This is a genomic window from Paracidobacterium acidisoli (genome assembly GCF_003428625.2).
Lineage (GTDB): Bacteria > Acidobacteriota > Terriglobia > Terriglobales > Acidobacteriaceae > Paracidobacterium > Paracidobacterium acidisoli.
The window spans coordinates 182434-240104 of record NZ_QVQT02000008.1 but is presented as its reverse complement, the minus strand read 5'-3'; the positions used below and the strand labels follow the sequence as shown (position 1 = coordinate 240104).

Annotated in this window: 38 protein-coding genes (2 of these 38 only partly in view); 26 read left to right on the top strand and 12 right to left on the bottom strand. The window is 62.6% G+C overall.

Features of this window, described 5'->3' with window-relative positions; genetic code table 11:
* Positions 1 to 748, top strand: the 3' portion of a protein-coding gene (locus D0Y96_RS19675; protein WP_117303467.1) for an MFS transporter. 515 nt of this gene lie to the left of the window's left edge; the window shows 748 of its 1263 coding nt (coding positions 516-1263); its start codon lies off the left edge, out of view; it ends in the stop codon at positions 746 to 748.
* On the opposite strand, the gene kdsB is transcribed toward D0Y96_RS19675, so the two are convergent.
* The gene (gene kdsB, locus D0Y96_RS19670) at positions 745 to 1515 is read right to left on the bottom strand and encodes a 3-deoxy-manno-octulosonate cytidylyltransferase (RefSeq protein WP_252263967.1); all 771 of its coding nucleotides are present in this window, start codon (positions 1513 to 1515) and stop codon (positions 745 to 747) included. The two genes, D0Y96_RS19675 and kdsB, sit on opposite strands and share 4 nt — an antisense overlap.
* A gap of 1199 nt (positions 1516 to 2714) precedes the next feature.
* Here kdsB and acs point away from each other — a divergent pair.
* Positions 2715 to 4679 (top strand): acetate--CoA ligase, encoded by a 1965-nt coding sequence (gene acs, locus D0Y96_RS19665; protein ID WP_117303465.1) that lies wholly within the window; start codon positions 2715 to 2717, stop codon positions 4677 to 4679.
* Positions 4680 to 4900: 221 nt separating this feature from the next.
* Here the strand turns inward: acs and D0Y96_RS19660 are convergent, their stop codons facing one another.
* Positions 4901 to 5455 (bottom strand): YybH family protein, encoded by a 555-nt coding sequence (locus tag D0Y96_RS19660; RefSeq protein ID WP_117303463.1) that lies wholly within the window; start codon positions 5453 to 5455, stop codon positions 4901 to 4903.
* Positions 5456 to 5602: 147 nt separating this feature from the next.
* On the opposite strand from D0Y96_RS19660, the gene D0Y96_RS19655 reads away from it, so the two are divergent.
* The 3 genes from D0Y96_RS19655 (at position 5603) to D0Y96_RS19645 (ending at position 8183) form a co-directional block, all read left to right on the top strand.
* The gene (locus D0Y96_RS19655; RefSeq protein ID WP_117303461.1) at positions 5603 to 5905 is read left to right on the top strand and encodes a PadR family transcriptional regulator; all 303 of its coding nucleotides are present in this window, start codon (positions 5603 to 5605) and stop codon (positions 5903 to 5905) included.
* Complete coding sequence (locus D0Y96_RS19650) at positions 5905 to 6417, top strand: hypothetical protein (RefSeq protein ID WP_117303459.1); 513 nt, start codon at positions 5905 to 5907, stop codon at positions 6415 to 6417. Before D0Y96_RS19655 ends, D0Y96_RS19650 begins: the two co-directional genes overlap by 1 nt.
* A 419-nt stretch (positions 6418 to 6836) precedes the next feature.
* The gene (locus tag D0Y96_RS19645) at positions 6837 to 8183 is read left to right on the top strand and encodes a Gfo/Idh/MocA family oxidoreductase (RefSeq protein ID WP_117303457.1); all 1347 of its coding nucleotides are present in this window, start codon (positions 6837 to 6839) and stop codon (positions 8181 to 8183) included.
* Positions 8184 to 8374: 191 nt separating this feature from the next.
* On the opposite strand, the gene D0Y96_RS19640 is transcribed toward D0Y96_RS19645, so the two are convergent.
* Complete coding sequence (locus tag D0Y96_RS19640; RefSeq protein WP_117303509.1) at positions 8375 to 9334, bottom strand: alpha/beta hydrolase; 960 nt, start codon at positions 9332 to 9334, stop codon at positions 8375 to 8377.
* Positions 9335 to 9513: 179 nt separating this feature from the next.
* Between D0Y96_RS19640 and D0Y96_RS19635 the strand changes: the two genes are divergently transcribed.
* The 6 genes from D0Y96_RS19635 (at position 9514) to D0Y96_RS19610 (ending at position 16218) form a co-directional block, all read left to right on the top strand.
* Positions 9514 to 9855 (top strand): ArsR/SmtB family transcription factor, encoded by a 342-nt coding sequence (locus tag D0Y96_RS19635; protein ID WP_252263966.1) that lies wholly within the window; start codon positions 9514 to 9516, stop codon positions 9853 to 9855.
* A 2-nt stretch (positions 9856 to 9857) separates the two neighbouring features.
* The gene (locus D0Y96_RS19630) at positions 9858 to 10295 is read left to right on the top strand and encodes an SRPBCC family protein (protein ID WP_117303455.1); all 438 of its coding nucleotides are present in this window, start codon (positions 9858 to 9860) and stop codon (positions 10293 to 10295) included.
* A 2-nt stretch (positions 10296 to 10297) separates the two neighbouring features.
* Positions 10298 to 10711, top strand: coding sequence for a DoxX family protein (locus tag D0Y96_RS19625; RefSeq protein WP_117303453.1), 414 nt, complete (start codon positions 10298 to 10300; stop codon positions 10709 to 10711).
* The gene (locus D0Y96_RS19620; RefSeq protein WP_117303452.1) at positions 10708 to 11106 is read left to right on the top strand and encodes a VOC family protein; all 399 of its coding nucleotides are present in this window, start codon (positions 10708 to 10710) and stop codon (positions 11104 to 11106) included. The genes D0Y96_RS19625 and D0Y96_RS19620 overlap by 4 nt, the downstream gene beginning before the upstream one ends.
* 405 nt (positions 11107 to 11511) lie before the next feature.
* Complete coding sequence (locus D0Y96_RS19615) at positions 11512 to 15597, top strand: beta strand repeat-containing protein (RefSeq protein ID WP_199480487.1); 4086 nt, start codon at positions 11512 to 11514, stop codon at positions 15595 to 15597.
* A 219-nt stretch (positions 15598 to 15816) separates the two neighbouring features.
* Positions 15817 to 16218 carry a DUF1801 domain-containing protein gene (locus D0Y96_RS19610; RefSeq protein WP_117303450.1) on the top strand — a complete coding sequence of 134 codons (402 nt, stop codon included), beginning with the start codon at positions 15817 to 15819 and terminating at the stop codon, positions 16216 to 16218.
* 205 nt (positions 16219 to 16423) lie between these two features.
* On the opposite strand, the gene D0Y96_RS19605 is transcribed toward D0Y96_RS19610, so the two are convergent.
* Positions 16424 to 18370 (bottom strand): M61 family metallopeptidase, encoded by a 1947-nt coding sequence (locus D0Y96_RS19605; protein ID WP_117303448.1) that lies wholly within the window; start codon positions 18368 to 18370, stop codon positions 16424 to 16426.
* 286 nt (positions 18371 to 18656) lie between these two features.
* On the opposite strand from D0Y96_RS19605, the gene mnmA reads away from it, so the two are divergent.
* Positions 18657 to 19775 (top strand): tRNA 2-thiouridine(34) synthase MnmA, encoded by a 1119-nt coding sequence (gene mnmA, locus D0Y96_RS19600; RefSeq protein ID WP_117303446.1) that lies wholly within the window; start codon positions 18657 to 18659, stop codon positions 19773 to 19775.
* 65 nt (positions 19776 to 19840) lie between these two features.
* On the opposite strand, the gene D0Y96_RS19595 is transcribed toward mnmA, so the two are convergent.
* Positions 19841 to 21922 (bottom strand): beta-N-acetylhexosaminidase, encoded by a 2082-nt coding sequence (locus tag D0Y96_RS19595; protein WP_350449127.1) that lies wholly within the window; start codon positions 21920 to 21922, stop codon positions 19841 to 19843.
* A gap of 191 nt (positions 21923 to 22113) precedes the next feature.
* Between D0Y96_RS19595 and D0Y96_RS19590 the strand changes: the two genes are divergently transcribed.
* The 5 genes from D0Y96_RS19590 to D0Y96_RS19570 are packed head-to-tail and all read left to right on the top strand — an operon-like array spanning position 22114 to position 28363.
* A complete protein-coding gene (locus tag D0Y96_RS19590) occupies positions 22114 to 23586 on the top strand; it encodes a M20/M25/M40 family metallo-hydrolase (RefSeq protein ID WP_252263965.1) in 1473 nt (490 codons plus the stop codon).
* Between the two features lie 40 nt (positions 23587 to 23626).
* Complete coding sequence (locus D0Y96_RS19585) at positions 23627 to 24625, top strand: 4-hydroxyproline epimerase (protein ID WP_117303444.1); 999 nt, start codon at positions 23627 to 23629, stop codon at positions 24623 to 24625.
* Positions 24625 to 25776, top strand: coding sequence for an NAD(P)/FAD-dependent oxidoreductase (locus tag D0Y96_RS19580; protein ID WP_252263964.1), 1152 nt, complete (start codon positions 24625 to 24627; stop codon positions 25774 to 25776). Before D0Y96_RS19585 ends, D0Y96_RS19580 begins: the two co-directional genes overlap by 1 nt.
* 25 nt (positions 25777 to 25801) lie before the next feature.
* Positions 25802 to 26719 (top strand): dihydrodipicolinate synthase family protein, encoded by a 918-nt coding sequence (locus D0Y96_RS19575; protein ID WP_117303499.1) that lies wholly within the window; start codon positions 25802 to 25804, stop codon positions 26717 to 26719.
* 42 nt (positions 26720 to 26761) lie between these two features.
* On the top strand, positions 26762 to 28363 hold the full coding sequence (locus D0Y96_RS19570) for an aldehyde dehydrogenase (NADP(+)) (protein WP_117303442.1): 1602 nt from the start codon (positions 26762 to 26764) through the stop codon (positions 28361 to 28363).
* Between the two features lie 93 nt (positions 28364 to 28456).
* Here D0Y96_RS19570 and D0Y96_RS19565 read toward each other — a convergent pair whose 3' ends face one another.
* Both D0Y96_RS19565 and D0Y96_RS19560 read right to left on the bottom strand, forming a co-directional pair.
* Positions 28457 to 31639, bottom strand: a complete 3183-nt coding sequence (locus D0Y96_RS19565; RefSeq protein WP_350449126.1) for a TonB-dependent receptor — start codon at positions 31637 to 31639, stop codon at positions 28457 to 28459.
* 158 nt (positions 31640 to 31797) lie between these two features.
* On the bottom strand, positions 31798 to 32895 hold the full coding sequence (locus tag D0Y96_RS19560; RefSeq protein WP_117303440.1) for a YeiH family protein: 1098 nt from the start codon (positions 32893 to 32895) through the stop codon (positions 31798 to 31800).
* Positions 32896 to 33331: 436 nt separating this feature from the next.
* Here D0Y96_RS19560 and purU point away from each other — a divergent pair, with 436 nt between their 5' ends.
* Complete coding sequence (gene purU / locus D0Y96_RS19555) at positions 33332 to 34180, top strand: formyltetrahydrofolate deformylase (protein ID WP_117303438.1); 849 nt, start codon at positions 33332 to 33334, stop codon at positions 34178 to 34180.
* A gap of 27 nt (positions 34181 to 34207) precedes the next feature.
* Here the strand turns inward: purU and D0Y96_RS19550 are convergent, their stop codons facing one another.
* Both D0Y96_RS19550 and D0Y96_RS19545 read right to left on the bottom strand, forming a co-directional pair.
* Complete coding sequence (locus tag D0Y96_RS19550) at positions 34208 to 35317, bottom strand: hypothetical protein (protein WP_117303436.1); 1110 nt, start codon at positions 35315 to 35317, stop codon at positions 34208 to 34210.
* 239 nt (positions 35318 to 35556) lie between these two features.
* Positions 35557 to 36486, bottom strand: coding sequence for a LysR family transcriptional regulator (locus tag D0Y96_RS19545; protein ID WP_117303433.1), 930 nt, complete (start codon positions 36484 to 36486; stop codon positions 35557 to 35559).
* A gap of 701 nt (positions 36487 to 37187) precedes the next feature.
* On the opposite strand from D0Y96_RS19545, the gene peaA reads away from it, so the two are divergent.
* The 6 genes from peaA to qhpE all read left to right on the top strand — a co-directional run bounded on the left by peaA (position 37188) and on the right by qhpE (position 44379).
* Complete coding sequence (gene peaA / locus D0Y96_RS19540) at positions 37188 to 38936, top strand: quinohemoprotein amine dehydrogenase subunit alpha (RefSeq protein WP_117303431.1); 1749 nt, start codon at positions 37188 to 37190, stop codon at positions 38934 to 38936.
* Positions 38933 to 40363, top strand: a complete 1431-nt coding sequence (gene peaB, locus D0Y96_RS19535) for a quinohemoprotein amine dehydrogenase maturation protein (protein ID WP_117303429.1) — start codon at positions 38933 to 38935, stop codon at positions 40361 to 40363. Before peaA ends, peaB begins: the two co-directional genes overlap by 4 nt.
* Positions 40360 to 40698, top strand: a complete 339-nt coding sequence (qhpC, locus tag D0Y96_RS19530) for a quinohemoprotein amine dehydrogenase subunit gamma (protein ID WP_117303427.1) — start codon at positions 40360 to 40362, stop codon at positions 40696 to 40698. The genes peaB and qhpC overlap by 4 nt, the downstream gene beginning before the upstream one ends.
* A 25-nt stretch (positions 40699 to 40723) precedes the next feature.
* Complete coding sequence (locus D0Y96_RS19525; RefSeq protein WP_117303425.1) at positions 40724 to 41836, top strand: YncE family protein; 1113 nt, start codon at positions 40724 to 40726, stop codon at positions 41834 to 41836.
* 180 nt (positions 41837 to 42016) lie between these two features.
* A complete protein-coding gene (locus D0Y96_RS19520) occupies positions 42017 to 43708 on the top strand; it encodes an ABC transporter ATP-binding protein (protein ID WP_117303423.1) in 1692 nt (563 codons plus the stop codon).
* Positions 43705 to 44379 (top strand): subtilisin-like serine protease QhpE, encoded by a 675-nt coding sequence (gene qhpE / locus D0Y96_RS19515; protein WP_117303421.1) that lies wholly within the window; start codon positions 43705 to 43707, stop codon positions 44377 to 44379. The genes D0Y96_RS19520 and qhpE overlap by 4 nt, the downstream gene beginning before the upstream one ends.
* Before the next feature lie 9 nt (positions 44380 to 44388).
* Here qhpE and D0Y96_RS19510 read toward each other — a convergent pair whose 3' ends face one another.
* From D0Y96_RS19510 to D0Y96_RS19500, 3 genes are all read right to left on the bottom strand, one after another.
* Positions 44389 to 45435 carry an NAD(P)/FAD-dependent oxidoreductase gene (locus tag D0Y96_RS19510; RefSeq protein ID WP_117303419.1) on the bottom strand — a complete coding sequence of 349 codons (1047 nt, stop codon included), beginning with the start codon at positions 45433 to 45435 and terminating at the stop codon, positions 44389 to 44391.
* Between the two features lie 33 nt (positions 45436 to 45468).
* A complete protein-coding gene (locus D0Y96_RS19505; protein WP_117303417.1) occupies positions 45469 to 48921 on the bottom strand; it encodes a TonB-dependent receptor in 3453 nt (1150 codons plus the stop codon).
* A gap of 430 nt (positions 48922 to 49351) precedes the next feature.
* Positions 49352 to 52561, bottom strand: coding sequence for a WD40/YVTN/BNR-like repeat-containing protein (locus D0Y96_RS19500; protein ID WP_117303415.1), 3210 nt, complete (start codon positions 52559 to 52561; stop codon positions 49352 to 49354).
* A gap of 32 nt (positions 52562 to 52593) precedes the next feature.
* On the opposite strand from D0Y96_RS19500, the gene D0Y96_RS19495 reads away from it, so the two are divergent.
* Both D0Y96_RS19495 and D0Y96_RS19490 read left to right on the top strand, forming a co-directional pair.
* The gene (locus D0Y96_RS19495; RefSeq protein WP_117303413.1) at positions 52594 to 55620 is read left to right on the top strand and encodes a TonB-dependent receptor; all 3027 of its coding nucleotides are present in this window, start codon (positions 52594 to 52596) and stop codon (positions 55618 to 55620) included.
* Positions 55621 to 55703: 83 nt separating this feature from the next.
* Positions 55704 to 57671, top strand: the 5' portion of a protein-coding gene (locus D0Y96_RS19490) for a WD40/YVTN/BNR-like repeat-containing protein (RefSeq protein WP_117303411.1). 1236 nt of this gene lie beyond the right edge of the window; the window shows 1968 of its 3204 coding nt (coding positions 1-1968); its start codon is at positions 55704 to 55706; the stop codon falls past the right edge of the window.

The window sequence follows — 57671 nt, the reverse complement described above, 5'->3', positions numbered from 1 at the left end:
ACACTCGTTCGGATGGCGCGGGCTGTTTCTGGTCGGAGCGGCTCCGGCGCTGGTGGTCTTCTATATCGGGCGGAAGGTGGAGGAGTCGCCCGCGTGGGTGGAAGGCCGGCGCTCCGGAGCGCTGCAGAAGAAGAAGCAGGATCAGGCCGGATGGATGGAAGGCATTCTGCGCTATGCGCCGACCTTTCTCTTTGTCGTGCTGCTGATGACCGCGTTCAACTCGTTCTCGCACGGCACGCAGGACCTCTATCCGACCTTTCTGCAGAAGGATCATCACTTCTCGGTGCGGCTGACGGGCATTATCGCCATCATCTACAACATCGGCGCGCTCTCGGGCGGCATGCTCTTCGGCACTCTTTCGGAGAAGATCGGGCGGAAGCGGGCAATCATTGCCGCGGCGCTGCTCTCGCTGCCGGTGATTCCGCTGTATGCGCTGTCGCATTCGGTCTTCGCGCTTACGGCGGGCGCCTTCCTGATGCAGTTCATGGTGCAGGGAGCGTGGGGCGTGGTGCCGGCTTACCTGAGCGAGCTGTCGCCGGGGCCGGTGCGGGCGACCTTTCCCGGCTTTGCCTATCAGCTCGGCAATCTGATTTCGTCGCGCAACGACGTGCTGCAGGCCAAAGCGGCGGAGCGGTACGGCAGCTACGGAGTGGTGCTGGCGGCGACGGTGCTGATGGTGGCCTGCGTGCTCGCGGTAATGACGTGCCTGGGACGCGAGGCGCGAGGCGCGGACCTGACGACGGTCTAGCTGCCGGGACGAGGACGGGCGGCGAGAATCCTCTCGACCTCCTGCAGATCTTCCTCAGTATCGACGCCGATGGTGTCGAATGGCGTCTCGGTAACGTAGACGCCGATTCCGTTTTCGAGAAAGCGAAGCTGCTCCAGCCGCTCGATCTGCTCGAGACGGCTGGGCGGCAGCGATGTGAAGCGGTCGAGCGCGGCGCGGCGATACGCGTAGATGCCCTGGTGCTTGCGATAGGGAATGTTGCCGTCGCGGTCGCGATCGTACGGGATGGTGGCGCGGGAGAAGTAGAGTGCGCGGCCATCGGAGGCGGTGACGACCTTGACCGCGTTGGGATTGGCGATCTGATCGGGCGCGCAGGGCGTGGCGATGGTCGCCACTTCCACCTCGGGTCGGGCGAAGGGCGAGAGGAGCGCGTCGAGATGCTCGGGGCGCAGCAGCGGCTCGTCTCCCTGAATGTTGACGTAGATCTCCGCCGGAACGGACTGCGCGACGGCATGGACGCGGTCGGTGCCGCTGGGGCAGCCGGGCGAGGTGAGCATGGCCGGAAAGCCGCGGATCTTTGCGAAGGCCATGACCTCGGCGGAGTCGGTGGCGATGATGACCTGGTCGAGACGAGCACAGGCGCGGGCGGCGTGCCAGACCCAGACGAGCATCGGCTCGCCGGCGATCTCGCGAAGAACTTTGCGAGGCAGGCGGGTGGAGGCAAGACGCGCAGGGATGACCGCCACGATGCGGTCAGGGATGGAATCGACGGCTGATTCGATGGACAAGGGCGCTTCCCGGAATCCTTTCGATCTTCAGGCGTCAGTGTAACCGGCGGCGCGGCCGGGATCGAGATTTCAAATTTTGAAGGGGTGGTTCCCGCAACTCGTTTGCTTTCATCGCTTTATCAAGGTATTACTTCGGTTATCCCCGGCTATCTTCGTGATTCTAAAGGATTCTTTGTGTGACGGGATGCGCATGCCCACGCCCGAACATCCGGACGCAGGGCACCTAGTGGAACCATTCCTCAGCGGCTGAAGCCGCGTCCCTGTCCGGACGGGCTTTTCACGCTTCTTCCATTGTAAGAAATCGCCAAAAACTTCATGCCAGATTTCGGAGAGGAGTAAACCGCTGCGAAAGAAGGATCTCCGGACACGCCGCATTGCGGTGAACTCCGGATCTGTGAAGGGGAACCCTCGATGCACAATCATCCTCCGGCAGCGGCTGAAGCCGCGTTCATTTTGACCTCCTGCGGCACGGCTGAAGCCGTGCCCTGATACAAAGCACACCGGCAGACATGGCGCAGCTCCGGACTTACGGCGTGGCTGAAAGTGGGTCAGCTTCCCACCCTTTGCTTCACCACCCCCGCGCGCGAACATCGCGTGCACCGGGGACCCGGTTCGCCAAAAGCGGCTCAGCAAAGGATGAGGCACCCGGAGATTCTCATTTTTTAGCGGGTGCTCCTGTCTGTCCGAGATGATTTTCACCGCGAGGACGCGAAGGGAGCGCAGAGGGCCGCAAAGAGGTCCGGGGCTGAAGCCCCTTTTCCCTGGCGATCTTCTTCCCCCGGCTAAAGCCGGGGGCTTCTACCGGTCTCGCTAACGCGAGACGCAGGGGCTGAAGCCCTGTCTTTTCCGGCCTGTTACGGCACGGCTGAAGCCGTGCCCTGATACAAAGCACACCGGCAGACATGGCGCAGCTCCGGACTTACGGCGCGGCTGAAAGTGGGTCAGCTTCCCACCCTTTGCTTCACCCCCGCGCACGAACATCGCGTGCACCGGGGACCCGGTTCGCCAAAAGCGGCTCGGCAAAGGATGGGGCACCCGGAGATTCTGTGCCGGGAAGGAGAATCCACATTCCATGTCCGCTCATCACTGCGCGGCCGGTCGCCTTGCCTTTCGCGCATCGGGCCTTTTAGTGTGGAGCATGCCCGGAGAATCCCTCCGCGACGCGAATCTCCAGAGAAACGAGCCGGCAGACCCGACGTATGGCCTCAGAGACAATCAGCAATCCAAATCTTGATTCCACTTTGCGGGAAGACCGTATTTTTCCTCCCCCGGCCGAGTTTGCGGCGAAGGCGCACGTGGGCAGCCTGACGGCTTATGAAGAGCTTTACCGGCGCTCGATCGACGATCCTGAGGCGTTCTGGGCAGAGGCGGCGCAGGAGCTGGAGTGGTTTGCTCCGTGGACCAGAGTGCTGGAGTGGAACCAGCCGTGGGCGAAGTGGTTTGTGGGCGGAAAGATCAATCTGTGCCACAACTGCGTGGACCGGCATGTGCAGAACGGAAAGCGCGACAAGACGGCGATTCTGTGGGAGGGCGAGCCGGGCGAGGTGCGGCGGCTGAGCTTTGCCGAGCTGCACGTCGAGGTGCAGAAGTTTGCGAATGTGCTCAAAGGCCTGGGCATTCAGAAGGGCGACCGCGTGGCCGTGTACATGGGCATGACTCCGGAGCTGGCCATCGCCATTCTGGCCTGCGCGCGGATCGGCGCGGTGCATTCGGTGATCTTCGGCGGCTTTGCGGCGCACGCCATCGTCGACCGCGTGAACGATTCGCAGTGCGTGGCGGTGCTGACCCAGGACACTTCTTACCGGCGCGGTAACGAAGTGAAGCTGAAGGCCACGGTCGACGAGGCGCTGCCGCAGTGTCCGAGCGTGAAGAACGTGGTTGTCTATCAGCGATCAGGTTCGGCGGTGACGATGCAGGAGGGCCGCGATTACTGGTGGCATGAGCTGATGGCCACAGCCGCGGCGGAGTGCCCGGCGGAGCCGCTCGATTCGGAAGACCCGCTGTATATCCTCTATACATCCGGCACGACGGGCAAGCCCAAAGGACTGGTGCATACGACAGGCGGCTATGCGGTGGGCACATACCTGACGAGCAAACTGGTCTTCGACCTGAAGGACGACGATGTGTACTGGTGCTCGGCCGATATCGGATGGGTGACCGGGCACTCGTATGTGGTCTACGGGATTCTGCAGAACGGCGTGACGACGGTGATGTATGAGGGCGCGCCGAATCATCCGGGGCCGGACCGCTTCTGGAAGATCATCGACGACCACAAGGTGACGGTGTTTTACACGGCGCCGACGGCGATTCGCGCCTTCATCAAGTGGGGCAACGAGCATGTGGCGAAGCACAGCCTGGATTCGCTGCGGCTGCTGGGCACGGTGGGCGAGCCGATCAATCCTGAGGCGTGGATGTGGTATCGCGAGGTAATCGGCAAGGGGCGCTGCCCGATTGTGGATACGTGGTGGCAGACGGAGACGGGCGCGATCATGATCTCGCCGCTGCCGGGCGCGATTGCGGCGAAGCCGGGGTCGGCGACGCGGCCGCTGCCGGGCATTCTGCCGGAGGTGGTGACGCGGACGGGCGAGCCGGTTCCGGCGGGGCAGGGCGGTCTGCTGGTGGTTCGCAAACCGTGGCCGTCGATGGCGCGGACGATCTGGGGTGATCCGGAGCGGTATGAGAAGACGTACTGGAGCGATATTCCGGGCTCGTACTTTACCGGCGACGGCGCGCGCATCGATCAGGACGGCTACTTCTGGCTGATGGGGCGCGTGGATGACGTGATCAACGTGAGCGGACACCGGCTGGGCACAATGGAGATCGAGTCGGCGCTGGTGGCGCACGCGCGGGTCGCGGAGGCCGCAGTGGTGGGGCGTCCCGATGAGATGAAGGGCCAGGCGATCTCGGCGTTTGTGACGCTGGAGAGCGGGAATGAGCCCTCGCCCGAGCTGAAGGACGAGCTGCGGGCGTGGGTGGCCAAAGAGATTGGGGCGCTGGCGCGGCCGGACGATATCCGCTTTACGGACCAGTTGCCGAAGACGCGCTCGGGCAAGATCATGCGGCGGCTGCTGCGCGATCTGGCCACGCACGGCGAGATCAAAGGCGATACGACGACGCTCGAAGACTTCAGCGTGATCGCGAAGCTGCGCGAACAGGACGAGTAGGACTCGCCGGGACTGGCCGTCCAGGCGATCGCGGGACTCGCCGTCCAGGCGATCGCGGGACTCGCCGTCCAGGCGATCGCGCCTTCGGCGCATAACATCTGAACGCTGGGTTTGCCCATGTTCGAGATTCCGGACATGGGGCACCCGGCGCTTCGGTCGGGATGACCATTCATTCTCTTACCTGAACTCACGGCAAGCGATTTGAGCGATGCCGATGCAGCTTAATTCGGCAGGCGGCAGCAGTCGCCTTCGGCGGGCGGGCCGTCGTTGCTGGCGTCGAGGGCGACCTTCCAGGTGTCGTCGGGCTGCTTCTTCCAGACGGTCATGTAGCGGCCGGTGGTCTGAATGGTGCCGCCTTCGCGGTCCTTCGAGACGCCCTGGTAGTGTCCCCAGGTAAAACCCATATCTCCGCCGGGCGAGAGGCGCGCGCCTTCCGGCGTCCAGGTGAGCTGATACTGCTGCGGCGTCCAGGTGGCGGCGGCGGCGATGGCGGCGCGTCCCACGACGGGCGGCTTGCCGTTGCTGAGGGTGACGGCATCGTCGGCGAACCATGAGGCGAAGGCCTTGCCGCCGCCTCGGGCCGTGTCGGCGGCGAACTTCGCCTCGAGCTGGTAGAGGAACTGGATTCCCGGAGAGAGAGAGGGATTGGTGAGGGGGTTCTGGTCCTGCGCCTGGGGAGAGCTCACCAGCGGATCGAGCGGCAGCTGCGCGAAGACCACCGGCGAGACCAGGAACAGACAGAAGACGGTCAGGACTGCAGAGCGGCAGATACGCATAAGAACGAAGCCTCGGGAACAGAATAGATCACGCGGTTCGGGAGGCGAAGCGCGGCGAGAGCCGGGGCGGAGGGATGGAGCCGTTGTGAAGATCGGGGGAAAGAAATTCGTTGACATTTAAAAGTCTACATATGTAGATTTATCGGCATGAAACTGCGTCTGTCGCCGCAAACCCTCCTGGTTCTGGATGCGTTTCTGCAGGAGCCGCGGGAGTGGAGTTACGGATATGACATCAGCCGAAGGACGGGGCTGAAGTCGGGGACGCTGTATCCGATCCTGATGCGGATGGCGGAGAGGAAGCTGCTGGAGACGTCGTGGGAGACAGCGGAGGAGGGCCGGCCTCCGCGGCATTTGTACCGGCTGACGGTGGAGGGGATGGGATTTGCGCGGGAGCACCGGCTACCGCGCGCGGCGGGACGGCTGGCGGCGCTGCATGAGGCGGAGGGCTGATGGCGGCGATTCGCAGGGCGGCCCGTCGGCTGCTGCAGGTTGTGGTGCGGTGCTCTCCGGCGGTGTGCCGGGAGTGGGCCGAGGCCATGCTGCGGGAGCTGGACTTCATCGACAGCGACCGCGAGGCGCTGGAGTGGGCGCTGGGAAGCACGGCGGCGATGCTTCGGTGCCTGTGGCGCGAGGGGTGGAAGGGATCTTTGTGGAAAAGGAAGGAGGCGCGTGTGGATCAGATTGGTAAGAAAACGGTGGGAGTGATTTCAGGAGCGGTGCTGGCGGCGGCGCTGCTGGCGGCGGCCTTCGGACTGGTGTGGCTGGGGTATGTGCTCTTCCCCGGGCTCGATCTGGATCGCAAAGAGTGGGTGCATGTGCTGACCATCGTGGTGATTCCGGAGATCATCTTTGCGATCGCGGCGGTGAAGCTGTGGCGGAAGCGGGCTCCGGTGGCGCTGGGCATTCTGCTGATGGGCAGCGTGATGGCGATCCACGTGGTCATTCACTTTGCCACGCGCTGAAAGGCGCTGGACGTGGACCGGCGGGCTCGCGGGCCCGTTTGAAGGGCCACAGAAAAAATCCCTCAGCGGCCGAAGCCGCGACATGCTGGAGCATTCGATGGCACGGCTGAAGCCGTGCCCTTCCCAAAAAGAAACAGACCCATTCCCTTCTGTGCGGCGGGTTGCGGCGCGCAACCCTTTCCGGTTATCGTGAACGGTTCCTGAAAACGGTATCATCGTGCGCCGCGTAAGGCGCGCTCAGGAACGGCCCGGGCAGCTTTCCGTCTTATGGTGCGGCGGAAACGGGGTATAGCCTTCCCCACCTTAGCCGCCAAAGACGGGCGGCGAAGATGGGGCACCCGGGTGCGAGCTCCAGGTGAAATAACGGGGCAGGGGCCAGGCTAAATAATCGGATACAGGGAAGGATCAGCGTACAGCAGATGGATCGCAGAGATTTTCTGAAGGCGGCAGGAGTGGCCACGGCACAGACCCTGGTGGGAGCAAAGACCTATGCCCTGGCAGGAGCGCAGGAGGAGCCGGCACGGCCGGTATCTGCAAACGATCAGATTCACCTGGCACTGATTGGAGCCGGCGGACAGGGGATGTACGACACGGGGACGGCGGTGCAGGTTCCGGGCGTAAAGCTGGTGGCCGTGGCCGATTGTTACGACGGGCGGCTGGCGCGCAGCAAAGAGCAGTGGGGCGATGGCGTCTTCACGACGAAGGATTACCACGAGATTCTGGCGCGCAAAGATGTCGACGCGGTGCTGATTGCCACGCCGGACCACTGGCACAAGCAGGCGGCCGTGGATGCGATGAAGGCCGGCAAGGACGTGTACTGCGAGAAACCGATGATCCATCTGTACTCGGATGGACCGGAGATGATCGAAGCGGCGCGGGCGACGAACCGGATCATCCAGATCGGCAGCCAGCGGGTGAGCTCGATGATCTACGCGAAGGCCAAGGAGCTGCTGGAGTCGGGCGCGATCGGCAAGCTGAACATGATCACGGCGTGGTGGGACCGCAACTCGGCGATCGGCGCGTGGGATTATACGATTCCACCGGATGCGTCGACGGAGACGTGCGACTGGCCGCGGTTTCTGGGAACGGCGCCGAAGATTCCCTTCAGCGCGGAGCAGTTTTTCCAGTGGCGCAAGTGGAAGGCATACGGGAGCGGCGTGGCGGGCGATTTGTTCGTTCACCTCTTCAGCGGAACGCACTTCATCACCGGATCGCACGGGCCGACGCGGGCGATGGCGACGGGCGGGCTGCGCTTCTGGAAGGATGGGCGCAACGTGCCGGATGTGATGCTGGGGCTCTTCGATTATCCGGAGGGCTTTAACCTCAACCTGCGGGTGAACTTCGTCGACGGCGGCTCAGAGGGTGAAGGGTTTATCTTCTCGGGCTCGGAAGGAACGATGGAGATCGGCGGGGGCGGCGTGACGGTGAACCGCGTGCCGCGCGAGACGGAGCCGGGGCTGACGATCGGGACATTTCCGGAGGCGATGCAGAAGCAGATCACGGCGGCGTACCGGGAGAAGTATCCGCTGCAGCATCCGGTGGGTCCGCTGCCGGAGAGGACGGAGCGGTATCAGGCGCCGAAGGATTACAGCGACAGCTACGACCATCTGAAGAACTTCTTCGAATCGGTACGGTCGCGGAAACCGGTGGTCGAAGATGCAGTCTTCGGCTTCCGCGCTGCCGGAGCCGCGCTGCTGAGCAACCTGAGCTACGACCGCGGCAGGGTGATCGAGTGGGACCCGGAGGCGATGAAGATAAAAGCGTAAAGGCAGGGCGCAGGGCGCAGGGCGCAGGGCGCAGGGCGCAGAATTGCGCGATCCATTCACGTCCGAAGATCCGGACGTGGCCTCCATTTTCGCCTGGACAACACAGGAATGCAGATGCAGGGATTCATCGACGGATGAATCCCTGTCTTTTTTTGTGCACTGCCTGCTTTGCGTGCTGCTTTGCCTTCGCGCTACTTCGCAGCAGGTGGGGCGGGAGTGGGGCCGTTGAGCATGTGGAGGGTGTTCATCCACTTCTCTGCCTCCTTCGGCCACGTGGTGACGGGCAGGCCGTTGGGACGAAGGCCGTAGCCGTGGCCGCCGTGCGTGTAGAGGTGCATCTCGGCGGGGGTACCGGCGTTCTTCAGCTGCTGAAAATAGACGAGGCTGTTTTCGACGTGCACCGGATCGTCTTCGGCCTGGACGAGAAAGGTCGGCGGCGTATCGGCGGTGGGATGGATGTCGGGGTTCGGCGCGTAGTTCCGATCGGCAATCGCCAGATAGCCGGGATAGATGACGACGGCGAAGTCAGGCCGGCAGCTCTGCCGATCGGCCGCGTCGACATCGGGATAAAGACGCTTGTCGTAGTGCGTGCTGACGGCGGCGGCGAGGTGCGCTCCGGCGGAGAAGCCGAGGACGCCGACGCGGTGCGGATCGATGCCCCACTCGACGGCATGCTCACGGACCATGCCGACGGCGCGCTGCGCGTCCTGCAGAGCGGCCGATGATTTTGGCCAGGGGCCGCTGTCGGGCACGCGGTATTTGAGCAGAACGCAGGTGACACCGATGGAGTTGAGCCAGTCGCAGACCTCGGTGCCTTCGAGATCGATGGCGAGAATGCGATAGCCGCCGCCGGGAAAGACGACGACCGCAGCGCCGGTGCTGATGCCGGAGGTGGGGCGGTAGAGCGTGATGGTGGGCGTGGAGACGTTGCCGAGGCGGATGATGGGACGACCGGCGACGAGCGGGTCCTTTGCCGTGTTGGTATCGACCTCGGGCCCGGTGGCGGTGGATGCGCCGGGCGCGCCATTCAGCCAGAGCGGCAGCGTGAGATGGCCGGGAGCGGGCTCCCATGCGGGCGTTTGCGCGAAGGCGGCGGAGGCCGCGAAGCAGAGAGACAGAGCGAGAACAGGAAGACGGAATCTTTTCAGCATGCAGGAAACCTTCCGGTTGAAGTCAAAAAGCAGGATGGCCGCCGCGAGCGGCGCGGCACATGAGCAAATACAGCGGGCAGAAAATACCTGCGCCTGCCCGGTGGATGGCGATCGCAGAACAACGATACCAGCCGCAATCGGAAACGGCGCGTCTTTATCGCTTGACAAACCATAACCCGATGGTTATGGTTCTGCATGTGAAGACGGCTCATGCCAGTCACGTGTTCCGGGCTCTTGCCGATCCGACGCGCAGAGCACTCTTCGAGGAGCTGACGCGGCAGGGCGAGCAGACCGTCCACGCGCTGACCCGCTATGCGGGCGTGTCGCAGCCTGCCGTCTCCAAGCACCTGACGGTGCTGAAGCGGGCGAAGCTGGTGCGGCATCGCCGCGAGGGTCGCGAAACGCACTATCGCGCGCAGCCCGATGCGCTGGCGCCGATGGTGGACTGGCTGCGCGTCTACGGCGCCTTCTGGCGCGACCGGTTCGACCAGCTTGAAGCCCTTCTGGAGAGGATGAAATAGTGATGAGCCATGCCGCAGAGAGTCCCGATACCCTTGTGGTCGAAAGGGTATTTGCGCACCCGCCGGAGAAGCTGTGGCGCGCGCTCACGGAGAGTCCGCTGCTCGCGCAGTGGATGATGAGCAATGATTTCGAGCCGGTGGTGGGGCGCAGGTTCCGGTTCCGGACCGAGCCGGTGTCGCACTGGAGCGGCGTGGTGGACTGCGAGGTGCTGGTCGTCGATCCGCAGCGGCGGCTCTCCTACAGCTGGGGCGTGGGCGAGAGCGAAGCCGGTCTGCAGTGGGTGGTGCTGTGGACGCTGACTCCGGCGGAGGGCGGCACGCACGTTCGCATGGAGCAGTCCGGCTTTCGCCCTGAGCAGAAGGCAAATTATCAGGGCGCAAAGTACGGCTGGCAGAAGTTCTTCAGCGGCCTGGAGCGGGTGGCTGAAGGTCTGGAGTGAGCATGAAAACCAAATCCATTGCTTACTGGACGACGACCGTGCTCGTTGCCCTTCCGATCGGCAGCGGCGGTGTCGCGCAGATGGCGCAGTATCACGCCCATCCTCACGGCACGGTGCCTGTGCTCGGGTACCCGCTGTACTTCTTCGCCATCCTTGGCTTCTGGAAGCTGGCTGGGGCCATCGCCATCCTGTGGCCGGGCTTTCCGCGGCTCAAGGAGTGGGCGTATGCCGGCATCTTCTTCGATCTGACGGGCGCGGCCATGTCCTGCGCGGCGGTGGGCGGCTATGGCGCTTACGGCTTTCATGTCATCGCTCCGCTCATCCTTACTGCTCTGACCGTTGCCTCGTGGGCGCTGCGCCCGCAGAGCCGTACCCTCGGCATCCTCTTTCCAGCAACAAACGGAGAAACGAAATGAAGATCAAAGTGACCAGTATTTATGTCGACGACCAGGAGAAGGCTCTGCGCTTTTATACCGAAGTGCTGGGCTTTGTGAAGAAGGCCGACTTCAGCCAGGGGCCGTATCGCTGGCTCACGGTCGCCTCGGCAGAAGAGCCGGACGGCACCGAGCTGCAGCTGGCGCTGAACAACAGCCCCGCGGCGCAGACGTATCAGCAGGCGCTGTTTCAGCAGAACCAGCCCGCGATCATGTTCTTTACCGACGACCTGCAGGCCGACTACGAGCGGATGAAAGAGGGCGGCGCCGCGTTTACCATGCCGCCGACAGACGTGACCGCCTCGAAGATTGCCATGGTAAACGACACCTGCGGCAATCTGGTGCAGCTTACGCAGCTGATGCGCTGGCAGGCCTGAGAAGGGCTGAGGTATTCAGGCGGTTCGCCGGCGGAGTTTCTAAGGCGGCACTGTAGCATGTAGTACTTTCGGCGCTGCCTGCCGGCGTGCCTGGCAGAATAGACGGATTACTCCTGATAGCCTGTTTGCCGGCGCTCATTGATCCCCTGAAAAGTGGCCTGACGATTTGATGTTTGTTAAGACCGGGTGACGATTTTCCGTCGTCCATCATTCCTTAAGTGCCACTAATCCCGAGAAATCATTACAAGAGGGTAATTTTATAAGTGGTTACTAAAATGGCTATGGCACAGACACTCCTCTTCTTATACTTTTAATGCCGGAACTTAATCCGCACACAATTGAGTGCTCTGGGAAGCAGGTCCCATCGTGAACGTGGGCGTGGGGAGCAGCAGGTCTTTGCTGCGTTTGCCGTTTTTTGTCAGTTTTGCTTTGGGATTCGGATTTTCTCTTCTGATCAGCGGTTGCGGAGGCGGCGGCTCCGGCTCGGGCGGTTCCGGTAACGCAGGAGGGGGCGGCGGCACTACCACGTCCACACTGGCCGTTACATCGATCAGCCCGGCAAGTGTTACCGCGGGCGTCAGTGCGCTCACCCTGACCGTCAACGGCTCCGGGTTTGTCTCGAGCAGTGTGGTCCAGGTCGGTGGAACCAGTGAGACCACCACGTATGTCAGCGCATCGCAGCTGACCGCGACCGTCCCAGCCAGCCAGATCACCCAGGGCGCGCAGCTCGCCGTGAGTGTGGCGAACGGAACAGTGAGCAGCTCCGGCACTCCGATCAATCTCGAGGTCGATAATCCGGCTCCAACGATTACGACGATCTCTCCCACCAGTGAAACCACCGGAACCACGTCGGCTGTGGTCGTGGTCACCGGCACAGGGTTTGATCCTGCAACCACGATCAATGTCAACGGGACGCCGAGGGCAACCACATTCAGCAGCGCAACCCAGGCAGGCGTCACGCTCACGTCGGCGGACCTTGCCGCCGCGGGCAGCCTTTCGCTGACCGCCGTAAATCCGACTCCGGGCGGCGGCACCTCTGCGGCCGAGAGCCTGAGCGTTGCCGCGGCGACGCTGCCGGGGCCGAAGATCAGCTCCGTCTCGCCCAACTCAATCTATACCGGTTCACCGGATACGACGATCACGGTCACCGGAACCGGCTTTATCCTGGGCTCCGTGGTTGAATGGAACGGCACGCCACTGAAGACCACGCTGTTCACCAGCTACACCACCTTCCTGGTGGCAACAGTGCCGGCGGCCGACCTTACCGCCGCCGGAAACGCTTCGGTGACGGTCATGACGCCGGGGGCTTCACCGTCCACGTCCAGCGCGGTGAGCGTGGCCATTGCTAATCCACCGGCGCCTGCGCTTACCGGCCTGTATCCGAACGCGGGTCCGATCGGCACGACCAGCCAGATAACTGTGGAAGGGACGAACTTTGTGCCCAGCACCACGGTCTCGGTCAATGGAACGGTCGTGGCGTCGACCTTGAACAATCCGACTTCCATCACGGCGACCATTCCCGCCTCCAGCCTTGCCTTCCCCGGGAATGTCAATGTTACGGTCACCACGCCGGCACCCGGCGGAGGAACCAGCTCGGCACAGCCGTTTACGGTGTATCTCCCCATCACCGCCAACGACATCGTCTTCAACGCAACAGACGGGCTCCTGTATGCGTCGGTGCCTGCGACATCAGCCGGAGTTTCGGGCAATTCGGTAGTGGGCATCGACCCGACGACCGGCAATGTAACGCGGCAGATCCAGGTCGGCAGCAATCCCAATAAGCTGGCGCTATCGTCAGACGGGACGCAGCTCTTTGTCGGCCTCGACGGCGCAGCCAGCGTGGCCCAAGTGAATCTGACACAGGGCAAGGTGGTGAACCAGTTCCAGGTGGGCGTGGAAGGCCTCTACAACCCACCGGCCGCTCTGTTCCTGGTGGCTGTGCCAGGGTTGCCAAATTCCGTGGCGGTGGCAACGGCAGCCGGTATCACCATCTACGATTCCGGGGTGGCCCGTGCCGACGAGTGGACATCGGGAGAGGGGGCGATGAGCTTCGGCTCTTCGGGGTCGACCCTTTACGTGCTCTCAGACAACAACACGGTGGAAGAGCTGACGGTCGGCTCAACCGGCATCACGGCAGCCAGCGCGCTGTCAGGCCTCACTCAGTACGCCAACTGGCTGCAATATGACAAGGGAAACCTGTATCTTTCCACCGGGCAGGTGCTGAATGCCTCGAATGGCACACTCGAGGGTACGTTCTACAGCAGCCTCAGCACGCCCGCAACTGGCCCGGTGGTTTCGGATTCAAGCCTTGGTCGCGCATTTGTCGCAACAGGTTCATTTGGCAATAACAGCAATACGGTGCTGGCATTCGATGAGTCTTCTTTCAACCTGCTCGGAGGCGTTGTAGTGAACGGGGCAGGTGAGAACGGCTATGGAGCTTCTTTTGAGAAGATCGTGCGCTGGGGACAGAACGGACTTGCGCTCAATGCCAGCCCCGGTCCCTTCACCTCGCAGTCTCAGTTGTTCATTTTCCAGTCGCCTCTGGTGAAGGACCTGTCGTCTTCTCCGGCCGACCTCTCCGTCACCCTGAGCGCTCCCGGCACAGCCACTACGGGGAGTTCCGTTTCCTGGGTGGCCACGGTTAAAAACCTGGGGCCGAATGCCTCGGATGGTGCGGTCGTTGGTATTACCCTTGATCCATCGCTGACCATCGGCAGCGTGAAGGCCAGCACGGGCTCGTGCGGCAGTGGCACGACCTTCAGCTGTGATCCGGGGACGCTCGCCAGCGGGGCAAGCGCGACCATTACCGTGAATGCGACACCCACCGAGGCGGGAACTCTCGCGGGCACGGCCTCGGTGACCTCCGTCAGCTACGATCCAACACCGGGCAATGACACATCCGCCACCAGCACCACAGTGACAGGCGGCATCTATGGTGCGGTGCCATCCATCTCCTCCATTTCGCCCAATCTGGTGCAGGCCGGTTCGAGCGATTTCACGCTGACCGTTTCAGGGAATGGATTCAATGCAAATTCAACGGTAAATCTGGGCGTCACCGCACTGACGACCACCTTCGTGAACGCAGCGCAGCTCACCGCAACCGTCACCGCTGCAGAAATTGCAAACTACGGATGGGCGGCGGTTACGGTTTCCAATCCAACCCCCGGCGGAGGCGTTTCGCAGATCACGCCACTGACGATCTATGATCTCGTAAATGTTCCGACGAGCGGATTGCTCTTCGATCCGTATGCGCAGTCACTCTACGCAACCGTTCCGAGCACGGCCATCAGTATCACCGGCAATTCGGTCGTGAAGATCAACCCCGCTACCGGGGCAGTCGGCACGCCGGTCGCGGTGGGCAGCCAGCCAACGGTGATGGCGGAAACCACAGACGGGGATTATCTGTACATCGGTTTAAGCGGATCCAACAGTCTGGCGAAATTCAATTTGCTGAATCAGAGTCTGACCGCCACCATCCCACTCTCATTAACGCAATCTGGATCAACGTCGAATGTTACTGCCACCTCGCTGGTTGCAATGCCTGGCTCTGATACCACCCTGGCTGTTGGCATAACGAATGCCTGGAGCAGCTTTGGCATCTTAGATACCAGCGGCACGACCGGCACCTTCCGTCCAAATCTGTCCGGGATTTACGAGGGCGCCAATCCGGTCTTTGCAGATGCATCCCATTTGTATGCCAGCGGGGGCGAAAGCACAGTATTTTATCGCTACAGCGTGAATGCGAATGGTCTGACCGAGACCGACGGCACGACCCTTCAGGGGATGAGTGGTTTCGGCGGAGGCATCCAGCTGGCGAATGGCCTGGTTTACGGATTGGGCGGGGGAATCATTAATCCATCCACTTCTCCGCCTTCGCAGATAGCGGCTCTTCCGCTGATCGATTTCTATGACTCCGGCTCGACACCGGAAGGTTCCGGCTTTGCAGCTGACCCATCCCTCAGCAAGGAGTTCCTGATGCTGGATAATCTGGCGGGGACCTCTGCCTTTGGGCTGACGCGCTACGATCTCAGCACATATCTGCCTGAAGCCGTGCTGCAGATGCCCGCATCATATTCCTCGATCACCAGCGGCTGGAACATGTTGCGCTGGGGGCAGGATGGGCTGGCTCTGCTGACATCCACCGAGAACTACACGACCAATCAGACGATCACTTCGCTCATCCTGCTGCGCGGGCCCTTTGTGGCTCCGCAGGAACTCGGGACAGACACGGCGGCGAGTCTGACGGCAAGCTCGGCCACAAGCATTGCCCACGGCAGCGGCAATACTATGCTGACTCTTACCGGGACGAACTTTCTTCCCGGTGTGGCCGTGACATGGAACGGAAGCTACCGGACAACGACCATCGTGGATGCAACCCACGTCACGGTGGCGATTCCGGCGAGCGATCTGGCAAACGCCGGCTCGGCATCGCTGATTGCCACAAACCCCGGCGCCCCGGCATCCGGCAAGCTCACCATCACGATCAACTAACTGCGCGTTCCCCCGCCGCGCAGAACGAAACCGGAACCAATGTTTCTCAGGTCGATGGAGCCATCGTCCTGAGGAGCATTCCGTCTCGTTTGCTCCCTGAAAGTTATCTTTTCGGGGAACTTCGGTCATTCACTCCAAACTGATTCCCTGCCGAACGTTGCCGAGGTTGCGGATTCGGCTGCGGGCGACTACATTCAGGTGCGAGATTCGGAGCTGCCCATGAAGAAAACCGTTCCTGCGGAATCCGCCTCTGTGTCTATCGACGCGAAGATCAACGAGCTTGGAGACTGGCGCGGGAAGACGCTCGCGAAGGTGCGCGCGATCATCCACAAGGCAGACCCTGAGATCGTCGAAGAGTGGAAGTGGAGAGGCACGCCCGTCTTCTCCCATGCCGGCATCGTCTGCACGGGAGAGACCTACAAAAACGCCGTGAAGATGACCTTTGCAAAGGGAGCGGCGCTCGAGGACCCCTCCGGTCTGTTCAACTCCAGCCTTGAGGGGAATGTGAGGCGCGCCATCGATTTCCATGAAGGCGACAGGATCGACGAGGCGGCCCTGAAGGATCTGATCCGCGCCGCCGTGGCGCTCAACCTTGCGGGGAAAAGCAGAAACAGGTTGTAACTCCGTCCTGGGTTTACCGGCAGATTTTCAGAATCGAGACCGGAATCGAGAACTGCAGATCTCTCCGCTGCGTGGCCGGTTGCGCGGCTACTTCGGTCGGGATGAAAAGTTTAAGGGTGTGCATGCCGTTTAAGAGTATGCATACCACGTCCGAAAATCCGGACGTGGGGCACCCCAATATCCGGCCTCTGCTCTGAAGGAACGCTCACTTCTTTTCGTTCTGTCCCTTCTCCTGTTCGAGGGCGAGATCGGCGGCGGAGGGTGGAACGAGCGGCGTGGTGATCTGGTCGAGGTAGTCGGTCGCGCCGTCGATGCGCTCGAGCACCGGGTAGCGCTCGCCCCCGTGGTAGTCGATGTCGGCGGTGGAGACGTAGCTGTCGGACTGCAGGATGAGATGGATGGGCGCGGTGGCGGTCTTCGCCTCGCGAATGGCGTTCCGCAGAGCGTCGGCGGAAAAGACCTGATCGTTGACGGCGAGGATTTTTTCGCCGGGAGCGATGCGCGCCTTGTCGGCGGGGCCGTTCCAGAGCACGTCGGAGATTTCACCGTCGGAGCGCAGGCGCAGACCGATGGAGTACCAGCAGTTGATGCTGCCGCCGCGCCGTGAGCCGACGGAGGCCATCAGCTTCTCGGAGGGGTTGGGCTTGTCAGTGTAGACGAGGCGATAACCGCCGCGCTCGATGCCTTCAAGATCGGCGCGAGGGTTGATGTTGTCGACGCGGTCGTGGAGGAACTTCGCCCAGTCGTAGGGCACGACCTGATTGAGATCGGCGACCAGCTCGTCGAAGGTGTAGGGCACGATCATGGGACCGGTGTTGCCGCCTTTGGCGAGGAAGATGTGCAGAAAGTCGGTGAGCGACTTTTTGTCATCCGTCATTTTGCGAATGAGCGTATCGGCGTCGAGCCAGAGCAGCTCGCCTTCCTGGTAATAGTCCTGGCCGCGCTTCCAATTGGCCCATGCGGGGCTGCCTCCGCGCAGGATGCTGGCGGCGACGGCGGTGTCTTCGGTGGAGCGCCACTCGCGGCCCGGCTTGTTATCGAGGTTGGCGGCTGACATGGCGAGCAGGTCGCGGTACTGCGCCTGGGATTTGAGTCCGGAGCGCGCGGCGAGGACGTTGCCGAGGTACTGCGTCATGCCCTCGTAGACCCAGAGCAGAGCGCCCTGCTGCGGCGTGGCGAAGTCGGGCTGATAAAGGCCGACGGGGCGGCGGTATTTGCCGTTCCATGAGTGGGTAAACTCGTGCGCGAGGAGATCGGCCTCGGCGAGCTGATGCGCGGGATCGGCATAGCCCTTTTCGCCGACGCCGTTGTCGGAGGACTGGCCGTGCTCGAGGCCTTCGCCGCCGGCCACGTCAGAGAGCGTGAGCAGGAAGTGGTACTCGTGATAGTGGTGCGAGGCATAGGCGGTGCCGGCCTCGCGGACGAGGCGGGAAATCTCGGAGAGCAGCGCGGGGCGCAGGTTCGAGTCTTCAGGGTAGTCGGAGACGACATCGATGTAGTGCTTCGGAGTGATGTCGGGCGCGAGCGCGAATTCGTGGAAGTACTGGCCGGTGATGATGGGCGAGTCTTCAAGCTGCTCGACATTGGTGGCGGCGAAACGCGTGGTGCTGCCGGAGGCGGGCACAGGCCAGGAGCCTGCGTCGACGGGCGTGAGCGCGGTGCCGACTCCCCAGCCCGCGGGCACGATGAGCGAAGGCTGCACGGGGATATCGCGGACGGGAATGTGCGCGGGGTAGAGCAGCAGCTTCTCCCACTCGAGCACGGCAAGCTTCTGCGAGACGCGCGCGAGGACGATGCAGTCGAGATGCGCGTGGAGACGGGTAACGCCCTGCGGGATGTTGAGGTGGAACTCGTAGAGATCGACGTCGTCGCGGCGCCAGGGAATGGGCTTGCCGTTGATGGTGAAGACGACGCCGGTGATGTCCTCGGCCGGGCCGGTGGGGCGATGGTTGCCGGGAATCCACTGCGGCGTGGTGAGAGTGAGCGGGCCAGGCGATACGGGCAGATCGACCTCGGCGTGGTAGAGCTTACGCGGCGCGTCAGAGAGATCGGCGGTGATGCGGATGGGTTCGTTCGACTGCGCTAGGGCGGGCACCGCGACGGATGCGGCAAGGACAAGGCTGAAAGGCAGTACGGAACGAAAGAGTCGCATAAGGCGTTCCCCCGAGAGGTGAGTTGGTGAGGCCGGGCCGTATAGAATGCGGTGCTGCGCGGAAGTGTGATTTTAGCAAAGAGGCAGGCGCAGGGCACAGAGCGCAGAGCGCAGAGTTGGACGACTGACCCGCATCTGAAGTTCCGGATGTGGTGAAAATCTGGTGTGGGGTATTTGGCTCGATGAGCGGAGGCTGAGGGCTTCGAACTCGGAGGCGGCGAAGAGAATGAGGCCATGCGGGTCTCCGCATGCGGCGTGTGAAGGGTGGGATAATGGAAGAAGGGATATGCCGCTTCGATTCAACAATACGATTGCCGTGGCCATGTCGGGTGGAGTGGACTCCTCGACGGTGGCGGCGATGCTGCGCGATGAGGGCTACGAGCTGGTGGGGCTGACGCTGCAGCTCTGGAACCAGCGGCGGCTTGCCGGTAAGGAAGGCATGCCGGAGCAGGTGCAGGGGCGATGCTGCTCGCTCGATGATGTATACGACGCGCGGCGCGTGGCTGAGGCGCTGGAGATTCCCTACTACGTGGTGAACGAGCAGGAGCGCTTCGAGCAGGATGTGGTGCGGCCGTTCGTGTCGGAGTATCTGGCGGGGCGGACACCGATTCCCTGCTCGCTGTGCAACAACCATCTGAAGTTCGATCAGCTGCTGGTGCGGGCGCGGCAGATTGGCGCGGACCGCATTGCGACGGGACACTACGCGCGCAACGAGTACGATCCGGCGCGGGATCGCTGGATTCTGAAGCGGCCGGCGGATACGAGCAAGGACCAGACGTACTTTCTCTTCGGACTGACGCAGGAGCAGCTGTCGCGGACGCTGTTTCCGCTGGGCGGATATACGAAGCCGCAGGTGCGCGAGATTGCGGCGCAGCATGCGCTGGCGATCGCGGTGAAGCCGGACTCGCAGGAGATCTGCTTCGTGCCGGGCGGCGATTACAAGCAGTTCATCGACGCGTATCTGGAGGAGCAGGGCGAGACGATTCCGGATACGGCGGGCGAGCTGGTGAGCACGTCGGGCGAGGTGATCGGACGGCACACGGGGATTCATAACTTCACGATCGGACAGCGCAAGGGTCTGGGCGTGTCGTCGCCGAATCCGCTGTATGTGATTCAGATCGATCATGACTCGCATCGCGTGACGGTGGGCGCCGATGCGGAAGCGACCACGCGGACGCTGCGCGCGGGGCAGCTGAACTGGATCTCGATTGCAAAGCTCGACGGCGAGATGCGGGTGCGGGCGAAGATTCGCCATCGGCACGAGCCGGCATCAGCGACACTGCGCATGACGGGACCGGATGAGGTGGAAGCGGTCTTCGACGAGCCGCAGCGCGCGGTCACGCCGGGCCAGGCGGCCGTGTTCTTCGACGGCGAGGAAGTGGTTGGCGGGGGATGGATTTTGTAACCGATATTGTTACGGTTTAAGACAAAAACCCCGGAGAGCGCTCTCCGGGGTTTTATTTTTTGCACTTATCTTTCCTGCACGGAGTTGACGAGGTCGCGCAGCGGCTGGAGCACGGTGAAGCGGACCCCGCATTGAAGCCTGCCGGCCTGATCGAGCAGAGCGAGCTGGCGGGCCTTCCACCCCTGCGGCGCAGGCTGACCGGATGACAGGTAAGAGACGGCCTCGCTGCCGAGGGTACCGAGCCGGGCAAGCTGCTCGGCGCGCGGGCGGGTGCGGGCAAGGATGGGCGAGTTGGCCATCATGCGCAGCAGATCGGGCTCGGCAGCGATCCATGCGTCGAAGATGCCGGTGAGCTGCGTCTGTCCGGCTTCGGCGGCGACGGGGTCCTGCAGATAATCGGCGACCAGATGCTCGAAGTCGTGGCGCGAGGGCGGATCGGGCGGAAGAACGAAGGTCAGCGCGCTGAAGGGCGAGAGCGTGGTGCGGTGTTCGGAGGCGATGCCGCTGAAGTCGGGCGGCTGAAGCACGGAGACGAAGGTGCGCAGCGCGTTCATATCGCCGGCTTCTTCGGAGGATGGTCCGGCAAGACGGCGAAGACCGATCTTCTCCTGCGAGAGATGAGTGAGGCCGAAGGATTCGAGACGAATGGATTCGGCGGCGAGGCGGCGGTACATATCGTCGACGTTGTTGACGCCCTGCGGCGACCAGAGACGCTCGGCGATGGCGGCGGTACGGGGCCAGATGCGCGAGTCGACGACATCGCCGTTGACATACTCGGCCCACATGCAGGCTTCGCCGCCGAGGATGCGCGCCTGCTGATCGGCGGTGAGATCGCTCTTTGCGGGGATGGGATCGACGAGGTAGTGATCTTCGGCGGAGTCCATGTGATCGAGATAGTAGCCGGCGGAGAGGATGCCGCTGTAGCCCTGCTTTGCCCCGGCGGCGAGCGAGTCGAAGCCGCGCCAGCTCTGCACGACGATGTCCTTAGGCAGATCGGGAGTAAGGATCTCGTCCCAGCCGACCATGCGCTTGTCGTGCTTCTTCAGAATTTGTAACAGCTTCTGATTGAAATAGTTCTGCAGCGCCGCGGTGTCCTTCAGATTGTGATCGTGCATAAAGGTTTGGATGCGCGGGTTCTGCTTCCACTCGACGCCGTTGTTCTCGTCGCCGCCGATGTGCATGTACGGGTCGGGAAAGATGGCGGCCATCTCTCCGATGAAGGCGTCGATGAATTTATAGGTGCTGTCGCGCGTGGGGTCCATGACGGGATCGAAGACGCCGAAGCGGCGCTCGATGTGGAAGGGACCAGGGCCGCCGGCGAGATCGGGGTAGCCGACCAGCCAGGAGCCGGTGTGGCCCGGCATGTCGAACTCAGGCACGACGCGGATGCCGCGGTCGCGCGCATAAGCGACCAGCTCCCTTGCCTGATCCTGCGTGTAGAAGAGGCCGTCGGAGCCGTCTTCGGTCAGCTTCGGAAAGAGTTTGCTCTCGATGCGGAAGCCCTGATCTTCAGTGAGATGCCAGTGGAAGACGTTCATTTTGACGGCAGCCATGGCGTCGAGGGTGCGCAGCAGAACAGGAAAAGGAATGAAGTGGCGGCCGCAGTCGATCATGAGGCCGCGCCAGCGGAAGCGCGGGGCATCCTGAATGGAGACAGCGGGCAGGATGAACTGCTCGCCATCGGGCTGCACGAGCTGCAGCAGCGTTTCAAGGCCATGCATGGCTCCGATGTCGGTGGCGGCGTGGAGATGGGCGCCGGAGGGCGTGACGTCGAGCGAGTAGGACTCGTTCTCGTCGTCGGACTGAATGGCCTCGCCGGGGCCGTCGACATCAACAGTGAGCGTGGCGGAGGCGCTGTCGGCGGGAAGATTCGCGATGAGCAGGCCGGTGCGCTCTTTGAGCCGGTTGAGGGCACGGGTGACGGCGTGGTCGAGGCGCGCGTCGTGGAAGTGCCCTTCGACGGTGGTGAAGGACGGCGTGATGACGAGTGCGCCCGGCTGTTCGGTGAGATGTGCGGGCTGCGGCATGAGGGTGTTGACGAAGACGGAGGGCGAAGGCTGGGCAGAAGCGGGATTCTGAACAGGAGTCTTTGCGGATGCCATGGCGATGGTCCCGGAGAGGATGGCGATTGCGATGGGAAGTCTCACGTTGGGCTCTCTCTTTGGTCAGCGAGGTTCGGCAACACGGCGCGACGGCACTCCCTGCGCCATAGATGACTATACAGCGGAGAAATCCGGGATGCGGCGAAGGGGCAGACGGGCGCGGCGAAGGCCGCGATGCGGGAGCGATGCGCGAGGTCTGTATACTTTTCCCTTTCATGCCTGCGGAGGCTTTGCTCATGCTTCGTGCTTTTCGCGCGCCGGCCGGATGGATGGTTCCGGCGGCGGTTCTCGCTCTCGCTTCCCTTCTCCCTGTACAAAGCAGTGCGGCACAAAATCATGCACAGCCCGACCAGCCGGCGAAGGCGCTGGCGCGGAGCATTCTGCAGCAGCTGATCGAGATCAACACGACGGATTCGGCGGGCAGCGTGAGCGCCACGTCGAAGGCGATGGAGCAGCGGCTGCTCGACGGAGGATTTGCCAAAGAGGATATCTTCCTGGGCGGCCCGACGGATCGCAAGCAGAACCTGGTGGTGCGCTATCGCGGCACGGGACAGAAGAAGCCGGTTCTGTTTCTCTGCCACGAAGACGTGGTGGAGGCGCGGCGCGAGGACTGGACGACCGACCCCTTCCGGCTCATTGAGAAGGACGGCTACTTTTACGGGCGCGGCACGCAGGACATGAAAGACAACGACGCCATTCTGGTGACGGCCTTTCTGCTGCTGAAGAAGGAAGGCTACCGGCCGGACCGCGATCTGATTCTGGCGCTGACGGCGGATGAGGAGGGCGGCTCGTCGAATGGCGTGGACTGGCTGCTGAAGACGCATCGCAGCCTGATCGGCGATCCGGCATTCGTGATCAATCCGGACGGCGGCGGTGTCGATCTGCAGAACGGGCGGGCGATCTCGGTCGACATGGACGCAACGGAGAAGCTGTATGCGGACTTTCAACTGAGGACGACGAATCCCGGAGGGCACAGCTCGCTGCCGGTGCCGGACAATGCGATCTATCACCTGGCCGATGCGCTTGAACGATTGCAGCATTACACGTTTCCCGCGGAGCTGAATGCGGTGACGCGCGCGTACTTCGAGAAGCTGAGCACGATCGAGCACGGACAGCGGGCGGAGGATATTCGCGCCATTCTGAAGCCGTCGCCCGACGCATTGGCGATTGCGCGGCTGTCGGCGGTGAGTCCGGAGTGGAACTCGATTCTGCACACGACGTGTGTGGCGACGCGGCTGCTGGCCGGCCATGCCAACAACGCGCTGCCGCAGACGGCGCAGGCCAACGTGAACTGCCGTATTCTGCCGGGGCATTCGCGCGAGGAGACGCGCCAGGCGCTGATCCGCATCGTGGCCGATGCAGCGGTGAGCGTGCGCTATGTGGATGACGCGGGCAATGTGCACGACACGGCTCCGGAGTCGAAGGGCTTCCCGCCGCCGCCGCTGACGCCGGAGGTGATTGCACCACTCGAAAAGCTGGCAGCGACGATGTGGCCGGGCGCTCCGGTGATTCCCACGATGGCGACGGGCGCCTCCGACAGCGTGTATACGGAGGCGCTGGGGATGCCGTCGTACGGCATTTCGGGCATTGCGCTGGAGACGAACGATGTGCGCGCGCACGGCAAAGATGAGCGGCTGCCGGTCTCGTCGTATTATCGGGGCCTTCAGTTCTATTACGAATACGTGAAGATGCTGAGCGGCGGCCAGTAGACGAGCGCGGGCGGCGCCTTCTGCCCGCTTTTGCGGCTGTATGATCGAAGGCACCGAAGAGACAAAGGGGAAGACGATCCTGAATACGGCACCGCGAGCTTCTTCGATTGAGGTAGTGGACTCTCACACGGCGGGCGAGCCGACACGCGTGGTGCTGGGCGGCGGTCCGGATGTGGGCCGCGGAGCGCTGCGGGAGCGGCTGCGGCGGCTGGCGGAGCAGCATGACGATTTTCGCTCGGCGGTGGTGAATGAACCGCGCGGCTCGGATGTGATCGTAGGCGCGCTGCTGTGCGAGCCCTTTGACCCGCAGTGCGCGGCCGGAGTGATCTTCTTCAACAATGTCGGCTATCTGGGCATGTGCGGGCACGGCACGATCGGGCTGATGGTGACGCTTGCGCACCTGGGCCGCATTGCGCCGGGCGAGCACCGGATCGAGACGCCGGTGGGGGTGGTGAAGGCGACGCTGCATGACGGCGGCAGAGTCACGGTGGAGAATGTGGCGAGCTACCGCCATCGCGCCGGGGTTGTGGTCGATGTGCCGGGCTACGGCGCGGTGAAGGGCGATATCGCCTGGGGCGGCAACTGGTTTTTTCTGGTGGAGCATCCTCCTGTGACGGTGAGCTTCGCGCAGGTGGATGCGCTGACGGAGTTTTCCTGGATGCTGCGCCGGGCGCTTGAAAGCAACGGCATCACCGGAGCCGAGGGCGCGGTGATCGATCACATCGAGCTGTTTTCGCCATCACCGGCTGCGGGCGTGGACAGCAGAAACTTTGTGCTGTGTCCGGGAAAGGCGTATGACCGCTCGCCGTGCGGCACGGGCACGAGCGCGAAGATGGCCTGTCTGCACGCGGACGGAAAGCTGGCGCCGGGCGCGGTGTGGCGGCAGGAAGGGATTCTGGGCACGGTCTTCGAGGGCACATACGCGCTGCGCGAGGGGCGCGTGATTCCGAGCGTAAGCGGCTCTGCCTGGGTGACGGCGGAGGCGAGGCTGATTCTCGATCCGCTGGACCCGTTCCGGACAGGCATCCGGCAGGCCTGATGCTGCGTATGAGAGCTCTTTCGGCAGAGACAGTTTTTGACGCCGTGATCGCCGGCGCAGGCATTGTGGGCGCGGCCTGCGCTCTCGAATGCGCGCAGCGCGGGCTGCGCGTGGCGGTGGTGGAGAGCCGGGCGATTGCAGGCGGCGCAACCGGCGCGGCGATGGGACATATTGTGGCGCTCGACGACTCCCCGATGCAGCTTGCGCTGACGCGCTGGTCGCAGAGGCTGTGGAGCGAGCTGGCTCCGCGGCTTCCGGAGAGCGCGCAGTACCGGGAGTGCGGCACGATCTGGCTGGCGCGCGATGAGCAGGAGATGGAAGAGGTCCGGCGAAAGAAGCGGACCTTCGATGCTGCAGGCATTCCGGCGGAGGTTCTGGATGGCGATGCGCTGGCCGGGGCGGAGCCGCACCTTGCGCGTCCGCTGGCCGGAGGGCTGATGGCTCCGCTCGATGCGGTGGTACAGGCCGCGAGCGCGACGGAGTGGCTGGTGGCGGAGGCTGCGCGGCTGGGCGCGAAGCTGTATCTGCCGCAGACGGTGACGGAGGCGCGCGAGGGACGCGTGCTGCTGCGGGACGGAACGGCGCTGCGGGCGCGATGGATTGTGCTGGCCGGGGGAACGGATGGGCTGGAGCTGACGCCTGCGCTTCCCATACGGCGGCGCAAAGGACATCTGATCCTGGCCGAGTGCGCGCCGGGGTTTATGCGGCATCAGCTGGTGGAGCTGGGATATCTGAAGAGCGCGCATGCGCTGGAGGGCGATTCGGTCGCCTTCAATGTGCAGCCGCGTCCGCCGGGGCAGATTCTGATCGGCTCGTCGCGGCAGTACGATGCGGCCGGAGACGAAGTGGAGGAGCGCATCGTAACGGAGATGCTGGAGCGGGCGGAGGCATTTCTTCCCGGCGTTCGCGAGCTGCGCGTGGTGCGGATGTGGACGGGCTTTCGCGCCGCGACGGCGGATAAGCTTCCGCTGATTGGCCCGTGGGGCGAGGATGCGACGCTGTTTGTGGCCAATGGGCATGAGGGGCTGGGGATCACGACGTCGTTAGCGACGGCGCGGCTGCTGGTGGACCGGCTGCTGGGCGAGCGCTCGCCCATCGACAGCGATGCGTATCTGCCCTCGCGGTTTGCGGGGCACGGCGGAAGAGCATGAGAATGCAGAAGCGGAGGAAGAGACGATGAAGTGGCACGGCGTTATGCCCGCGATGACGACCTGTTTCGATGAGCGGCTGAAGGTCGATCATGCCTTTATGACCCGGCACGCGCAGTGGATGCTGGAAAACGGATGCACGGGCATCATCTCGCTCGGCTCGCTCGGCGAGGCGGCGACGCTGCGCTTCGAGGAGAAGACGGCGATTCTGAAGAACATGGCTGCGGCCACCGCGGGACGCGCTCCGGTAGTGGCCGCCATCTCCGCGCTTTCGACCGATGAGGCGGTGGAGCTGGCGAAGACCGCAGCAGACGCGGGCTGCGAGGGTCTGATGGTGCTGCCTCCGTATGTTTACAAGGGCGACTGGCGGGAGATGAAGGCGCATGTGACGGCGGTGTTCGCGGCGACGCCGCTCTCCTGCATGCTCTACAACAATCCCGTGGCTTACGGGACGGATTTTCTTCCCGAGCAGATTGCGGAGCTGGCGGCGGAGTACGGCAACTTTGCCGCGGTGAAGGAATCGAGCACCGACGTGCGGCGGGTGACGGCGATTCGCGCGCTGCTGGATAACCGCCTGCAGCTCTTTGTGGGTGTGGACGATGCGATCGTCGAGGGCATCGCGGCGGGGGCGCGGGGATGGGTGGCCGGGCTGGTGAATGCCTTTCCCAGGGAATCGGTCGCGCTGTTCGAGCATGCCGCCGCGGGGCGCGATCGGGAGGCCTTCGAGCTGTACCGCTGGTTTTTGCCGCTGCTGCGCATGGACACGGTGCCGAAGTTCATTCAGATGATCAAGCAGGTGCAGCAGGAAGCTGGCATCGGCAATGCGCGGGTGCGCCTGCCGCGGCTCGAAGTGACGGGAGCGGAGCTGGCGGCGGTGCGCGAGGCTGTGGCGCAGGCGCTGAAGACGCAGCCCGCGGTGCGCAGCCTGGCGTTTGCCACGGCGTAGTCCTTTCCGCGAGACTGGAAGAGAAGCAAAACGAGGAGACGCATGGAACTTTCCGGGCATTCCCTGATTGCGGGCACGCGCGCCAACGGCGCGGGAACCGCATTTCGCGCTGTCAATCCAGCCACCGGCCAGACGATCGAGCCTGACTTCTTTCCGGCAACGGCGAAGGACGTGGATGCGGCGGCGGAGGCGGCACAGGCTGCGCTTGCCACATACGGCCGTCTTTCCGGAGGCGAGCGGGCGAAGTTTCTGCGCACCATCGCCGATGGGCTGGATGCCGCGTCGGCGGAGCTGGTGGCACGGGCACAACTGGAGACGGCGCTGCCGCAGCCACGGCTGCAGGGCGAAGTGGCCCGCACCAGCAATCAGCTCCGGTTGTTTGCGGGGCTGATCGAAGAGGGATCGTGGGTGAATGCGCGCATCGATACGGCGCTGCCGGAGCGCAAGCCGCTGCCCCGCCCCGATCTGCGCTCGATGCTGCGGCCGCTGGGTCCGGTCGCGGTCTTTGGCGCGAGCAATTTTCCGCTGGCCTTTTCGGTCGCGGGCGGAGACACGGCCTCGGCGCTGGCGGGCGGCAATCCGGTGATCGTGAAGGCGCATCCGGCGCATCCGGGAACAAGCGAGCTGGCGGCGCAGGTGATTGCCGAAGCGGCGCGGGCGTGCGGTCTGCCGGGCGGCGTGTTTTCGCTGCTCCTCGACGCGGGCATCGAGGTCGGCAAAGCGCTGGTGCAGCATCCGGAGGTAAAGGCCGCGGGATTTACCGGCTCACACACGGCGGGACGCGCGCTGATGGACCTGGCGGCGCAGCGCCACGAGCCGATTCCCTGCTTTACGGAGATGAGCAGCACCAACCCGGTGTTCATTCTGCCGGGAGCGCTGCGGGAGCGGGGCGCGCAGATCGCGACCGGGCTGCACGGGTCGTTCACGCTGGGCGCAGGACAGTTCTGCACCAAGCCGGGCATGGTCTTTCTGCCGAAGCAGGAGGGGCAGGATGCGTTTCTTGCCGAGCTGCGCAAGCTGACGGCAGGAAGCCAGGCATTCACGCTGCTGACGCCGGGCATTGCGGCCAGCTACCGGCGCGCGCTCGAAAAGCGGCTGGCCGATGCGCGGCTGCAGACGAGCACAGGCACGGAGGCGGCAAACTCCTGCCAGGCGACGGCGGCTCTGCTGGAGACGGAGATCGACACGTTCCTTGCCGATCCGTCGCTCAGCGATGAGATCTTCGGCCCGGATACGCTGATCGTGCATTACGGCGAGCGTGAGGCGATGCTGCGCGCGGCTGCGCAGCTGCAGGGACATCTGACGGCGACGCTGCTGGGCACTCCGGAGGACCTGGCCGCGTATCAGGATCTGATTGCGATTCTGGAACGCAAAGTGGGGCGCATTCTCTTCAACGGATTTCCGACCGGCGTTGAGGTCTCGCATGCGATGGTGCATGGCGGGCCGTATCCGGCAACGTCGGACAGCCGGTTTACCTCGGTCGGCAGCCAGGCGATTCTGCGCTTTGCGCGGCCGGTGTGCTGGCAGGGATTTCCGCAGGCTTCGCTGCCGGCGGAGCTGCAGAATGAGAACCCGCTCGGCATTCTGCGCATGATCGACGGCGATCTGACACGGAGCGCCGTGGCTGTGCCCGTGGCCGGATAACGGGCTTTCAACAGCGAATCACGACTGATTCACAAAAAAACCGCAGACGGAGATCGATGGCCGTCTGCGGTTTTGCTGTTTCTGCGCCGGTCTTCAGAAGAGCAGCTTCGCTCCGAACTGAATCTGCCGCGAGGTGGTCGAGGTGGCGGTGATGACGCCCGCGGTCGGCGAGATGCCGGAGGTCGCCGAAGTGTAGACGACTTCATTCGGCGTGAGGAAGTTGCTGTGATTGAGGACGTTAAAGAACTCGGCGCGGAACTGCAGGCGCAGACGCTCGGTCAGCTCGGTGTTCTTGCGCAGAGAGAGATCGAAGGTGCCGAGGCCGGGGCCGGTGAGCGAATCGCGACCGACATTGCCGTAGGTGTAATCGGTATTCGCTCCGATCTGGGTTTTATCCGGCAGCACGAAGGCCTCGGGGTTGAAGAACTGCGCGACGGTGTGCGGATAGAGGCTGCCGCGGAAGGCCGGATTCCATGAGGGACGGACCGGATTGCGGGTATCGCCATTGCCGACCGGGTTGTAGCCGAGCTGCGGGCTGAAGGGAAAGCCGGACTGCACGGTAAGAATGCCGCTGGCCGACCATCCGCTGACGGCGAGGCGCACGGGCGCGGGACCGCTGTTGAGAAAGCGGTGCTGGCCGCCGACGGGCAGCTCCCAGGTGGCATTGACGGAGGCGCTGTGACGCACGTCGGCCGCCGACGGGCCCCAGTCGCGGAGGGGATCGAGGGGAAACTCGACGTAGGCCGGAGTGTTGCCGCTGACGCTGGTGTTCCATGCGGAGCCGTCGTCGAGGTTCTTCGACCAGGTGTAGTTGCCGCGGAACTGCAGGCCGTGAGCGAGGCTGTGGCGCACATCGACTTCGAGCGCGTTGTAGAGCCCGACGCCGTGCGAGACCCAGGAGGTGGAGTTGGCGAGGCCTGGGTTGGCGTTCGCGCTGGAGGGATAGTAGGGCTGGCCGCCGACGTAGACGGGGACGGGCTCGTTCTCGTCCTCGGAGAGGATCTGATGGTAGCTGTGCCAGCCGACGTAACCGACGGTGAGCGCGGTGGACGGATTGAGCGCCTGCTCGACGCGGAGGTCCCAGGAGAGGATGGTCGGCGTCTGGATATCGGTCTGCACGTTGCTGGGCGAGATGAGGCCGCCGGAGGGCAGGGCTTCTCCGGGCGTGATGTGCAGCGCGCAGACGGAGGTGTTTTTGATGCTGAGCGTGGTGTTGTACGGCGCGGACTGATCGAGGCGGTAATCGAGCGTGTCGAGCAGGCCGTGATAGACGCCGAAGCCGCCGCGTATCGCGGTTTTGCCGTTGCCCAGGAGATCCCAGGCGAAGCCAAGGCGAGGCTCGGGAAGAAACTTCGCGCGGTTGTCGGTGAGCGCGGAGCTGCCGATGCGCGGGCTGCCGGCGAGAATGCCGTCGACGAGCAGGTAGTTCGAAGCGCGGTTGTGCGCTTCATTCCATCCGTTGGTCGATTCGGCGCGCAGGCCGGCGCGCAGCTCGAAGCGGGGCGTGACCTTGAAGGTGTCCTCGATGAAGGCCGCGCCTTCGATGGAGCGCCAGCCTAATTCTGTCGGCGAAGGCACGACGGTGAAGGTGGCGACGGAGCCGGAGAGGAATTTTGCCAGCGTGCTGAAGGATGCCTGGCCGTACTGGTTCTGCGCGAGATTGTCGTTGGACTGAATCTGCTGCAGCCAGCCGCCGGCTTCGATCTGATGGCGGCCGTGCGACCAGTAGATGTGATCGTCGTAGGTAAAGAGATTGCGCGCGGTGGCGTTGTCGCTGCCGACGTTGCTGCCGGCGAGGGTGATCTGCGAGGCGCCGTTCGAGGCGGTGCTGCCGCTGATGACGATGGCGCCGATGGGGCGGCCGTCGACCCATCCGGCGATATCGACCGGAACCGAGCCGGTGAAGAAGTAGCTGGCGCGGGAGAAGCCGAGGCGCGCGGTGTTGAGCAGGCTGGCGGAGAAGACATGCTGCTCCTGCACGCTGGCGACCTGTTCGCGCAGGCTCTCGTTCACGAGGCTGAGCGGGTTGGCGCTGGGCGTATTGGCGGCGCTGTCGTCAACGGTATAGACGGCGAAGAGCAGATCCTTTTGCCCGATGTTGTCGTCGAAGCGCGTGGTGCCGAAGTCTTCGCGGATGCGCTGCATGGGATGGCTGTAGGCCTCGGCGATGCCGCTGGGCTGGCCGCCGCTGAGCAGCTCAGGACCGTTGGCGACGGGCCAGAGCGCGAGCAGTGGCTGCACGGAGGCGACGGCCGCGGCGCGGGAGGTGTTGTCGGGCACGAAGGTTACGTCGCTGAGATCGAGGTTCTGACGGAAGCCTTCGTAGTTACCGAAGAGCAGCAGCTTGTCTTTGCGGAGCGGGCCGCCGAGCGAGCCGCCGAACTGGTTGCGCTGGAATTCGGGAATGGAGTCGACATCGAAGTAGTTGCGGGCGTCGAGCGCGCTGTTGCGGAGGAACTCGTACGCGGCGCCGTGAAGCTGATTGGTGCCGGAGGTGGTGACGATGCTGACCTGCGCGCCTTCGCGCTTGCCGTAGCTGGCTCCGTAAGCGTCGGAGACTACGTTGAATTCGCGGACGGCGTCGACGCCGAGGAGCTGGCCGCTGGTGCCTCCGGGCGTGACATTGATGAGCGAGGCGCCGGTGTACTCGATGCCGTTGAGCAGGAAGAGATTGTCCTGCGGGCGATGGCCGGAGACGGAGAACATGTTGCCGACCGAGGAGTTCGATGTTCCGATGCCGCCGGAGCGCTCGGCGGTGTAATTGACGGTCGCCGGGTTGAGGGTCATCAGACCGTCGTAGCTGCGGCCGTTGAGGGGCAGCTCCTTGACCTGGCGCTCGTCGATGAGGCCGGAGGTCTGCTGCGTGGTGGTGTTGACGGCGGGCGTGGTGGCGCTGACCAGCACCTGCTGCTGCACGGCGCTGACGCCGAGGGTGAAGTTCACCACCAGGTTCTGGCCGATGACGAGCGCAATGCCGCTGCGCTCCTGCGGGGCAAAGCCGTCGCGCGTGACATGAACGGAGTAGTTGCCGACCGGAACCGAGGGCGCGGCGTAGTTGCCATCGGCCCTGGTAACAACATTGCGCGTGTTGCCGGTTTCGAGATTGAGCACGGTGACGCTGGCGCCGGAGATGGCCGCGCCGGCTGTGTCCACCACCGTGCCGCTGATCGAGCCGCCGACGATCTGAGCATGCGCGGCCACGAAGGACACCAGCAGCGCGGGTATTACGGCCATGCTTCGGATAAAGGAAAATGCAACGTTTCGATGCGTATTCACCGGATCTCCTGAAGAGTGCACATGCCGCGTACGGGCGGTGTGCGGTAAACAATGTTTGAGCTTATGGAAGGAAAAAATGAGAAGCAGCGGGAATGGAGCGCTGCGAGGCGACCGCTACGAGCGGCGACAACAGGTACAACAGGCGCGAAGAGAGCGCATCACGGGTGCACCACCCGGTAGGCGCCGAGGATGAGCCCCAGCGTGATGACGGCGATGGCGATTTCGCCGAGAACGCCGACAACCAGCGGACGCCAGCCCTGAGTGAGCAGGTCGCGCAGGTTGGTGCGCAGGCCGACACCGGCAAATGCCGGCAGAAAGGCCCAGCGCGAAAGATTACTGAGACTGGTGATCTGCGCCCTGCTGAAGGCGTGCAGAGTGGCCAGGAGCGAAAGCAGCAGAAAGGCGAGGATGAACTTGGGAAACTTCTGCCACAGGAAGACCACCTTGTTCTGCACTTTGGGCGCCTGCGACTGCGAGGCCCAGTAGATGGCGTATCCGAGAACGACAAAACCGATGAAGGAGCTGCGCGCGGTCTTGGAGAGCACGGCGATGTTGCCGGCGGTGTCGGAGTAAAGCGCGCCGGTAACGACGGATTCAGCGGTGTTATCGACGGCGAGGCCGGCCCACATGCCGTAGGCCTGATCGGTCATGTGCAGAGCGTGGCCGATAAACGGAAAGGTGAAGAGAGCCAGCGCGCCGAGGGCGAGAATGGCGGCGATGGCGCAGGAGGTCTCGCGCTCTTCGGAGTCGATGGCTCCCTGCGCGGCCATGATGGCCGAGACGCCGCAGACCGACGATCCCATGGCCAGCAGCGAGGTGAGCTTGGGCGGCAGGTTGAACCATTTGCCCAGGAAGGTCATGAGCGTAAGCGAAAGCGACAGCTCGATGACAACAAGAATCATGCTGAGGCCGCCGAGGTGCGCGAGGTCGGAGAAGAGGAAGCGCGCGCCCAGCAGAATAATGCCGAGCTTAAGCCAGAGCTCATAGGTGGCGATGCCGCGCTGAAAGACTGCGGGCAGGCGGGTGAGATTGGCGACGAGGAGGCCGAGAATGATGGCCCAGAGGACGTACTCGATATTGGGCAGCGGGAGATGGTACTGCAGACGAAGATGCGCGAACCAGCGCTCCAGCACCTTGCCCAGCAGGCCGATGCCGAAGAGCATGGCGATACCGGGCAACAGACCCAGGGCCTGCCGCGCTGTGTTTTGCTGCGAACCTGCTCGCGGCGGTTCTACGGAGGTGCCGACTGCTGTCATCGTGCGACCGGCACCTGTTTCCGCGATCCGGACCGGTGCCGAAACTTCGTCAAAAAGACTTCCACCAAAACTCTCTTACCAGGGAATCGACTTCACAAAGCCGAAGCGGATCAGTGTCGCCAGCAACACCGCGATGCCGATTGCCCAGGCATCCACATTGACGCGCCGTCCTGTTACCACGCTGCTGCTCATATATTTCTCCCCAAAAGCTAAAAACCCATGTCAGCGCCGGGGCTGACATGGGTTCCTGAACCTTATGCGAATTTAGTTCGCTTTATATCAGGGCTTTGTCAGCACGGCAGACGGCTGTGTTGCAACAGATGCAACAGATAGCCGCGGCTGACCGACAAAGCGTCATACCCAGTACGTTATAGAAAACAGAGGATTGCGTCAAGCGGGACGGCAACCGGTCGGGGGCCTTATGCTCAGGAGAACGATGAGCGAATCGGCCGTACTTCTGATTGACTGTCCGGACCAGAAAGGTCTGGTCGCCTCCGTCTCCGGCACCCTGTACCGCTTCGGCGCCAACATTACGCATGCCGACCAGCACCAGGACCACGATGAGGGCCTGTTCTTTATGCGGGTGGAGTGGCTGCTGGAGGGCTTTGATCTGGAGGGATTCCGCGCCGCCTTCCGCGAAGAGGCGAAGCGCTTTCGCATGCGCTGGCGGCTGCACCGAAGCGCCGACCGGCCGCGGGTCGCGCTCTTCGTCTCGCAGCACCTGCACTGCCTGGCCGACCTGCTGCACCGCAACCAGATGGGCGAGCTGAAGTGTTCGGTGCCGCTGGTGGTGAGCAACCATCGCGACGGCGAATCGCTGGCGCGCTTTTACGGCGTGGAGTTCCGGTATATGCCGGTCGATCCGGAAAACCGTGCGGCGGCGGAAGCGGAACAACTGGCGCTGCTGGAAGAGGCAAAGATCGACCTGGTGGTGCTGGCGCGCTACATGCAGATTCTTTCGCCGGAGTTTGTGGCGCGCTATCCGCTGGGCATCATCAATGTGCATCACTCGTTTCTGCCGGCGTTTGTGGGCGCGCGCCCGTATCACGCGGCCTTTCGGCGAGGCGTAAAGCTGATCGGCGCGACGAGCCACTATGTAACCGAAGCGCTGGACGACGGGCCGATCATCGAGCAGGACGTGGCGCGCATCTCGCACCGCGACCAGGTTCCGGACCTGATCGCGCGCGGACGCGATCTGGAGCGCGTGGTGCTCTCACGGGCTGTGGCATGGCATCTGGACCGCCGCATTCTCTGCTACGGCAACAAGACCGTCATCTTCGACTAAGCCAGCAACAGATGCGGCGCGGACGGCTCAGCGCGCATCTTCGAGAGCGAGCACGGCGTAGCCGGTGGCGGCGTCGTCCATAAAATGCGCGGCGTCGGCGCCCGCATCGCGCTGTTTATTGAGCGACCACGCCGGCCAGAAGCCTTCGCCGCCATTCTGATTGCGGCCCAGCCAGGCAAGGCCGCGCCTTACCTGCGGAGTGCGGCGCAGGCCGTTCTCCTCGAGCGCGAGAACGGTCAGCCCCGTGGCATAGCCGTCGCTGCCGGTTGCCAGAGCGGTGTTGTCGCGGCGCTTCCAGGAGCCGAGACCGGTCAGGCTCCAGCCGCCGTCCGGCTGCTGCTTTGCAGCGATGGACTGCAGCAGCGAAGCGCGCTCCTGAGCTGTGAGCAGACCTGGCAGCCTTGCCGAAGCCCACAGCAGAACGATGCGGTTGACGAGCGGCTGCGCTCCATATTCGCGGCCCAGATAGCCACGCAGCTCCTTCACATGGGTGCGAACCTCGGGCTCGTTCTGATAATCGTCCGGCGCGGTGCCCACGGCCAGAGCGGCGAGAGCGGCGCCGTGATACTCCGACTCATTCGACTCCCACGGCGCGTTGTGGAAGTTCAGCCAGATCCACGCGCCCGCGTTTTCTCCGCTGTGGCGCTGCAAGGCCCAGGCTTCCGCAAAGGCCGAACGGGTGAGATCGGTGAGATAGCCGCGGCGGGCGTCATAGCTGGCGAGGATAAGCGCATTCAGCACGGCCTCGGTTCCACGGGACTCGATCGATTTGGTCGGACCCGATTTGCCGTCCTTGTAGAACGGCTCCACATCGTTCCAGAGCGTGACGCGCTTCGCGATGCCGCTGAACATGATGCGCTCGGGCGCGGCAAGCGCGTCCTCTTCGGACGGCGTCCGCAGCGTCTTCCTGGCGAGCGCGTAGGGCAGCACGGTGTGGCACGAGACGCAGACGGTCGCGTGATCGCGCTGCGCTTTAGGCCAGCTCTGCCACCACAGCTCGCGGCTGTCGAGATAGTGAGCGGCCGCGGCCTGATTCCACGAAGGCGCGGAGGCTGCCTGGATGTGACCGGCGAAGGCGATGCCACCTGCAAGCACACCGATGGCGAAGGCCGGAAAGAGCAAAGCGCGGAACTTCACAGAAACACCTCCGTGGATCGACGAAGATACCTTCTGATATCTGCTGTGACGATGGCCCAAACAATCGTTAAAGCGGGGGAGATTACGACACGCACTTATATGCCGGTAAGTATGAGGAACAGGGCGGACTTATTCTTAATAAGAAACTGCGATAAGAAGATGCGATTTACTCTGCTGCCGGATGATTACCTGCCGATTCTTTCTGACAACGATGGAACGGCTCTGCCTGCGAGACCGGATCAGGCGACCCACCGGCAGAGCTCCGGATCAAACTTCTGCATGACGGAGTTACAGGTATCGATCAGCGCGGTGGTCTTTCCCGAAGGCTTCAGAGAGTGCATCGACGCCAGAATGACGGAGGCGGACTGCGTTTCGCCTGTAATCGGAAGGCACTTTACGGTGCGGCCGTCATACGTATGATCGAGCGCGGGGCGGAGATTGAGAATGGCATATCCCTTACCGGCCGCGACCAGTCCGCGTACCAGCTCGAAGTTACTGACCTCGTGCCGGATATTCGGCTCTTTCTCGGTCTCCCGAAAGACCGCAAGCTGATAGTCGGTGATGGGGGCATAGTTCAGCAGGATCAGCGGCTCGCTCACCAGATCGTCGGCACTGACGGCGCTTTGCGAGGCCAGAGGATGCGAGCCCGGCAGCAGAGCGTAGGAGCGGAGCGATGTAAGACGATGCGTCGCATAGAGCGCGGAATCGCAGCTCGGGTCATACATCAGAGCCGCTTCGATGGTTCCGTCACGCAGCCAGCGGAGCAGCGACTCGGTATCTCCGTCGTGAATCTGCAGATTGATATCGGGGTAGGCGGCGCGAAGCGTCTCGAGGATGCGGGGCAGAAAAAACGGGCTGAGCGTGGGAAAACATCCGAGCGAGATCTTGCCGCGCACCGTGTGATTCAGCTCATTTGCGCGATGATGAAGCTCTTCGGCCTGAATCAGCACATCTCTGGCTGCGGCCACGAGGGACTGGCCCGCAACGGTGAGACTTACGCCCTTTGCATGATGTCTGACAAAGCACTGAATCCCGAAGATCCCTTCAAGATAGGAGACCGCCGCGGAGACCCCGGGCTGAGAAACATATAACGACCGTGCAGCCGCCGATACACTTCCATGCTCTGCAACCGCAACAAGATAGCGGAGTTGCTGAAGGGTATAGTTCATTCCACTTCCTCATAAGAAAGATGTCCTGACTTTTTTAAACTTGTATGTACTTGTAGTGGAAATGGATGTGCCGGAATGGGCTCAGAGTAACATCGGCTTCATAGCCGCGCAAGCACTATTCCGCGTGCCCGGTGCGCCCTTCGAGCAGTGCTGACGCGGCTGAAACGACACCCAGGCACTTCTTCCGAGCCGCGATTTCACTGCATATTCAACAGCTTCCGCAAATTTCTTTGCGACTGACTCTCTCCGTCTCTGCTCCGCAGGCCAGGTAATTTTTATAGCCTGCATAAGAGAATGCGAAGATACATGGCGATGCCGCGAACTACGCGCACGCACAGCAAGCATGGGCTGTTCCTGATGGTTTCGCTTCCGGCCGCCGCCGGGACTGCATAACTAAAACCGATTCAACTCAGCAGATTTATCTATTTTGCAATCTGCGCACGATGCCCTACAGTGCAGGTCATAACAACAACATTCGGACGGCCGGAACTTCACTGCACAGCGCATCGGCCGCTGGTTTCAAAGCACTTCGAAACTCCGCTTCATCTGGTTTTCGGGTTCTGCACCTCCAGTGAAATGAAATACAGGCCGTCCCGCAGCGGGGATACGATTTCCTGTTTCTCAGGCAGGGGTCATCGTCTCTCCGCAGCACGGCCATTAACAGAAAACAGACGACAGAAATTATTTGGAGAGTGAGGCAGATGGCTGGTTCTGCAAAGCGAAAGCACTACTGGATTTCCTGTTCAACACTGTTTCTGGCTGCCACCCTCACTTTTATGCCGTTGTCCGCTGCGGCGCAGGGTGCTTCCGCGAAAACCGATGAGGGCCATGAGGCCGGCATTCCGGTCACGGATCAGCTGGTGCTCACGAAATGCGGCACCTGCCATGAGCCGGATGCAAAGGGCAATATGTCGCGCATCTCGTGGATTCGCACGACCCCGGAGGGCTGGGAGGAGGCGATCAAGCGCATGGTTCGCCTGAACGGTCTTTCTCTTTCGCCGGATGAGGCGCGCCACATTCTTCGCTATCTGAGCGATTCGCATGGGCTGGCGCCGGCCGAGGCGGAGCCCGTCGAATACTACTCCGAGCATCGCATCGTCGATGAAACGATCGCCGATCCTGATGTGCGCCATGCCTGCGCGTCGTGTCATGCACTGGCGCGGCCGCTCTCGTGGCATCGCTCGCAGGACGACTGGAAGTATCTGGTCAACATGCACGTCGCCTTCTTTCCGGCGATTGAGTTTACTTCCTTCCAGCTGCCCGCGCGCCGCGGCGATTCTGAATCTCCCACGCCCGCTGCCGCGCCGGTGAGTCCGCTGGACAAGGCACTTGCGTTTATCCGCAGGAGCGCTCCGCTGAGCACGCCGTCATGGTCGGAGTGGCAGGCCAGCATGAGCGATCCAAAGCTGGCGGGCCGCTGGCTGGTGACGGGCGAAGAGCCGGGCAAAGGCAGGTTCTTCGGAGAGGTGACGATTGCGCCGGGCGCCGAGGCGGACCAGTTCACGACGAAGACGACGATCCATTATGTGGACGGCACCTCGGAGACGCTGAGCGAAGAGGGCTCCTCCATCGTCTACACGGGCTTCCAGTGGAGAGGACGCTCGGCCGTGCAGCAACCGGGCACGGCTGTGGGCAGCCCGAAAACGATACGCGAGGTCATGCTGGTTTCTCCCGATCAGTCGACGATGAAGGGGCGCTGGTTCTGGGGAGTCTATGAAGAGTTCGGCATGGATGTGAAGCTGCGCCGCGCTCAGGAAGGCCCGGTGATTCTGGGGACTGACCTTTCTGCGCTGCGCACGGGCACAACAGGCACGAAGGTGACGATCTACGGCGATCATCTGCCGGACGATCTCAGCGCGGCGAATATCGATCTCGGCACGGGAGTGAAGGTCGCCAGTGTGCTGAATCATTCGGCGAGCTCCATCACGGTGAGCGTGGATGTCGCCGCAGACGCGACGCCTGGAATGCGGACGATCTCCGCGGGCGCGGCCACGGTACAGAATGCCTTCGCCGTCTATCGCCAGGTGGATTTCATCCGCGTGACGCCGGTGACGCCGATTGCGCATCTCGGCAGCGAATCGCATGAGAAGGGTTATGCCCAGTTCGCGGCGCATGGATACAGCTTTGGTCCCGACGGCAAGCCGGACACCGCCGATGATATCGATCTGGGACCGATGAAGGCCACGTGGAAGCTGGAGGAGTTTATCGCCAGCTACGGCGACGACGATACGCAGTTCGTCGGCTCCGTCGACGCGAATACCGGTCTCTTTACGCCGTCGAGCGATGGCCCCGATCCGAAGCGGCGATCGATGCGGAACAACTACGGCGATATATGGGTGGTAGGCACGGTGACTCCGGAGGGTTCGACGGGGCAGCTCTCGGCGAGAAGCTATCTGATCGTCTCGGTGCCTCAGTATGTGCAGTATGACCAGCCGGAGGTGGGACAGTGACGACCTATTCGACAGGCGATGTACACCGCTTCCACGGCGGCGGCACGGAGTATGTGTATCTTGCGGGCAGCGGGGGCATCGTGGCCCTCGACGCACTCTCCGCGCAGATTCTTTCGCGGCTGGAGCAGGAGACGCTGAGCCGTTCCGCACTGGTATCGCAGATGGAGACGGATGGCTTCGCGGCCATGGACGTGACCGAAGGCATCGATGAGCTGTATCAGCTGCATGCGATTGACGATGGAGGGCCGCGCGCCGTCTCTTCGCAGTCGCTGCCGCAGGAATTTCCGCTGCAGTCGATGGTGCTGAATGTAACCAACCAGTGCAACCTCTCGTGCCACTACTGTTACGAGTTCGGCGAAGACAAGGTAGCCACGCCGGAGGGCAAGAAGAAGTTCATGGACTGGGAGACGGCGAAGACCTCGGTCGATTATTTCTTCGCCGAATCGCGCGGCCGCAAAGCTGTCCATATCACTTTCTTCGGCGGCGAGACGCTGATGAACTTTCCGCTGCTGAAAAAGGTGGTCGAGTATGCCCGGCGCGAAGCGGAGCGCAGGCATGTCTCGATCGACTTCAGCCTGACCACCAATGCCACGCTGCTGACGCCGTCGATCATCGACTTCCTTGCGGAGAACGCCATCGGCGTCACGGTCAGCATCGACGGCGCGAAGGAGTCGCACGATGCCTTCCGCATCTTCAAGAACGGGCGCGGCACCTACGATGTGATCGAGCCGAAGATCAAAGAGCTGCTGGCGAAGCATAAGACCCGGCCCATTGCGGCGCGCGTGACGATGACCTCGCACGCGATGGATGTGCTGGGCACCTATAAACATCTGAAGCATACGCTGGGCTTTTATGAGGTAGGCTTTGCACCGGTGACCACTTCGCCGAATCGTCTGTACTCCATTGCTCCGGCAGGGATGGACAGTGTTCTGGGGCAGTTTCAGGTGCTTGCCGGTGATTACCTGGAGCATGCGAAGCGCGGCGAGCATCACGGCTTTTCAAATGTGAGCGACACGCTGGCGGAGCTGCACCAGGGCGTGAACAAAGCGCTGCCCTGCGGCGCCGGGCTGGGACTGGTGGGCGTGGGACCGTCGGGCGATATCGCTCCCTGCCATCGCTTTGTGGACTCCGATGCTCACAACCTGGGCCACGTGAGCACCGGCATCGACCGCGAAAAGCAGGCCGCTTTTCTCAAGCGCGGCAACATCGACAGCAAGTACGACTGCCACACCTGCTGGGCGCGGCCGCTGTGCGCCGGCGGCTGCCATCATGAGGCCTTTGTCCGTTATGGCGACACGGGCCACGCCAATCTCCACTACTGCGACTGGATTCGGGCATGGACCGACACCTGTCTGCAGATTTACGGAACCATCGCCGCACAGAATCCTGCATTTCTCGACCACTTCTCCGAAAGGAAAGCGTCATGAAGCATCTTCGACCAGTGAACGCCAAGGCTCAGCGCATGACCGAGCAGGCTGAGGCAGAGAACGACATCGTCGCTCTGCAGTCGGGCCGCTCAACCGCGGTCAAGCCCCATGTACCCATGGGCTGTTCCATCGTCTTCTCACCAGGATGGGAGGTCGACTCGGCGGGCGGAACGGCCGGGCTTTGCCAGCCGGTGGAGCGCGACATCTACGACTGCTACGTCACATGCTTCTGGCCTGCGCAGGTTCCGGACCATCTGAACAATGCGCCGGACTGGACCGCCAAATGCGCCGTGGCCACGAAGGACTGGCGCAACCTCGACATCGTATTTCCCTGATTTCAGCGACTGGAGAGACGTATCCATGCGTGGCATTTTATTTTCACTGTGTCTGTGCCTTCCTGCGTTGCCGGCTTCGGCTGCGCCGTCCCCCGCAACGGCGAAGCCGGCGATTCTTTACCTGGCGACGTGGCCGCATAAAATTGATGTGATCGACCTGAACCAGGAGAAGGTCGTCGGTCAGATCAATCTCACCACCGATATCGCGCGCCAGCTGGTTCTCTCGCCCGACCACAAAAAGCTGTACGCTTCCACGCTGGCGGATAACAGCATCGTTACGATCGATCTGGCCACACGCAGGGTGACCGACTCGTTTTCACTCGACGGCGGAAATGAAAAGAATCGCCTCAGCGGGCTGACGATCGATCCGACGGGCAGATATCTGTATGCGGTCGATACGCTGATCACCAAGCAGATCGACCACTTCGATATCGGATCGCCGAAGTTCATCGTGATCGATCTGAGCGCGAAACAGATTACGCGCAGCGTCGATATGCCGAAGGATGATGACGTTCCGGGCTATCGCAGCTCCATGAAGCTGTCTCCGGACGGGAAGTATCTTTACCTCTTCCGCGACGGAATTCAGGTCTTCGACGCGTCCACCTTCAGGCTCGTCAAAAAGATCGATCTGCGGCAGCCGCCGGTTCCCGACATGCTGAACCTGTCGCTGAATCTGGTGGATGATCCGAACGAAGATCCGAATACGGTGACCGGATTCTTCAACTCATCCGATCCCTATGTGCATCGCGAGATCTTCGGCGTTGCGCAGATCGATCTGAAAAATCTGACCTTCGATCTGACCCCGGTGGGACCGGTGACGACGACCAGCATGTCTCCGCTGATGCTGAGCCCCGACCACAAGCTGGGATATACCGCGGTGGTGAACGGCGAGCAGGGGAACCGGATCACCGAGTTCTGGGTGATCGACATGGCCACCCGGCAGGTGATTGCGAAGAAGCAGTTCGTCGGCCGCACCCGCTTCAACTTCGGACTGAGCGCCGACGGCAAAAAGCTGCTGATCTACAACGCCGGCTATCAGGTCGAAGTGTACGACGCAAAAACCCTCGAGATGACCAGCGATATCGACCTTGAAGGCGATACGACTTCCAACCTGATCGTGATGCCCGCAGGCGAATAACCCGCGAGCAGAACGACTCGGCATCGGCCTTTGAGCCGGACATGCTTTCGCAGATGGAAGGCTGTCCGGCTCAGGCGAAATGAGGGCTGATTGGCTACTCTGCATTCTGATCCCGCCCCGTCCCCGGAACCGCCTGCAACGATCCCGCTCGCCCAGTATCGAAGAGTTCTGCACTGGCTTATGCCTTACTGGCGCCTGCTGTGCGCCGTACTGCTGCTGGGGCTGCTTTCCACCGCGCTGAGCCTGGTGCAGCCCTGGTTCTCCCGTGTGCTGATCGACAACGCTCTGCTGCACCACAATATGAAGGCGCTGGAAGAGATTGCGCTGATGATGATTGTGGTGACCGTGTTCAGCACGCTGGTCTCGATCGCCTCCAGCTATCTCTACATTCGCTTCTCGGCTCAGTCGCTCTTCGATATGCGGCTGGAGGTCTACCGGCATCTGCAGCGGCTGTCGCCGCAGTTTTTTGCGCGGCGCAGGCTGGGGGATATCGTCTCGCGCCTGAACAACGATGTGGGCGAGGTGCAGCGCGTCTGCTCGGACACGCTGCTGAGCGTACTCTCGAACATTCTGTTTCTTGCGGGCAGCGTGACGATCATGCTGTGGCTCAACTGGCGACTTTGCCTGGCGAGCCTGGCTCTGCTGCCGGTTGGCGGGCTTGCGCTGCGCCACTTTCAGGCGAGGCTGACCCAGCGCACGCGAACGATGCGGGAGTGCAGCGCCGGCCTGGGCAGCTTTCTCATCGAGAGCCTGATGGGGATTCGCCTGGTAATCGCGTCGGCGAACGAGCACCGCGAAGCGGAGAACTTCGAGCGGCACAATACCAGCTTTATTGAGGCGCTGCTGCGCATGCAGTTTCTCTCTTTTCTTGCGGCGGCGGCTCCGGGCATGGTTCTGACCGTTTCGACGGCGATGGTTTTTCTTTACGGCGGACGGCTGGTGATCGAAAACCAGCTGACGATCGGCAGCCTGGTGGCGTTCATGGCGTACCATCTGCGTCTGCTGTCGCCGGTGCAGAGCCTGATGGGGGTTTATACCAATCTGCTGACAGGGGCCGTCTCGCTGGAGCGCGTCTTCTCGCTGCTCGATATCCGCCCCGAAGTTGTGGAGGTGGCCGATGCGAAACCACTCAGCGGCATTCGGCACGATGTGCGTTTCGATCATGTCTGCTTCGGCTACTCAAAGGACAGGCAGGCACTCAAAGACATTTCATTCCGTATTCCGGCGGGCTCGCTCTGCGTGATGATCGGCGCGAGCGGCGCAGGCAAATCGACGATCGCCGAATTGCTGGTGCGGTTTCATGATCCCGATGAGGGCTCCGTCACGTTTGACGGAGATGACCTGCGCGAGCTGCGGCTTGAGGAGCTGCGCCGGCGCGTGGCGCTGGTGGAGCAGGTTCCCTTCTTCTTTCATGCGAGCATTCGGGACAACATCGCCTATGGACAGCCTGACGCGACCGATGAGGAGATTCGCGCCAGCGCCGCAGCCGCCTGCATCGACGGCTTCATCCAGTCCCTTCCCGACGGATACAGCACGGTCATCGGCGAGCGGGGAGCGACGATCTCCGTGGGAGAGCGTCAGCGCATCGCACTGGCGCGCGCGCTGCTTCGCGATCCCGATCTGCTGATTATGGATGAGCCCACGTCGGCGCTCGATGTACAGTCTGAAGCGGCCGTGGCCCGCGAGCTGGCACGCGCGCTGCGCGGCCGCACTGCCCTGCTGATTACGCATCGCATGGCGCTGGTGGAGATTGCCGATATGGTGATCGTCGTCGATGAAGGACGGATTGTCGAAGCCGGCAATCCGGAGCGGCTGCTCACAGGAGCGCGGAGATCGGCGATGTTCCCGGTCGCAGCGGGAGAGCCCGCATGAGCGGAGCAGTACGGATCGGCATTGTGGACAGCGGTGTCCATGCCGGGCATCCGCATGTGGGCCGCATCGCAGGCGGGATCGCGGTCGAAGATAACGGATTCTCCGGCGATTTTGTCGACCGTCTGGGTCACGGCACAGCGGTTGCAGCGCTGATTCACTTTCTTGCTCCGCAGGCGGAGCTTCTTGCCGTGCGCATCTTCGATCGAAGACTTGCGACCGGCATCGACCGGGTCATTCGCGCCATGGACTGGTGCCTTGAGAACGACGTGCAGATTATCAACCTGAGCCTCGGGACGACGAATCCGGAGCATCGCGCTCCGTTTCTGGCAGCGGCCGATCGGGTAAGGAGCGCAGGCGCGGTGCTGGTGTCGGCGTTCGAGATGAACGGCACACGCATGCTGCCTGGATCGTTGCCGGGAGTGATCGGCGTGGCGGCTGATGCCGATTGTCCGCGTGAAGAGTTCCGCGTGACAGAGCGTGAGGGGAAAAGAGTGTTCTGCGCATCGCCCTTTCCGCGTGAGATTCCCGGCGTGCCGCGCGAGCAGAACCTGCAGGGCGTGAGCTTTGCGGTGGCTCACATCTCGGCACATCTGGCGCGCTGCCGGTCTGAAGACAACGCGGCACTGTATTGCGAAGATCGGCTGGCGCGGCGGCAGAGCGCTTCCGTCTGAAAGCTGCTCTCAGCCTGCGATCCGCTCTGTCAGCAGCTCCAGCTCATCACCGACGAGACGAAAGCGTGAGGGTGCGGCGATCTCTCTGAGCCGTTCCTGCATCAGGAGAATTCCACGCTGCAGCTCTGCTGCCTCTGCTGTCCAGAACGGGCCGGAGCCGCCACCGGTGTAAAAGCTGCGGCAGACCTCAAGATGACGGAGAAATCCCTGCATCAGCCGCGCTCTGTAATGCGCCAGCAGCGCATCGACGGGCAAGCTTTCCACCGCGGCGCGAATGATTGCCGAAGCCAGCAGAGCTTCGCGGGCAGCGTGCCCGGCGCCTTCGCCGCATAACGGATCGAAGGCCATGGCCGCGGCGCCGCATGCGAGCCATCCCGGTCCGCAGAGATCAGGAAGGATCTGCGGAAACGCAGCGAAGCTGCGCGCGGGCTGCGGGGAGGGATCAAGCTGCCGGATCTGTTTTGCGATGAGCTGACTTTGATCGAGGAGCTTCTCCGGAGCATAGCCGGTGCGAATGAGCATGCCCAGTCCGTCGCCCGAGGGGAGCAGAAAGAGCCATCCCTCCGGAACCGATTCGACCCAGCAGCAATCCTGGGGAACGTTTCGTTCGAGAACGACAGACCCGGCAAGCGCGACGCGCGATCCAAACTGCAGAGGAGCAGAAAGCGCAGCCGGATCTGCGGCCGAAAGAATGGTCCACGCAGCGGTATCGGTTTCGCCGGCATGGATCACGGTCCCGGCGGGGACGGTTCGCTTCCAGAGATTGTTCAGCAGCTGCTGTTCTGAGACGACCGCTCCATGGTGAGGCAGCTCGACCGGCAACGATCCCTCACCCCAGAGCACGATTCTGCGGCGAATCTGCGGAGCGTGCGTAAAGAGATCGGGCGCTTCAAAGAACTCAGAGAGCAGATGCTGCGTCTGACGGCTGATGAGGAGCCTCGAGGGTCTGGCTCGGTCTGCGCTTTGCAGCGCAACAGGAAAGCCGCGGCGCAAAAGCAGATGGGCTGCACAGCAGGCTGCCAGCCCATCTCCCAGTACCTTCACCGTATCGGCCATGAGGCTCCCTCAGCCGTAGGATGCTTTACCGGATCAGAAGGAGAACCGGCCCGTCAGCATCACCGCTCTGGGGCCCGCGTTTCCCTGTGTCTGCACACTGGAGATCTGTCCGAAGTTCTGCGTGCCCAGCGTCAGCGATGCGGGAACGGCAAGGTTCTGATGGTTGAACAGGTTCTGCGCCTGCGCGCCGAACTGGAAGTTCATCCGCTCAGTGAATTTGACATCCTTGAAGAGCGAGGCGGAAACGGTATCCGTCCCTGGCCCGACCACGCTGCCGACAGAAGCCGTTCCCTGCCGCGCCAGATTATTTCCCGGCTCGACATAAGCGGCGCTGTTGAGATAATTGCGAGCGCCCTGGCCATGCAGATAGGGTGAAACGCCTGTCACCACATCGGCGCGGGCATTGCCGACCGTCTGCGTGATGCCTGTGCCGGTCGGGTCGCTGCCGGTATTGGCGAGCGGCGTCATAAACGGACCACTCTGGAACATCATGTAGCTTGCGAGCTGCCATCCACCGATGAGGCGATCCAGAAGAGGATTGTCGGTTGCGAGAAATCTCTGCCCTCTGCCGACCGGCAGCTGATAGAGAAAGGATGCGAGAGCGCGATGACGGCTCGTATATTCGACGTTGCCATAGTCGAGTCCTGGATGGAAGCGATCGCTCGGATAGGCTCCGATGCTGCTGGCGTAGCCCGTGGGGTTGCCGCCGTCTTCATCCGAAAGGTCTCTGGTGAAGGTATAGCTTGTCTGAAACTGCAGACCGTGCGACATGCGGTGGTTTGCTTCGACGGTGACCGCGTTGTAGTTGCTCTCCGCGCCATTCACCACAGTAGGAATCTGGCTCAGCTCGGGGAACGGCCGGGTTGGATAGGCCGCCTTGTAACCGATGGTGTTGTACGGAACCTGGTTCAGATCGGCTTCGATATCGAGATCTCTTCCGTGGCTCCCGAGGTAAGAGATGCGCAGGCCGGTGTTGAAGCCGATATCCTGCTCCACCGTAAGGTTCCACTGCTGCACGGTGGGATCTTTGTAGTGGGGCGTGATGGCGTAATCGAACTGCAGCGTGCCCGGCGCCGATGCTCCCAGCTGGAACGGCGACGGAAAGGAGAGTACCGGCTGGCCGGATGCGTTGTAGCCATTGGCGGAGACATAGAGCGCGCTGGAGGATACGGCCCAGCCGCCCACGACGTTTCCACCGAGCGTATTTTCGATGTACTGTCCCCAGCCGCCGCGAAGAACGGTCTTGTCGTTGCCGAAGACGCGCCATGCGAATCCGAAGCGAGGAGCGAAGTCGGTTTTCTGCGTGTACACCAGCGAGGGCGGAACCCCGGCCTGCTGCGCGGTCATGATGGGCAGCGGAGATACTCCGGCCGCAAAGCTGGGAAGTGTAAGGCCCGTCAGAGCCTGCTGATTCGGGACGATGATTGCGCCCTGCACCATCTGTCCGTTCTGAAACGACGAATAATCGGGCAGGAAGTTGGCGCTGTTGGCCTGATGATCTTTCATCATCGGGTGGTACTCATAGCGGAGACCGTAGTTCAGAGTAAGAGACGGCGTTAATTTCCAGGTATCCTGCACGTAGAAGTTGTAGCCATTTCCGTAGCCGTTCATATTGGCATCGAGAACATCGGAAACGGTCGTGGTGTCAGGGTAGCCGAGCAGGAACGCTGCGAACGGCGCGTACTGGTTGATGGTGGAACCCACGGCAGAAGCGCCGTTGAACGAATACTTGCCGAGACGTGAGCTGCCGAATACGTTGCTGGCATAAGCATTCAGATAGCGGTAGTCCACGCCGCCCTTCATCGTATGCGTGCCTTTGCTCCAGGTCAGGTTATCGAGAATCTGAATGGTGCGGCTGCGCGTCAGGCTCGAGCTGGTTCCACCTGTTGCCGTAAATCCGGTCACGACAAAATTCGGAGCAGCGGGAACGGAAGTGCTGAGCAGATCGGGTATTCCGGAGATGCCCAGCTTGCCCACGAGACTGGAGTTGGCGTCGAACGTAGTCGAAGTAATGAACTTGCTCAATCCGGCGCGGAGCTCATTGATCAGATTCGGAGTAAGGATGTAGTTATACGCCGCGGTAAAGCTCGTATCTTTCTCCGGCCTGGCAAAGGAGCCGACCAGCGCGGAGCCGCCGTTCGACCCGCTCGCCGTGGGCGCGACCGATACGGAGCGCTGCTTATAGCTGTATCGCACAAATATCGACTGCTTCGAGGTAATGGTCTGGTCGATGCGCGCGTCTCCCTGATCGGAGCTGATTGGAGTGGGAAAGTTCTCTACATAGTTATTGGAGATGGCATACGCCGGACCGGTGTTCGGCATGGGATAGAGCGCGGCCAGCGCGGCTGCCGCGGTCGGTGAGATGTCTCCGGATGGAATGACATTGCCTGCGAACGGAGTTCCATCCGCATTATGGATCTGAATGGCCGGCTGGCCGGAGGGCGTGACCGCCTGCGCGTAATACGAAAGGTCGCCGCCGCGCATCGCGAGCGAAGGCACGCTCTGCGTGACCGTGGACTGCTGCGGCAGACGCAGCCCTTCATAGCTCAGGAAGTAGAATGTCTTATCCCTGCCGTTGTAGAGCATCGGCACCGTGACCGGTCCGCTGTAGAAGGCTCCGAAGTCGTTCATGACGATCTTCGGCTTGGTGGCGGAAAAAGGATTTTTGGCGTTCAGCCCGGCGGTCTCGTAGTTATCGTAGATACCGCCATGCGCGCGATTGGTGCCGCTTTTCGATACGGTCGTGATATCGCTCACCGAGCCGTACTCGGCATTGTTGCTGTTCTGATTGACCTGAATTTCCTCGATCGAAGCAAAGGACGGGAAGAGCTCCGGCGACGGCGCGCTGCTCTCCACGTTCATGGTGCTGATGCCGTCCACGGTCACCGACAGAAGACTGGGCTTGGAGCCTGCGACGGAGAGATTGCCTGTCGAGTCCGTCTGCACGCCCGCCTGCGAGGTGAGTGTGGCGAAGGGGCTGGTGGAGCCTGAACCACGCGAGCTGATGGCCAGCGGAAGCTCATCGAGCTCGATGCCGGTGCGGGTCTCGCCGAGGTTCGAAGTATCGGTGTTGACCACAGCGGCGGCGGCGTTGACGACGACGGTCTGCGAGACTCCGCCGACAGAGAGGGCCGCATCGACGCGCTGCGTCTCGCGAGCCTGCAGAACGAGGCCGGGGAACTCTCCCTTATCAAAGCCGGAAGCGGTGACCTCGATGGAATAAGAACCGGCGTCCACGTTCAGGAAGCTGTATTCGCCTGTCGCCGTTGTGATGGCTTTGCGCACGGCGGTGGTTCCGGTATTGGTCAGCACGACGCCGGCGCCCGGGATGACACTGCCGCCTGCATCTTTCACGGTTCCGGTGAAGGCTCCGAAGGTGGACTGCGCGAAGCTCTGGCCGGTGAAAAAGAGAGCGAGAGCCAGAAGTGCTGCAAAGAGCCGCAGACGGGAAGAAGATCTGAAGATACAGGAAATGTATAGATTCATGCTGAATACGCCTCTCAGAAGAATGGACTTCAGGACAGCAATGCGAGGAGTTTTCCCCGCCCTGTTTTTCTGTTTCGTGCCGGTTCTTGCGGAAAAGAGTATGGACTTCCCGCAGCCGATATTTCAGCGACCGGAACGGGAGAAGGGTGATGACTGGGTTATTACCGACTTATGGGGCAAACAGTAAACGAGGGCAGGCTGGATTCAAAATACTTATAAGTTATCCAGTGAATTGCTTTTGCTGATATTTGCCGCGGATGCCGCGCAGGATGCGGCTTTCACAGCACTTATCCGTCACAGAGGCTTTGTGAAGAGGCGACCTATAAGTTAGATTTATTCGGCGCAGCAGCGCAAGGCGCATGGTCTGGCTGGCTGCGCAGACTACAGGAAAGTACAAGCAGCGCAAAATGAGATGCGCCGGCCATGACCCTTAACGGGTCATGGCGTAATGCACCTGCTCTTCGATGGCTGAGATTTCGACCGGCTCGCGATGCGCGCGCACCAGCGCCGCGTTGACTTCGTCGAGGCCCGATTTTCTGAACTGCCGCCATGCCTCGATCTTTTCCTGCGCGGCTTTGCTCATCTCCTGATAAATAGCGACAGCCTGTGACGGAGCGGTTCGGTCTCCGCTTTCGACCATGCGCAGAGCAACACCGAGCCCTTCATTCGCGGTGGCGAGTCCGGCCTTCTCTTCGCTCTTTTCGTCCTGATCGTTGTCGCCGCCCTTGATCGCTTCGACCTTTGCCTGGGCGCGCTGGACAGCCTGCACCAAATCCGGATTATTTTCCGCATTTGCCGCGAGCGCTTTTAGCTGGCTCTCCACGCTTTCAAGCTCTGCCATGGCCTGACGACTGGATCGTGTCTTCTCATAAATGGCGGCGGCGAGCGAGTACTGCTGATCGAGCACCTGCGTGGCTGCCTGCGCGCGCGGGTCCATGATGACGTGCAGCGGACGGCTGACCGTTGTGCCGTCGGCGGAGAGCCGCAGCGTGTAGACGCCCGGCGGAACACGCGGCCCCGGCGGCATGCTCGCATTGTCATCATCGTCGTCGTCATCGAGGCCGGTACCAGAGCCTCCGGATTCGAGATCCCAGATAAAGCGATGCTCTCCGGCGTTTGTGGCGAGAACCTCCGGCTTCGGAAACCAGCGCTCGGCGATGGGCAGCAGCGGACGTTTGATGGTCTGTTTGTCTTCGCTTGAAAAGTGGCGCAGCACATGGCCCTGCGCGTCGAGAATCTGCAGGGTGACTTTGGATGCGTCGCCGCGAAGATAGTAGTCCACGATGGCGCCGTTAGGAGGATTGTCCGCCTGCGGCTCTTCCGGCGGCAGCGGCGTGCCGAGGAAGCCATCGTTGTCGACGCGCACCGCAGACGGAGGCGCGTACAGATATGCCGAAGCATTCTGCACGGCCGCGGCCTGACGGAGCGGAGCAATATCGTCCAGCACCCAGAAGGAGCGGCCATGCGTGGCCACGATCAGATCGCTGCCGTTGATATTGAGATCGCGGATGGAGCTGACAGGCAGGTTGAGCTGCAGCGGCTGCCAGTCGCCGCCATCGTTGAAGGAGACATAGACGCCGAGCTCGGTTCCTGCAAAGAGCAGATTGCGCTGTTCGGGATCTTCGCGAACCGCATTCAGAAAACTGTCGGGGGCGATGCCATTTACCGACAGCTTCCAGGTCTTTCCGAAATCGTGCGTGATATACAGATACGGCTTCTGATCGTCGAGACGATGGCGGTCGACGGCGGCGTAGGCCGTGGCCGCATCGAAGCGCGATGCCTCGATCAGCGCGATCTTGCTCCACGCGGAAAGCCCTGGAGGCGTTACATCATGCCAGGTTTTGCCGCCATCGGTGGTGAGATGAATGCGCCCGGTATCGCTGCCGGCCCAGATCTGCGCGGCGCTGAGCGGCGAAGGCGCAATGGTGTACACGACGCCGAAGCCTCTCTGCTCGGCATTCTCTGTCGTCGCGGGGCCGTCTTCGCTGGTCCCAGCTACAGCTCCCGTCAGATCGGGACTGATCTTCTGCCAGTGCAGGCCGCCGTCGGTGGTCTTCATCACATACTGCGTGCCCAGATACAGCGATGTTTTATCGGCGGGCGAAAAGACGAGCACCGGCGTCCATGGATCGCGATAGCGCCGCTTGTTGATGGGCAGATCGAAGCCTCCCAGCGGCCACGGCGTGATGGTCTGGCTGAGCGAGGTGCGGCGATCGAAGCGCTGTACGGTGCCATAGGTGCCCGAGAGATAGATGATGTTTTCGTCCTTCGGATCGATGGCAAGGTATCCGCTCTCGCTGTCGCCGGGAAGGAACCAGTCGCGCGCGTCGAGGTGTCCGTGATCGGAGCGGCTGTGTACGGCGATGGAACCGCTGTCCTGCTGCGCTCCATAAATGGTGTAGGGAAACCGATGATCGGTCGTGACGTGATAGAGCTGCGCGGTGGGCTGGTTGTACCACGTCGTCCATGTGTGCCCGTGATCGAGGCTGATCGTCGCTCCCTGGTCGACGCCGAGCGCAAGATGGCCGGGATTCTTCGGATCGACCCATATCTGGTGATAGTCGTCGCCGCCGGGCGCGCCGCGCACAATCTGGATGGTCTTGCCTCCGTCTTTGGTGCGATACAGCGCAACGTTGGGAATATAGAGAACGTCGGCGTTCGACGGATCGATGGCGAGAGCGCTGAAGTACCAGGCGCGGCTGGTGAGACGCGGGTCGGCGTTCACCAGCGACCAGGTATCGCCTCCATCGTCGGAGCGATAGAGGCCGGAGTGGCCGGGGCAATCGATCGTCACGTAAACGCGACGGCCATCGGCGCCGACGGCGATGCCGGTGCGGCCCCAGTGGCCATCGGGCAATCCATGACCGGCGATCTCCGTCCATGTTGCGCCGCCATCGATGGAACGGTAGAGGCCGTCGCCTGGACCTTCGAGCGGAGCATAGGTGCTCCACGTGGAGCGATGCGCGTTCCATGTGGCGGCAAAGAGAATCTGCGGTTTGTTTGTGGCCATCGCGATGTCGGCGATGCCGGTGTCGGGGCCTTTATCGAGCACACGCTGCCAGTGATCTCCGCCATCAGTGGATTTGTAGACGCCGCGCTCGGCATTCGGCCCATAGGCATGACCCAGCACACCCACATACACGGTGCGCGCATCATTCGGATCGACGAGGATGCGGCTGATCTGGCGCGAGTCTTCAAGACCGATGTGCTTCCACGTCGCACCGCCGTCTTCGCTGCGATACACGCCGTCGCCGGAGGCGAGATCGGAGCGGATGTCGGACTCACCGGTGCCGGCATAGATCACCTTCGGATCGGAAGGCGCGACGGCGAGAGCTCCGATGGAAGCGGCGCGCTCGTGATCGAAGACCGGCTGCCAGACGGTGCCCGCGTCCGTTGTCTTCCATACGCCGCCATCGACTCCGCCGAAATAGAAGGTTCCGTCACCGCCTGGAACACCGCTGACGGCCACGACGCGTCCGGCGCGAAAGGGGCCGACCAGACGCCAGCGCAGCCCGCTGAATAACTGCGGAGGGAGCGACTGCGCAGCGGCCGATGCCGGCGCGAGTGCGCAGAATATGGAGGCGATAAGAAGCGGAAGAACACACAGGCGAAGCAGATGGCGAGGGGCTGGGGTGTCCATTGTTGCTTCGATTGTGGGACGGAAAAGGCCGGATGGGCAAGCCGATTCCGCGGCGGCATAAGTCTTTGCTGGTGATTCGGCAGGAAATCGACGATGCTGAACAGATGATTCGCCTCCTCCGCCTTCGGCAGGCACTCTTTCTCTGTTGCCTCGTACTCATTGCGGCGGAATTCGCTGCTGCGCAGACTCCCGATACGGCGAGCCTGCAGGGCGTGGTCACAGGACCCGATGGCGTGTCGATCGCAGATGTGACGGTGGTGATCGAGGACAGCAATCAGCATGAGGAGCGCGTGGTTCGCACGAGCGCTCAGGGCGCATTTGCCGCAGAGGGACTGCCGGCCGGAGAGCCCCTGGAGCTGCGGGCTGCCTCTGCGGGCTTTGCTCCGGCAGTGCTGAGACAGATCGTGCTCGTTGCCGGAGTCACAGCGCATGTGCAGCTGCACATGCAGATCGGCTCGGTGCAGACGGAGGTGCGCGTGACCGGCGCGGTCGATGCCGTGCGTGCCGATGAGCCGCAGATCGGCGACACGCTGACCACGGAGCAGATGCGCAGCATGCCGCTGCTGAACCGGCGGCTGACGTGGCTGCCGCTGCTGAATGCGGTGAACCGGCCCGCGATCAACCAGGGCGACATCTTCATGAACCAGGATCTCTTCACCGCGAACGGCACGGGGCGGCGGCAAACATGGTTCGAAGTGGATGGGGCCAGCGGCAACGATGCGTGGGGACGGCAGACCATCTTTACCAGCGTGCCCATTGACGCAGTGAGCGAGATGACGATTCTGGACAACGCCTTTGCGGCCGATTACGGCTTTGGCGAGGGCGCTGTCGTGAATATCGTGACGCGCCGCAGCGGCGATCATTATCATGGCGACCTTCTCGGCCTGTGGAGGCCGTCGGAGCCGGAGGCTGCGCTCTCCGGCTTCTCCACGACGAATGCGAGCAGCGGGAACGACATCACGCGCGATACGCTGGCGCAGGGCGCGGGCAGCGTGTCGGGTCCGCTGGCGCGGAACGGATACACTTCGCTTCTGGCCTCGGCGGAATACAGCTGGCAGAATCGCGCCTCTCCTGTGACCTCGCCGCTCGATATGGGCAACTTTATCGGCCACTACCGCGACTGGCTCGGCTTTCTGCGCGCCGATCACAGATTCAGCGAGCGGCACCGCGGCTTTCTGCACCTGGGAGCGGACAGCTTCTTCGATACCAATCCCAACGGCACGGTGGGTGGCAGCACACTGCCGAGCGTTGACCGCATCTTCCGCCGGCGCACGTGGACGGCGGAGCTGGGCGACACGGTTGTGCTGAACGACTCGTTGTCGAACGAAGCGCGAATGCAGTTTCAGCTTGCGTCGCCCATTACGCAGTTCTCGCCGGTGGTGAGCGGTACGCAGTTTGTGGTGCCCATCTCTTCAGGAGGCACCTTCACCTCGGGCACGTCGCAGTCGGCACTGCTGCTGAACCGGCAGCTCGAAGCGGTCGATACGCTCACGCGAACATGGAGCCGCAACGAGCTGCGTTCTGGCTTCGATGTGATCCATGCGCGCAACGGCGGCAACAGCAAGGAGTTCGGCGGCCCGATCTATGACGGCAAGCTGACATACTTTACCTGCACCGGCACAGCTTCGTACTGCGAAAGCTCCACGTATCTCGGCAACATTGCCAACGTGCAGAATTACACGCAGAGCTACGGCAACGCCGATTATGTTGTGGATGACACGCTGGCCGCGGTCTTTGTACAGGACGACGCGCACGTGACTCATGACTTCACGCTGAACCTGGGGCTGCGGTACGAGCTGCAGAGCTTCACCGATTCCCGCGCCGGCTTTGCGCCGCGCGCCGGTTTCGCCTGGAACGTTGCGGGGCGCGGCATGACGACAGTTCGCGGCGGCTTCGGCCTCTATTACTCGCAGGTGGTCGACAACTCCGAGGCTAACTATGCGCTGACCGGACCGACGGGCGTCTTTAACTACACGGCCGCGCCGGGACAGGCAGGCTTTCCATCGAGCGTCGCCGACGTGCCGCTGCCGGCTTTTCCGGCAGGCGCGACTGCGCCGCTGCGCAGTCTTTATCTGCGGCCGGGACAAGCGAAGTATTATGACCAGTTCTTTCCCACGAGCACACTCAATGGCTATCCCGATGCGCTGCGAAATCCCTACAACGAGCAGTGGACGCTGAGTGCGGAGCAGCAGCTGGCGCGGGCGTGGGTGCTGAGCGCCGATTACGTGGGAGCGCACACGCTGAAAATTGTGCGGCCGCTCGATGTCGACGCGCCTTCGTCTTTTGTGCGGAATGCCCCCGGCCGGGTGCGAAGCGCGCAGGCAGCGAACTGCACGCGGCCTTACTGGATTGCCTGGTATGCGCAGAGCGGGACGGCCTGCGATCCGGTGAAGAACGCCGGAGCGACGCCGCCGTACAGCTTGATTCAGAGCGACGTGAATGACGGCGTGGCCTACTACGACGCGCTCGATGTGAATGTGAGCCACCACGCGGCCAATGGCTCCGCGCTGCTGGCCAGCTATACGTGGTCGCATGCGCTGGATACGGTCGATCCCGATGTGCCCGGTCAGAATCCGAACGATCCGCGAATGACCGGAAGGGCCGAGCTGGGCAATGCGATCTTCGATCAGCGGCACCGCTTTGTTCTGAGCGGTGTTTATGCCGCGCCGTTCGGCGTCACCACGGGAGGCATTGCTACGCTGGCGAGCGGCCTGCCTTATAACGTAGTCACCGGCGTGACGAACAGCGGCGATACCGGCGCAACGACAGATCGGCCGGTGATGCACGGCTCGGTGATCGGGCGCAACACCGGCCTGGGCACCGCTGTTTACAGCGTCGATCCTTTTGTGGGCAAACGCATTGCACTGGGCACGGAGCGCGTGCACGCAAACCTGCGCGCCGAGGCCTTCAATGTGCTGAATCATCGCAACGTGGTCGGCTTCAGCGGCACCTGGGGCAATGGCGCCGCTGCTGGCCTGGGCTTCGGAGCTCCGCTGGCCGGTGTGACCAATCAGCTACTCGCGCGCGAGCTGCAGTTCTCCGCGCAGATCGAATTCTGAAGCTCGCATACCGAAAGAGTGCGATTACAATTTGCTGTGCCCGACGCGCCCCCTCCGGCGGCGGCCTGAAAGGGAAAGCAACGATGGAACAACGCTCCGCTTCGCGTCTTCTGATCTTCGCGGCGGCTGCCGCGGCGATGCTTCTGCCGATCTCTGCGTGTCCTGCCTCGGCGCAGACCACGGGCTCGATGCCCGATATGCACTGGCGCATGATCGGGCCGTTTCGCGGAGGCCGCACGCGAGCCGCGGCGGGCGTACCCGATCAGCCGAATGTCTTTTATATCGGACAGGTCGATGGCGGCGTATGGAAGTCGACCGATTACGGGCGCACCTGGAATCCAATCTTCGATCAGCAGGACACGCAGTCGATCGGAGCCATCGCTGTGGCTCCGTCGGACAGCAGCGTTGTGTATGTGGCGAGCGGCGAAGGGCTTCACCGCCCGGATCTCTCTGTCGGCGACGGCATTTACCGCTCGAGTGACGCAGGCAAAACATGGACGCACCTGGGACTGCGCGACGGCGAGCAGATACCGGCGCTGGCCGTCGATCCGCAGAATCCGGACCGTCTGTTTGCCGCAGTGCTCGGTCATCCTTACGGCGCGAATGCGGAGCGCGGCATCTTTCGCTCAGAGGATGGCGGTAAAACATGGAAGAAGGTTCTGTATAAGGACGATCGTACCGGCGGCTCCGATGTGGTGATCGATCCGCAGAACCCGCAGATCGTATACGCATCGCTGTGGGAGGAGACGCTCGGCCCCTGGGAGGATGCGAACAGCTATGCGGGCACGCATGGCGGCCTCTTCAAATCCACCGACGGAGGCGCGACATGGAAACCGCTGACGAGCGGCCTTCCTGACAATCCTGTGCAGATCAATGTCGCGATTGCGGCGAGCCATCCGCAGCGGCTCTACGCAACCGTTGCCACCAAAGCGGAGGGTGGATACGCGAGCGACAAGGGCCTGGGCGTGTACCGGTCAGACGATGCGGGAGCCACCTGGCAACGGATTACCGACGATCCGCGCCCGGCGATGAAGATCGGCGGCGGCGATCTGCCGGTGCCTGTCGTCGATCCGAAGAATCCGGAGATCGTCTACAGCACGAGCATCGTGACCTGCCGCTCGACAGACGGCGGCAAAACCTGGATCAGCCTGCGCGGCGCGCCGGGCGGCGACGATTATCAGAACCTCTGGATCAATCCGCACAATCCGCAGATTCTGCTGCTGGTGAGCGATCAGGGCGCGGTGGTGAGCGTGAACGGCGGCGAGAGCTGGAGCTCCTGGTATGTGGAGCCGACTGCGCAGCTGTATCACGTGGCCGCGACGAACACGTTTCCGTATCAGGTCTGCGCGGGACAGCAGGAGAGCGGCTCGGTCTGCACCTCGACGCGCGGCAACGACGGCGAGATCACCTTCCGCGACTGGCACCCGGTGGGCATTATTGAATACGGCTACGCGGCGCCCGATCCGCTGCATCCGGAGATCGTGTACGGCGCGGGGCGCACCGAGGTTTCGCGCTATGACATGGTGACCGGCCAGGTGCAGAACATTACGCCGCTGCCCATGCACCGGCGTGACTTCCGCGCCGACCGCACAGAGCCGATTCTGTTTTCACCGGTCGATCCGCACACGATGTACTACGCGGCCAACCATCTCTTCAAAACCACCGACTATGGTCACACATGGCAGACGATCAGCCCCGATCTGAGCCGCGAGAAGACCACGCAGCCCGCTTCCCTGCCCGCGCTCTCCACCGAGCAACAGGCACAGCGGCGCGGCGTGATCTACTCCGTTGCCGCATCGTACAAAAATACGCAGACGATCTGGGCCGGAACCGATGACGGCCTTGTATGGATCACGCGCGACGGCGGCGCAAACTGGACCAGCATTACTCCGCCGGGCGTTTCCGACTGGAGCAAGATCGCGCAGATCGATGCCTCGCGCTTCGATGACGACACGGCCTATGTCGCGGTGAGCCGCATGCGGGTCGACGATCTTCGTCCTTATATCTATCGCACGCACGACGGCGGCAAAAGCTGGCAGACGATCGGCGCC

Bases quoted from the DNA above. Each gene is read 5' to 3' on its own strand.
- acs (WP_117303465.1), top strand. From the start codon at position 2,715: ATGGCCTCAGAGACAATCAGCAATCCAAATCTTGATTCCACTTTGCGG.
- D0Y96_RS19660 (WP_117303463.1), bottom strand. From the start codon at position 5,455: ATGCGTATCTGCCGCTCTGCAGTCCTGACCGTCTTCTGTCTGTTCCTG.
- D0Y96_RS19655 (WP_117303461.1), top strand. From the start codon at position 5,603: ATGAAACTGCGTCTGTCGCCGCAAACCCTCCTGGTTCTGGATGCGTTT.
- D0Y96_RS19650 (WP_117303459.1), top strand. From the start codon at position 5,905: ATGGCGGCGATTCGCAGGGCGGCCCGTCGGCTGCTGCAGGTTGTGGTG.
- D0Y96_RS19645 (WP_117303457.1), top strand. From the start codon at position 6,837: ATGGATCGCAGAGATTTTCTGAAGGCGGCAGGAGTGGCCACGGCACAG.
- D0Y96_RS19640 (WP_117303509.1), bottom strand. From the start codon at position 9,334: ATGCTGAAAAGATTCCGTCTTCCTGTTCTCGCTCTGTCTCTCTGCTTC.
- D0Y96_RS19635 (WP_252263966.1), top strand. From the start codon at position 9,514: ATGGTTATGGTTCTGCATGTGAAGACGGCTCATGCCAGTCACGTGTTC.
- D0Y96_RS19630 (WP_117303455.1), top strand. From the start codon at position 9,858: ATGAGCCATGCCGCAGAGAGTCCCGATACCCTTGTGGTCGAAAGGGTA.
- D0Y96_RS19625 (WP_117303453.1), top strand. From the start codon at position 10,298: ATGAAAACCAAATCCATTGCTTACTGGACGACGACCGTGCTCGTTGCC.
- D0Y96_RS19620 (WP_117303452.1), top strand. From the start codon at position 10,708: ATGAAGATCAAAGTGACCAGTATTTATGTCGACGACCAGGAGAAGGCT.
- D0Y96_RS19610 (WP_117303450.1), top strand. From the start codon at position 15,817: ATGAAGAAAACCGTTCCTGCGGAATCCGCCTCTGTGTCTATCGACGCG.
- D0Y96_RS19605 (WP_117303448.1), bottom strand. From the start codon at position 18,370: ATGCGACTCTTTCGTTCCGTACTGCCTTTCAGCCTTGTCCTTGCCGCA.
- mnmA (WP_117303446.1), top strand. From the start codon at position 18,657: ATGCCGCTTCGATTCAACAATACGATTGCCGTGGCCATGTCGGGTGGA.
- D0Y96_RS19590 (WP_252263965.1), top strand. From the start codon at position 22,114: ATGCTTCGTGCTTTTCGCGCGCCGGCCGGATGGATGGTTCCGGCGGCG.
- D0Y96_RS19585 (WP_117303444.1), top strand. From the start codon at position 23,627: ATGATCGAAGGCACCGAAGAGACAAAGGGGAAGACGATCCTGAATACG.
- D0Y96_RS19580 (WP_252263964.1), top strand. From the start codon at position 24,625: ATGCTGCGTATGAGAGCTCTTTCGGCAGAGACAGTTTTTGACGCCGTG.
- D0Y96_RS19575 (WP_117303499.1), top strand. From the start codon at position 25,802: ATGAAGTGGCACGGCGTTATGCCCGCGATGACGACCTGTTTCGATGAG.
- D0Y96_RS19570 (WP_117303442.1), top strand. From the start codon at position 26,762: ATGGAACTTTCCGGGCATTCCCTGATTGCGGGCACGCGCGCCAACGGC.
- D0Y96_RS19560 (WP_117303440.1), bottom strand. From the start codon at position 32,895: ATGACAGCAGTCGGCACCTCCGTAGAACCGCCGCGAGCAGGTTCGCAG.
- purU (WP_117303438.1), top strand. From the start codon at position 33,332: ATGAGCGAATCGGCCGTACTTCTGATTGACTGTCCGGACCAGAAAGGT.
- D0Y96_RS19545 (WP_117303433.1), bottom strand. From the start codon at position 36,486: ATGAACTATACCCTTCAGCAACTCCGCTATCTTGTTGCGGTTGCAGAG.
- peaA (WP_117303431.1), top strand. From the start codon at position 37,188: ATGGCTGGTTCTGCAAAGCGAAAGCACTACTGGATTTCCTGTTCAACA.
- qhpC (WP_117303427.1), top strand. From the start codon at position 40,360: ATGAAGCATCTTCGACCAGTGAACGCCAAGGCTCAGCGCATGACCGAG.
- D0Y96_RS19525 (WP_117303425.1), top strand. From the start codon at position 40,724: ATGCGTGGCATTTTATTTTCACTGTGTCTGTGCCTTCCTGCGTTGCCG.
- D0Y96_RS19520 (WP_117303423.1), top strand. From the start codon at position 42,017: ATGCCTTACTGGCGCCTGCTGTGCGCCGTACTGCTGCTGGGGCTGCTT.
- qhpE (WP_117303421.1), top strand. From the start codon at position 43,705: ATGAGCGGAGCAGTACGGATCGGCATTGTGGACAGCGGTGTCCATGCC.
- D0Y96_RS19510 (WP_117303419.1), bottom strand. From the start codon at position 45,435: ATGGCCGATACGGTGAAGGTACTGGGAGATGGGCTGGCAGCCTGCTGT.
- D0Y96_RS19505 (WP_117303417.1), bottom strand. From the start codon at position 48,921: ATGAATCTATACATTTCCTGTATCTTCAGATCTTCTTCCCGTCTGCGG.
- D0Y96_RS19500 (WP_117303415.1), bottom strand. From the start codon at position 52,561: ATGGACACCCCAGCCCCTCGCCATCTGCTTCGCCTGTGTGTTCTTCCG.
- D0Y96_RS19495 (WP_117303413.1), top strand. From the start codon at position 52,594: ATGGGCAAGCCGATTCCGCGGCGGCATAAGTCTTTGCTGGTGATTCGG.